Raw genomic sequence first — 55,481 nt, forward strand, 5'->3', positions numbered from 1 at the left:
CCGGCCGATCGCGTTGAAGGCGGCGCCGAGGCTCAGGTTCGCCGCCGCCAGCGGCCCCGGCCGGCCGTCGGCGGCGCACCGGGCGTCGCGGGCGACGGCGAGCCAGTCGACGAACCCGCGGCGCAGGGTGAAGTAGCCGCGGAGGTTGTCGGCCAGCCGCCAGGCCGCGTCGCGCGGGCCGTGGCCGGCGGCGTGCCGCACGAGCGCGACGAGGTTGACCCGCTCGGAGTCGAGCCAGTCCAGCGCCCGCGCGGCGTCGGGGAACGGGAGGGGCGGCCGCGCCGTGCCGCGTTCCGGTTCCGGGGGCAGCCGCACCGTCCAGCCGTAGAGCAGTTCGGCGGCGGCGTCGGTCGCGGTCAGGTAGAAGTCGTACAGCCGCCGGACGGCGTCGGCGGCGTCGCGGCGGTCGGCCTCGCCGGTCGCGAGCGCACGGGCGTAGTGACGCAGCAGGTCGTGCAGCACGAAACGGCCGGCGGCCGGTTCGCCGACGAGGTGGGCGTCCTGGAGGCGGCGCAGCGCACCGGTCACGACCGGCGGTTCGAGACCGACGAGCGCGCACACCGCCGCCGTCGCGACGTCCGGTGCCGGCACGTGGCCGAGCAGGCGGAACACGCGCCGCTCGGTGACGCCGAGCGTGGCGTAGGACAGGTCGAACGCGGCGCGGACGGCGGTCTGCTCGTCGCCGGCGACCGTGAGGTCGGCGATCCGGTTACCGTCCCGGAGATCCGCGACGAACCGCGTGATCCCGGTGTGCGGCCGGGTGACCAGGTTCGCGGCGGCGACCCGCAACGCCAGCGGCAGCCGGCCGCACAGCCGGGCCAGTTCGTCGACGGCGGCCGGCTCGGCGTCGGTCCGCGCCCGGCCGAGCGCGGCTGTGAGTAGCGCCCGCGCCTCGTCGTCGTCGAGGACGTCGAGCGTCAACGGCCGGGCGCCGTCACTGGCGACGAGCCCGCCGAGCCGTTCCCGGCTGGTCACCAGAACCAGGCAGTGCGGGCTCGGCGGCAGCAGCGGGCGCACCTGGTGCGGTCCGGCGGCGTTGTCGAGGAGCAGAAGCAGGCGCCGGTCGGCGACGATCGTCCGGAAGAGGGCGGCGGCCTCGTCGACCTCGGTCGGCACCCGGTCGGCGGCGACGCCGAGGGCGCGCAGGAACCGGGCGAGGGCCTGGTCGGGCGGCACCGGCGGATCGGTGGAGTGGCCGCGCAGGTTCAGGTACAACTGGCCGTCGGGGAACCGGTCGCGGACACCACGGGCCCAGTGGACGGCGAGCGCGGTCTTGCCCACCCCGGCCGACCCGCCGATCACGACGGTGACCCCGGCGGAATCGCGGGCGGTGGCCCCGTCGGTGGCCCCGTCGCTGGCCCCGTCGGTGACCGCGTCGAGCAGACCGTCCAGTTCGGACAGTTGCTGCCGGCGTCCGGTGAAACCGACGGCGGCCGGCGGCAGCTGGCGCGGAACCTCGGTGCCCGGTGCGGTCGGGCCCGGTGCGGTCAGGCCGGTCGCGGTCGGGCCCGGCGCGGTGTCAGCGGTGTCGCGATCGCCGAAGGCGTGCTCGATCAGCGTGTACCGCGGCCGCCAGTACTCGTCGAGGCCGCCGCGCCACGACAACCGGTCCGCGCGGCGCTGCTCGCGCGCGTGCTCGTAGCAGACCTCGACGACCCGCCGGACCACCGGCCACTCCGGCGGCGTGCGCACCTGACCGCCGAGGATCGCGCCGAGCTGGCTCTTGCCGAGCCCGACGTGCCGCGCGAGCACCCGCAGGCTCGGTCCGCCGGCCTGGTCGCGGAGCACCCGCAGGTCCCGACACAGGCCGGCCAGCATCCCGTGGGCCGGGTCGAGGACCGGGCCGTTCGATCGCCGTTCGACGCGAGCCAGCTTAGGGACGGCGCCGGTCCGGGCCTGTCCCGCATGGGACAACGTCGATGCGTATCCACACCGGGCGACGCGTCTCGCGGACGTATCAGCGGACCGGCCCGCCCCAATCGGTCTCGTCGCGGACCCGGCGCTTCAGCAGCTTGCCGCCGGGGTTGCGGGGCAGCGGTTCGGTGCGTACGGCGACGTACTGCGGGACCTTGAACCGGGCGATCCGCTCGTCGAGGTACGCCAGCACCGCGTCGACGTCGATCGGCGAACCCGGCGCCGACACCAGGACCGCGCCGACCTTCTCGCCCATCATGTCGTCGGGGACGCCCACCACCGCGGCCTCGAACACGCCGGGCGCGCCGGCCAGCGCGTTCTCCACCTCGACGCAGTACACGTTCTCGCCGCCCCGGTTGATCATGTCCTTGATCCGGTCGACGATGTGGATCAGGCCGTGCTCGTCGATGCGGGCCAGGTCGCCGGTGTGCAGCCAGCCGTCGACGAACGCGGCGGCCGTCTCCGCGGGCTTGTTCCAGTAGCCGGCGACGATGTTCGGCCCGCGCACGAGCAGTTCGCCGACGCCGTCGGGGCTGGGCGAGTCGATGCGCACGTCGCAGACGGGTGCCGGGAAACCGACCGAGTCGGCGTGGTCGACGAACTCGTGCGGCAGGTACGACGTGACGCTCGACGTCTCGGTGAGCCCGAACCCGTTGCCGACCCGCGCGCCCGGGAACGCCTTCACGATCCGCGCCACCAGGTCGGGCGCGATCGGCGCGCCGCCGTAGGAGAGGTTGCGGACCCCCGACACGTCCACCTCGGCGAAGCGCGGCTGGTTGATCGCCAGCCAGTAGATCGCCGGCACCGTGGTGAGGATGTCGATCCGTTCCGCCGCGATCGCGTCGAGGAACGCGTTCACCTCGAACTGCGGCATCACCACCGTGGTTCCGCCCACGTACACGGCGACGAGCAGTTGGCTGTTGCAGCCGGTCACGTGGAACAGCGGCACCGACACCAGCGTGCGGATCGGCGTCCCGGGCTCCAGTGTGAGGATCCGCCGGCAGGTCTCGCAGTTGGACAGGAAGTTGGCGTGGGTGGTCACCGCGCCCTTGGGGAAGCCGGTGGTTCCGCTGGTGTAGAAGATGGCCGCGGCGTCGTCGGGCGCGAGGCCATCGGCGGCGTACGGCTCACCGTCCGGTAAAGGCTCTTCCGGGACGAAGGTGAAGCGCGCGCCGCTGTCGCCGACGACGTACGCCACCTCCTCCGCGGAGAACCGCGTGTTGACGGGCACCACGACGGCACCGGCGAGCACCGTCCCGAAGAACGCCACCACCCAGTCGACGCCGTTGCCGAGGCGGATCGCCACCCGGTCACCCCGGTCGACGCCGGCCGCGCGCAGCCCGCCGGCGACGCGCGCCGCCGCGTCCCATAGCTCCTGATACGTGAGGCGCGGGCCGCCGCCGGTCTCGACCACCGCCTCCGCGCCGGGGCTGCGCGCGACCGTCGTGCGCAACAGCTCCACCAGGCTCGCCGGCAGCCCGTCGTAGCGCCTGATCCCGTCGGCGCCGAGGGAGATTCCTTCCTGGCTGAAGGGCGTGCTCATGAGAAGTACCGGCGCGGGTTGTCGACGAGCATCTGGTCGAGCTGCGCCTCGCTGACGCCCGCCACGCGCAGCGCCGGCAGCACGTCGTCGCTGATGTGCTCGTAGTGCCAGTTCGGCGAGACCGCGTTGTGGACGGCGTCGAGGTGCTCGCCGAAGTAGTCGATGAAGCACGACGCGTCGTGGGAGAGCACCATGCGGTCGGCGTACCCGCGCTCGGCGAGGGCGGCGATCGTGCGGACCCGGTCGGCGGTCGGGTTGAACAGGTCGAGCCCGAACCGGTCCATGCCGAGGGTGGCGCCGGTGTCGGCGAGCGCCATCAGGTAGTCGAGGTCGTTGCTGTCGCCGGCGTGCCCGACGACGACCTTCGTGAGGTCGACGCCCTCCTTGGCGAACAGGTCGACCGCGAGCCGCCCGCTCTGCGCCGGTGCCGAGGTGTGCACGGTGATCGGCGCGCCGGTGTCGACGCTGGTGCGGGCCACGGCACGGGCGATCCTGTCCACGCCGGGCGTCAGCCCCGCCGCGTCCACGCAGCACTTGAGGAACGCGGCCTTGACCCCCGTGCCCGCGATGCCCTCGACGATGTCGCGGGTGAAATCGGTGACCATCGGCTCGGGGATGTCGAGCAGCAGCCCGGGGCCGCGGTACTCGTACTGGTGCGGCAGCTCCTGGTACACGTACAGGCCGGTGGCGACGACGATGTTGACGGCGACCTGCTCGGCGATGCGCTGGATGCGGGGGATGTAGCGGCCGAGGCCCCACACGGTCGGGTCGACGATCGTGGTGATCCCCTTGGCGTGCACCGCGTTGAGTTTGGCGACGGCGTCGGCGACGCGGGTGTCCTCGTCCCACCACGAGCCGGCGCCGTAGTTCTGCAGGTGCTCGGTCGACAGGACGAAGACGTGTTCGTGCATGAGCGTCGGGCCGAGCCGGTCGACCTCGACGGGTCCCTTGACGGTTTCCACGGTGGGCATGGGACGACCCCTTTCGGACGGCGGTTTCCCGGGGTCACCCAAGACTGCTCGCCCGGCACCCGTCGATCAAGGCCCTGCGTATCCTCGGATCCGTGGACACACTGATCGGGCTCGCGGTCGTCGTCGCGGGGTTCGCGCTGGCGATGTGGCTGTTCGCCCGCCTGGCGGCGAGGATCCGCCGGCAGGGGATCGGCACGGCGCTGATGGGCCCGGTCGAGGAGGTGTGGAAGCCGTCGAACCGGCGATACCGCATCGAGATCGAGGCCGAGGCGCAGACCTACGTCCCGATCGAGGCGCCCGGCGACCGGCGCCGCCCCGGGTCGTAGGCCCCGACCGGCGGCCGGGCCGGTCGGTTGCCCGTCGCCGGTGTCGGGACATTGACGCATTGCACCGAGATTCGGGATGGCATCATCCGGTGCATGCGGGTGCAATTACTGGCCTCGGCGGTCCGCGCGCTGGAGGTCGACGGTGACCTGTCCGCGAGCCGGGTCCGGTTCGACGCCGCCTTCCGGGCCGCGACGGCCGCCGCCGATCCCGAGGCGACGGCCCTGGCCGCGCTCGGCTTCGGCGGCATGTGGGTGCACGAACAGCGCTCCACCACGGGCGCGGCGCTGGTGGAGAGCCGGCTGCGGCACGCGCTGTCGGTGGTCGACCCCGGCACGACGCTCGCGCTGCGGCTGCGCGTCCGGCTGGCGGCCGAGACCGACTACCGGGCCGGCACCCACGAGGACGTGCTCGCCCTCCTCGCGGAGGCCCGGGCCGGTGCCGACCCGGTCACGCTCGCCGAGGCGTTGAGCCTGGCCCACCACTGCCTGCTCGGCCCCGCCCACGACCGGCACCGCCTCGACCTCAGCGCCGAGCTGATCGCGCAGAGCCTCGTCACCGGACGCCGGTCGGACCAGCTCACCGGCCTGCTCTGGCGCACCGTCGACCTGTTGCTGGCCGCCCACCCGCACGCGGAACGGTCGTTGGCCGAACTGCAGGCCGAACTCGCGCGCACCGACCACCGGGCGATCCGGTTCGTCGAGCGGGCGATCGCGGTGATGCTGCGGCTGCGCGAGGGCAGGTTCGCCGACGCCGAGGCGCTCGCGGCCGTGTGCGCCGAGCACGGACACCGCGCCGGCGACGTGGACGTCACCGGTTGGTACGGCGCCCACCTGATCGCGATCCGGTGGTTCCAGGGGCGGGCGGCGGAGCTGGTCCCGGTGCTCGCGCACCAGGTCAACTCGCCGACGTTCAGCGCGGTCGACAATTCGCACCTGGCGGCGCTGGCGGCCGTCCACGCGATCTCCGGTGACGCGCGTCAGGCCGCCGCCGCCCTCGCCCGCCTGACCGGCGACGACCTGGGCGCCCTGCCCCGTTCCAGCAGCTGGCTGGTGACGATGTACGGCGCCGTCGAGGCCGCCGACGCCCTCGGCGACGCCGACACGGCCGCGGCCGCGTACCGCCTGCTCGAGCCGTTCGCGCACATCCCGATGATCGCGAGCCTCGGCGTCGCCTGCTTCGGCTCGACCCAGCTGGCCCTCGGCGTCGCGTCCCTGACCACCGGCGCCGGCGACGCCGCCGTCCGGCACCTGCGGGCCGCCGTGCGCGACAACTGGGCGCTCGGCCACTTTCCCGCGGTCGCGCTGAGCCGGTGCCGGCTGGCGGAGGCGCTGGCCCGCCGCGCCGGGCCGGACGACCTCGGGGCGGCCCGGCGCGAGCTCGGCGTGGCCCGGCAGGAGGCGCGCGGGCTGGGGATGGCGCTGCCGAAGGCACCGCAGGCCTTTGTCGCGGCGGCGGTCCACGCCGAGCGTTCCGTGCCGGCCCGCACCACCGCCCACTGCACCGCACGCGGCCCCGGGGGTGGCGCTGGGAGTGGTACCGGGAGTGGTATCGAACGCGGCGCCGGGCACGGCAGCGGGAGCGGCGCCGGGAGCGGCGGCGGGCACGGCGGCGGGCACGGCGGCGGGCACGGCGCTGGCAGCGGAAGCGGCCACGGCAGCGGGCACGGGAGCGGGCGGCACGGTGGGCGGGTTGCCGTCACCTGCCGGCGGCACGGTGGGCGGTGGCGGGTGGAGTTCGGCGAGCGGGCGGTGATTGTCGCCGACAGTGTGGGGATGTCGTATCTCGCGATGCTCACCGCCAACCCGGCGACGGAGATCGCGGCCGTCGAGCTCGCGGCCGGTCGCGGACTCCTCGACCGCGCCGCCGGCGACCGGATGCGCGGCACCGGGACGGACGGGCGGATCGCCGCGTCCGGATCCGCGCAACCGGTCCTCGACGAGGTGGCGTGGCGGGACTACCGGCGCCGGCTGGCGCACCTACGGGCCGACATCGACGCGTCCGAACAGGCCAACGACCTGGCCCGGGCCGAGCACCTCCGGGCCGAGCAGGCCTGGCTGGTCGACGAGCTCGCCACGGCCACCGGTCTCGGCGGCCGGCGCCGGCAGTTCAGCGGCGCCACCGAGCGGGCCAGGGTGTCGGTCGGCAAGGCCGTCCGGCGCGCGATCGACCGGATCGGCCAGTGCGACCCCGTCATCGCCGACGAACTCCGCACCGGCATCAGCACCGGCGCCCACTGCCGCTACCGCCCATCGTCGGCCTGAGCCGCGGGTCAGAACGTGACGCCGCCTTCCGGGGCGCTGCCGGCCAGGCGGGCGAGGACGCACAGGGCGTGGTCCAGGGTCGCGGGGTCGGGGGAGGAGTTCGACAACCGGACCGCGTTCGGCACCCGGCCGGGCGGGACGGCGAACGCGGCGGCCGGGCTGATCGAGACGCCGTGGCGGGCGGCCGCCGACACGAACGTCTCGGCGTGCCACGACCGGGGCAGCCGCCACCAGGAGTGGTACGCCGCCGGGTCGCCGGTGATGTCGAAGCCGGCCAGCCGGTCCAGGACGATCCGTTGCCGGCGCACGGCGTCCACCCGTTTCGCGGCGATGATGCGGGCGGCCGTGCCGGACGTGATCACCGCGCGGGCCGCCGCGAGCGCGAAGCCGGTCGCGGCCCAGGTTCCCGACCGGACCGCGAACGCCAGGTCGTCGACGAGCCCGGGCGGCGCCACGACGACGCCGAGGTTCAGCCCGGCCGCGACCCGCTTGGACAGGCTGTCGACGTGGACGACGCGGTCGGCGGCGTGCGCCGCGAGCGGCACGTCGTCGCGGAGGAAGCGGTTCACGCCGTCCTCGACCGCGACGAGGTCGAGGTCGTGCAGCACCCGCGCGACCGCGGCGCGCCGGTCGGGCGGCATCGTGACGCCGAGCGGGTTGTGCAGCGACGGCTGCAGGTAGACCGCGCGCAGCGGCGCCTCGGCGTGGACGCGGGCGAGGTCGGCCGGCACGACGCCGTGCCCGTCCATCGGGACCGGCACAAGCGTGACGCCGAGGTGCGCGGCGACCGACCGGACGACGGGGTAGGTCAGCTCCTCGACGCCGAGGCGCTCGCCGGGCGGCACCAGGGCGGCGACCGCCGCGGCGATGGCCTGCCGGCCGCCACCGGTGAACAGCACCGCGCCGGGGGCCGGCGTCCAGCCGGGGCCGGCGAGGAAGGCGGCGAGGGTGTCCCGGTCGGCGGCGGTTCCGGCGACGCCGACCGGGCCCAGGGTGGCGGCGAGCCGCTCGGGCGCCAGGAGGGGGCGGAGGGCGTCGGCGAGCAGGGCGGGCTGCTCGGGCAGCACCGGAAAGTTCGCTTCAAGATCGATCAGGGCGGATTGCTCCGAGATCGGTGACGGCCCGGACGGGGCCGGCCGCACGTAGGTGCCCCGGCCGACCTCGCCGCTGACCAGCCCGCGGCGGACGAGTTCCTGGTACACGCGGGCGGCCGTGGAGGCGGCGATGCCCCGGCTGTCGGCGAACCGCCGCTGCGGCAGGAGCCGACCGCCGGGCGGCAGGGCGCCGGAGCGGATCTCCGCCTCCACGGCGTCGGCCAGCAGCCGGTAGTCCTCCACGCGGGTCTCCCGGGTCAATGCTCCGAGTGCAATTTTCCGGACAGCGGCGATGGTCGCACCGGGTTCGGCGGGGTGTCAATCCGGTCGGCAACGGCGCAAACGGGTCGGCGTCGGCAACCGGACACCCCGGCCGCGGGGCCGGGCTGGAACGCGATGGAACGCCGCATTTCCACGAAACGCAAGGAAGGCAGAACAGGAGACCCCGTGACAGGGCTCGAAGTGACACCGCTCGAAACGCAGGGCCGCCACATCGGACGGCGGCTCAGCGTCTTCGCGATCCCGCTCGTCTGCGTCGCCCAGCTCATGGCGACGCTCGACGTGACGATCGTGAACCTCGCCCTCCCGGCGATCCAGCACGACCTGGCCCTGTCCAACGCCGGACTGGCCTGGATGATCGACGCCTACACCCTGGCCTACGCGGGCCTGCTGCTCGTCGGCGGACGCACGGGTGACCTGATCGGCCGGCGCCGGACGCTGTTGACCGGCATCGCGATCTTCACCCTCGCGTCGCTGGTCGGCGGGCTGGCCGGTGACCCGGCGGTCGTGCTCGCCGCCCGCGTCGGCCAGGGCGTCGGTGCGGCGCTGGCCACGCCGACGACGCTGTCGATGATCACCACCCTCTGCCCGCCCGGAGCCCGGCGGACCCGCGCGATGGTCGCCTACGGCGCGATGGCCGGGCTCGGCATCACCCTCGGCCTGGTGCTGGGCGGGCTGCTGACGCAGGCCGCGTCGTGGCGCTGGGTGTTCCTGGTGAACGTGCCGATCGGCGCGGTGCTGCTGGCCGCCGCGCCCCGGGTGCTGCCCGAGTCGACCGGGGTGCGCCGCCGCGTCGACGTGCCCGGCGCGCTGCTCGGCACCGCCGGCCTCACGGCGCTGGTGTACGGCGTCATCCGGGCCGGGACCGACGGGTGGGGCGACCGGCTGTCGCTGCTGACGCTCGCGGCGGCGGTACCGCTGCTGGTGGCGTTCGTGGCGGTCGAGGTCCGGGTCGCCGAGCCGATGCTGCCGCTGGCGCTGCTGCGTCACCCCGTGCGGCTCGGCGCCTACCTGATCGCCGGCCTGCTGTTCGCGTGCCTGTACCCGTCGTTCTTCTTCCTCAGCCGGACCCTGCAGGACGTCCTCGGCCAGCGTCCGGTCGAGGCCGGCCTGCGGTTCCTGCCGCTGGGCGTCGGGGTGCTGCTGTTCGCGGTGCTGACCCGCCGCCTGGTGCAGACCGTCGGGCCGCGGGCGCTCGTGCTGGGCGGCACGGCCGCCACCGCCGCGGCCGCGCTGGCCCTGGCGCTGCTCGACCGGAACAGCCCGTACGTCGGGCTGCTGCTGCCCTGCCTGGTCGGCCTCGGCACCGGGGTGGGCGTCACCTTCGTGGCGAACGCGGCGGCGGCCATGACCGACGTGGCCGAGCCCGACGCCGGCATCGCCTCCGGGCTGCTGAGCACGTTCCAGGCGGTCGGCGGCACGCTCGGCGTCGCGGCGCTGGCGGCCGTCGCCGCACGCGTCACCGAGAACCACGCCGGATCGACGAGCTCCGAATCGATGAACGGGGCGCTGCTGGCCGGCTTCGCCCCCGCGTTCCTGATCGCCGGCGGCCTCGCCGTCCTCGCAGTCCTGACCGCGCTGCTCACGTCTCCCCGTACCGAAAGGACATCCCCGTGACGATTCCACCGAGTGAAGACCCCTTCTACGCGCCCGTCGCCGACCCGGGCCGGCCCGGCGGGGTGCTGCGGAAGCGGACCGTCACCCTTCCGGTCGGTGTTCCGGTGGACGCGCATCAGGTCGTCTACGGCTCGACCGGCGCCCGCGGCCAGGCGATCGCCGTGTCCGGCACCGTCCTCGTGCCCCGGGCGGCGTGGACCGGCCCGGGCCCGCGCCCGATCGTCAGCTACGGCGTCGGTGTGCACGGCCTGACCCGCGACGCCGCGCCCGGTCACCTGATGCGGCTCGGCGAGGAGGCCGAGGTGGCGCTGTTCGAGCCGCTGCTCGCGCGTGGCTGGGCCGTCGCCGTGACCGACGGCGACGGGCACGGCATGCCCGGCCCGCACACGTACGGCGCCGGCCTTCCGGGCGGTCACGCGATGCTCGACGTCGTGCGCGCGGCGGTGCGCGTCCGCCCGGACCTCGACCGCGCCGCGCCGGTGCTGCTGTGGGGCTACTCGGAGGGCGGCCGCAACGCCGCCTGGGCCGCCGAACTGCACCCCGGCTACGCGCCCGACCTCGACCTGCGCGGTGTCGCGGCCGGCGGGGTGCCGGCCGATCTGCGGGCCGTCGCCGAGGCCATCGACGGCGGACCGTTCTCCGGCCTCGGCCTGGCCGTGGTCGTCGGCCTGTCGCACGCCTACGGGGACCCGGCGCTCGAGGCGGTCCTGACCCCGGACGGCCGGCGGGCCGCCGCCCGCGCCGCCGGCCGCGACGTGGTGGGCCTGATCGTCGAGCACCCCGAGCCGCTGCGCCACCACACCGGCCGCGACAACGCCTGGGAGGACCCGGCCTGGCGGGTCCTGCTGGACCGCGAACGCAACGGCCGCGGGCGGCCGCGGGCCCCGCTGTACCTCTACCACGCCCCGGCCGACGAGATCGTGCCGGTGGCGGTGGGCCGCCGCCTGCTCGCCGACTACCACGCGGCCGGCGCCGACGTCGTCTGGGCCGATGTGGCCGCCGGCGACCACCTGACGGCGGGCTTCACCGGCAGCCGCGCCGCGATCGACTGGCTCACCGCCCGCGTGAACACGGCGGTGATGTCCCCGGCGGGCTGAGCCCGACCGACCGCCGGCAACGCTACCTACCCACGCGGGCCGGCGTGTCGCTCGTACTCGACGGGATCGTGGGCGCAGAACACGTCGACGCCCGCACGGTGGGCGGCCCGCAATCTGTCCACTGTGGTGAGTCGGGCCGCGCGATCGGTCTGGGTGCTCGTCTCCTCGATCCGGATCCCCAGCGGCACCCGGGCCGTCCCGTCGATCGTGACCCGGTGGAAGTACGCGTCCCCCGCGTGCAGCAACCATTGCCCGGCGTCCGTCGGCACGGCCACACCGACATGCCCGGCGGTGTGGCCGGCCAGGCGCACCAGGCGGATCTCCGGCCAGGACCCGTCCAACGGCCGCACGGAGGCGAAGCCGAACCAGTCGTCGCCGTCGACGTCGTGCAGCGCCCAGCGTGGTTCGTGCGTCCACAAGCTGGGCCGGTACCGGTTGCGGTCGGCCAGGCCCCGCCGGACCTGCGCCGCCCGATGCTCCGCGGCGTGCACGTGCACCTCCGCACCGGGAAAGTCCGGCAGGCCACCGGCGTGGTCCGGGTCGAGGTGGGTCACCAGGATGTGGCGTACGTCGTCCGCGTCGTACCCGAGCGCCCGCACCTGGCTGACAGCCAGCTCGGCCGGGTCGAACGCCGGCCGGGCGGTGCGCACGAACATGCCACCGACCGCCACGGCCGGATCGGCGAGCGCGCCCCGCCCGAACCCGCTGTCGACCAGGACCAGCCCGTGGTCGGTTTCGATCAGCAGGCAGTGGGCAACCAGGCGGGCGGGCCTACCGCCGCTGATCAACCGGCCACCGATCGGGCGCATCGTGCCGCAGTTGAGGTGATGTATCCGCACCTCACCATCCTCGCGCGGAACCGGACAGAAGCGCCGCCGCGAGGGCCTCGGACGGGTACGGGGCGGAAAGGTCGCCGGCGATCAGGCGTTCGTGGAACGCGCCGAGGACGGTGGCCACCGGCGCGTGGCGGGTGGCCACGGTCGCGGCCCACGGCGGCAGGTCGGGGAAGCCGGCGTCGGCCTGGGCCGCCACGTAGCCGTGGCAGTCCGGCCAGGGAACGCCCGCGGTGTGGTGCACCAGCCAGTGGGTGAGGTGCGTCGCGACGTGGCACCGGTCGTAGTCGCGGTGCCGGCCGAGGAAGTCGCGTTCCTCGCCGGTGAGCGTGAAGTCGGCGGCCAGGGCCAGCCCGAAGTCGGCCAGGTAGAGGCCGTGGCCGTCGGTGAGAACGTTCCAGAAATGCGCGTCGAAGTGCACGATTCCCTGCGCGGCAAGGAAATCGGTCGCGGTGCTGAGCCCGTCTTCGACGAAGGAGACCGCCGCCGCGGCGGCGCGTGGGCCGTCCGCCACGCGTGCCTTCAACCACTCGTCGACCGTGAACGGGATGTGCTCCATGACGACCACGACAACGGCCGACGCCGAGTCGATCGCCGCCATCCGGGCGCGTACCGCCGGCGAATCGCCCCAGCGGCCCAGGAAGAACTCCCGTTCACGCGCCGGCATCGGCTCCGGCGGGCGCGGCAACACCCGCCAGTGATGGACGACGGGGAACCCGCCGAACGCACCGTCGAGTACCCACCGGGTGGTGCGCTCGTGGACGGCGATCTCGCGCCAGGTGCCGAACCCGGCCGAGCCGATCCCGTACTGGTAGTAGGTCGGAAGGTCGAAGATGTTGCGGGTGTCGCGTTCCCGCTCCCGGTCGGTGAGCGGTATCGCCTTGGCGAACACCCGCGTACCGGCGATGTCGAACGTCGTCGTGGCGCCGCCGATCCCGGGGGGACCCGGCGTGGCGGCGTCGAGCAGGGCGACGATGTCGTGGTCGTCGAGGCGGGCGAGGTGGTCGGCCACCGCCCGGTTCGCGGTGACGCGGTCGAGGTCGGCACGCACCGGACCACTGTGGCAGGGACGCCGCTACGACGCGTCACATTTTCGGCGGCCGAAGCGGCTGATGCGGCTGAGGCGGCGACACGGTCCAGGCCGGTACGAGGTCGACGAGCGCGCCGGTGACCGCCGCGAGGTCGTCCGCGGCGGCGGCGCGCTCGCGGAGAGCCGGGAAGCGGTCGGCGACGTAGCGAGCATGGTCGATGGCCGTGCGCCAGTGGGTCAGGACCAGGAACTCCGCGTCACCCCGTTCGGCGAACGCGCCGCCCACCATTCCGGGGGCCGCGGACATGCCGGGGTTCCACACCTCGGCCTGGGCCCGGACGAAGTGGTCGCGCCGGTCCGGCCGCACGTGGCAGTGCGCCAGCCGGAGCACCGCCGCGTCGGCATCCGGCAACAGGCCCGCGCCGATGGTCAGGCGGTGCGAGAACACGCGCACCGACGCCGACTCGTACGTACCGGCCTGGCCGGCGGCGATCCGGTCGTGGACCCCGTCCATGAACGCCCGGTACGTCACCTCGTCCGCCCAGCAGCCGACGACGTGCGCGGCACCGCCGCTCCAGCCGCCCCACTGCCCGCCGAACCCGGGACGGCCGCGAAGATCGGCCCAGCCGCGCTGGCCGCGGTCGAAGCCGTCCCGGTCGGTGACCGCGCAGGTCACCCACTTGATGAGGGCCACGCGTCCGCCGCGATCAGCTGCAGGACGAGCGCCGCGATGTTCCACGCGTCGTCGCCGCCGTTGTGGTGCCGGCCCTCCAGCGGCAGGCCCGCGCGGGCGAGCGCCCCCGCCATGCCCATCGGCCGCCGGCCATGAGCAGTGGCGAACGCCGCCTTGGCGTTCACATGTTCAGCAGAAAAGGGATAGGGGACGCCGGAGGCGGCGCACTGGCGCTGGAACTGCTTGCGGTCGTAGTCGCCCCAACTGGTCCACGGGCGCGAACCGGCGTCGTGCCGCGAGACCAGCGCGGCGCATGCCTCGGCGAACGGCAGGCCGGCGTCGACCTGGTCCTGGGTGAGGCCGGTCAGCTCGGTGCAGAACCCGCTGACCCGTGACCGGGTGGGCCGCACCAGGATCTCGTCGCGAAGCACGCGGGTGCGGGCGTCGACGTCGACGACGCACACGCCGATCGCGATGATCTCGTTGACCTCGCCCGCGGGCGGCGGCCCGGCCCAGCAGGTCGCCTCCACGTCGACGACGTTGAGCAGCATCACGCGGCCGCCAGCACGAGGTCGGCGAGCTCGGCCGGGGTGTGCCTGTCGCCGGCCAGAACGAGGGTCTCGGCGGGCAGGTGCGCGCGGGCGGCGACGCAGCGCTCGACGTTGCGCAGCCGGAACTCCCGCGTCTCGTCGGCCTGCTCGACGCCGTCGATGATCACCTGCTCGACGATGCGGCGGCGCACCTCGTCGGCCGGCACGTCGAGGAACACGTGCAGCAGCGGGACCTTCGCCGCGGCGAGCGCGTCGAAGATCTCGTCGCGATACGCCGCGTTCACCAGCGTCATCGGGACGATCAGCGGCCGGCGGTACTCCTCCCACAGTCCGATCGCGAACTCCGCGACCATCCGCCGCCACAGCGGAAGGTCCTGGAAGTCGTGGCTGTCGGGGGCCGGCACCCACTTGGTGAGCAGGTAGCCGACGTACTCCGGGTCGTAGTCGAGCGCGTCCGGCAGGCGCGACTTGAGCTCCTCGGCCAGCGTCGACTTGCCGGCCCCGAACGCGCCGTTGATCCAGATCAACATCCGCCAGAGCCTAGTGCTGTGACCACAAACGTTGGCCGGGTTGGGGCTGGTGTTTGTGGTTCCTCGTCCGTGGGTGCGGTCGAGCGACTCCCTACCTCATGGTGGGTGGGGCGGGCCACAGCCGGCCGAGGGACCCTGTTCGCTGCTGACGGTTACCGGTGTTGGTGGTGGTCGGCGGCGTGGGTCACGCCGGGACGGTCCGGCACCGGGCAGGTGCCGTCCGACTCGACGATGCGTGACCATCCCGGGCACCAGCACCCCGACCGCGGCCGCGAGGGCGGGGTCGGTGGGGTCGGGCGTCGGGGCGGTGGGTGCGCGGCCCGGGGTTCGGGTCGCGATGGTGGCCGCCGCGACAAGGTCGCGGTGACCCGACTTTGCGCAGTACGGGCAGGTCAGTACCCTGCCCCGAGGTTTGGGGATCCGCCGGCGGCAGCCGACGCTGGGGCAGGTGGAGGAGGTGCCGCGTTCGTCGACCAGATGCACGACGATCCCGGCCAGGGCGGCCTTGTCCTGGAGCACGGTGATGGCGCGGCCGATCTGCCACTGGCGTAGCCGCAGGTTGTGCCGCCGCCCCGCCGTCACCTCCAGCACTGCGCGGGGATCGCCGACGGTCAGGGTGCCGACCCGGTGCTGGACGGCCCAGCCGATCACGGTTTTGGCTGCTTCGTGCTGGGCCTGGCGGACCCTGCGCCGGTGCCGCCCCTCCACGATCCGGGCGCGGCGGCGCATCTTGCGCCAGCGGCGGGATCCCCGTTGGCCGGGTTTCGCGGCGTGGGTGGCGGTGGCGCGGCGGCGTCGTTTGGTGTCGACCAGGTGCATGCGGTGTTCGGCCCGGACCGCCCGCCCGGACACCAGCAGCCCGGCCCCGTCGGGCCCGGCCACGGCGTACGGGTGGATGATGCCCAGGTCCACTCCGGCGACCCGGCCCGGATCCGGCTGCGCCCCGGGCAGGTAGGTCGCGACCGGGATCTCGGCGGTCACGTCGAGGCACAGCCGGCCGTCGACGTAGGCCAGGGTGACCGACCGGACCTGCGAGGCCGGGAATGGCACCGGCCGGTCCAGCCGCAGCCACAACGGCGCACACCCGCGGGCGACCGGCAGCCGCACCCGCCAGCACCCTCCCTCCGGCGCAGGCGGGGTGAGGGCGAAGGTGCCGTGGTAGTACCGCACCGGCAGCAGCGACCGGCGCCGCCGCGGATACCGCACCTCGGCATGGCCGTCGCGGCGGCGTTTGACCGTCGAGAACCACGCATCGGAGTACCGGCGCAGCACCGACCGGGCACCGGTCGTGTCCAGCTCGGCGAACGTGCCCGGCCCGGCCGCGGCCAGTTCACGGCACAACTCCTGATACGACACCACCGGCGCAGCGTTGTGGCGGCGACGCCACGCATTGATCTCGATAGCGCAGGCCCACACGTCACCGGCCGACCGCAGCAGCCCGAAACACCGCTGCCGCTGGCTTCGGGTCAGCCGCAGCCCGATCCGGGCGGTGCGATGCACCACCCGCGCTGCGACCGGATCCCGACGACGAGGCACAACATCAACCCCACCACACCGGTACGACAGGAACCGCCAACGACACCCATCAACGCCCGAACCCGGCCAACATTTCCGGCCAGAGCCTAGCGTCCCGGGCGGTACCGCTCGTGGTACTCGCCCACCCGGTCGACGTGCGCGCGGAGGGTGGACGGCACCCCGCCGGCGGCGACGACGGTCGAGGACGAGGTGCGGTACGCCGCGGCCAGCAGCAGCGCCGGATCGCCCGGCACCCCGGCGATCCGCGGCGAGAGGTAGCACAGGAACCGGCCCACGGCCGGGATCGACAGGGCCGGCGGGAACGGCGGCGCCGGCGGGTCCGGCTGCGGCCGCGGCAGGTAGTGGGCGAGCACGCGGGGCGTCCAGCGGGCGATGCCGTACTCGTCCCGGGCGGGGTCGCTCAGGTCGGGGTCGAAGTCGCTCTCGACCTTCAGCATCGCGGCGACGAGCGCGGGGGACAGTCCCGGTGCGTCGCAGGTCGTTCCGGCGGTGACGATCAGCTCGCGGTACTGCGCGGGAATGCCGACCCCGGTCCGGAGCAGGTCGGGCCGGTATTCGGCGGTGGCGGTCGCCGCCGGGGTCGCGGTCGACAGTGGACGCGCGGCAGCGTCGCCCGCTCTGCGCGCGTCCCGGATGAGCGGGACCGCCACGGTGACCGCCGCGACAACAGCGACCACCGATCCCGCGAGCAGCCCGACCCGGCCGCGCGGGCGCCGAACGGGCGTACCGCGGCGCAGTTCGCGGATCCGGACGAGCAGCGATCCGGTGTCGTGGCGGCTGCGGGCGGCGTGGGTCGGTGCGAGACAGTCCCGGATCAGGGTCCGCCAGCCGGGCGGGACGGCGTCGGGGAAGCCCAGCTCGCCGGCGTGTCCGGCGGCGGCCAGCGCCCGGGCCCGCGATCCGGCGCCGGGGAACGGATGCCGCCCGGTGAACAGCATGTACGCGGTGACGCCGAGGGCCCACACGTCGGCCGTCGGCCGGATCGCGAGCCCGTGCTCGCCCAGCCGCTCGGTCCACCGTTCCGGCGGAACGTAGTCCGGCGACGCGATCGGCGGCAGGTAGCCGTGCGTCCCCTCGAGCTCGGCGGTCAGCCCGAAGTCGGCCAGCCGCACCGACCCGTCGGCCATCAGCAGCACGTTGCCGGGCTTGAGGTCGCCGTGCACCCAGCCGTGCGCGTGCATGTGGGCCAGCCCCGCGCAGATCTCCTCGACCAGGCGGCCGGCGTCGGGTGCCGGCGCCGGGCCGGAGCGGAGCAGGTCGGCCAGCGACCGGTCGGCGCGTTCGAGCACGAGCACGGTGGCGCCGTCGAGGTCGGGGTGGTCGGGGTCGTCGATCGTGCGCACCTCGAAGCACCGGATCAGGCGCGGGTGCGGGCCGAGCCGGTGGGCGCGCACCTCGCGGGAGGCCATGTCGCGCAGGTGGTTGACCTGCCGCGGGGTCACGGTGCCGGTGGGCAGGACCTTGAGCGCCACCCGGTCGGGACCCGGCGGCGGCTCCGGCCCCGTCCACCGGGCGTCGTAGACGCTGCCCCAGCTTCCGGTCGCGATGCCGGCGGTCACCGTCCAGCCGCCGACCCGGTACCCGGGTGGCACCCGCACCGCCCACGCCCCCGTGGTCGTCATGCCGCACCCGGCGGGAGGAGGCGCAGGTGCTCCTCCCGCACCAGGTCGAACCGCAACGCCAGCGACACCAGCGCGGCGCGCTTCGTGTCCAGCCGCTCCGGATCCTGCTTGACGCGCAGCTTCGTGCGGGCCAGGTAGTCGATGTGGAACGTCACCGCCGCCACGGTGAGGTCGCCGCACGTCGGCAACGGACGCAGGCGGGCCACCACCCGTTCGATCGTCGGGATCGCCACCAGCGACTCGTCCCGCAGCCGGGGTTCGCACAGGGCCACGAGCACCAGGAAGTACTTCGCGGTCTCGTCGAGGGCGAACGCGCTCAGCGTCCGGTCGCCGCCGGGCGGGTGGGCGGCCGACCGGTCGACGAACGCGTGCATCGGCGCGAACACGTGGAACGTCACGAACTCGCCGCGGGCCGGGATGACCACCCGCGAGATCTCGAACGGCACCGGCGCGGCGTAGCGGCCGGGTGGCACCTTCACGTGCTCGCCGGCCCCCTCCGGGTTGTCGACGACGTAGGTGATGTCGCGGCTGAGGTTGGTGAGCGTCCAGTGGTCGCCGGCGGCGGCGATCTCGCCGGCCAGGCGCGGCACGGCGCGGTCGGCGAGCACGATGTCGACGGGCAGGTCCGGCGCGCCGCGGCCGAACCGGGCGACCCCGCCCGGCCCCAACCGCACCGTTTCGGCCGGCCGGCCCGGGCCGCCGATGTGGATGAGCACCGTGTCCACGCGCTGCACTCCCCGTGATTCCGGCACCGACCTTACCGCCAATGACCGTCGATGTGCGGCTCCCTCAGATCTCTGAGGTTCCCCGCCCGCCGATGCCATGGGTGAATGTCGATGTGACACACCGTTTACTTGTTCGGATCGCCGCGGTGGCGGCGTGCGTCCTGCCGATCGTCGCGTCGTCGGCGGGTCCCGCCGCCGCTGCCCCGGCACTGGGACCCGGCGGGGCGCCCGCGATCGTGGTGCCGGCCGGGGTGACCGCCGCGGTCGCGGTCTACGACCGCAGCACCGGCACGTTCACCGAGCAGCGGGACACCGCGCTGCAGGTGCGCGCCGCCTCCGTGGTCAAGCTGCTGATCGCGCTGGACTACCTGTGGAACCTCGGCCCGGACTACACGGTGCCGGCCGCCGACCGCACCCGGTTCGACGCGATGCTGCGCGGCAGCGACGACGCCGCGGCGAGCGCGTTCTGGTCGCGCGGCGGCGGAGCGGCGATCGTCACCCGGATGGTGGGCCGGCTCGGCCTGGTGAACACCGCGCCGCCGCCGGCCGGCTACCCCGGCTACTGGGGCTACGTGGCGCTGAGCGCCGCCGACACCGTCACGATCTACCGCTACATCCTCGACTCCGCGCCCGCCCGCGTCCGCACGCTGATCATGGACAACCTCCGGGCCGCCACCCGGTGCGCGTCCGACCGCTACGAGCAGTACTTCGGCATCCCGGAGGCGTTCACGAAGCCGTGGGCGATCAAGCAGGGCTGGTCGGGATTCGGCACGCCGCCGCCCACGGTCTGCGGCGCCGTCGCGGCCGCGGGGGCCGCGGACGCGTCGGCGTCCGCGGCCGCCATCGACCTGACGAGCGGAGCACTGCACTCCACCGGAACGGTCGGCGCCGGCGACCGGGCCATCGTCGTGGTGTTCACCCTGCACCCGGCCGGCACGTCGTTGGTGACCGCGCGCAACGCCCTCACCGCCGTCACGCGGTCGCTGCGGGTGCCCGGAGCGGCCGCGGCCGCGCCGAGCCTGTGGGTCGGCACCTGGGGCAGCGGGGTGCGGGTGCGCACGGGTCCCGACACCGCGACCGCGCCGGTCGGCACCGTTCCCACCGGCGGCGACGTGCGGGTGGACTGCCAGCGCCGCGGCGCGGAGGTGGTCGCCGGCGGCTACCGCAACGACTGGTGGGCGCACCTGCCGGAGTTCGGCGGCTACATGACCAACATCTACGTCCGGACGCCCGGCAACACGATTCCGGGAGTTCCGGAGTGCTGAGTCCCCAACCCCCAGGGAGGTCATCCATGCGGTCCATCCGGACCATCGTCTACACCGTTCTCATCGCGGCCGTGACGGCGGTGTTCTCGCTCGTCGCGGCGGCACCGGCGCAGGCGGCGCCCACGTTCAAGGCTCCGTTCCCGTGCGGCCAGCGGTGGACCTACAGCCACCACAGCGCCGAGGTGCGGCAGGCGCTCGACTTCGTCCGCAACGACGGCGGCACGACGGCCGGCACGCCGGTGCTCGCGTCGGCGTCCGGCACCGCGACCCGGTACAGCCAGCCGTCGGGCGCGGGCAACTACATCGTGATCAACCACGGCGGCGGCTGGACCACGTACTACTTCCACCTGTCGGCGTACTCGGTGCCGAGCGGCGCGTACGTCAACCAGGGCCAGCAGATCGGAGTCACCGGCAGCACCGGCAACTCCAGCGGTGCCCACATCCACTACGAGCAGCTGTTCAACGGCGTCGGGCAGGTCATCAGCATCAACGGTGCGTCGCTGGCGCCGTACCCGGGCTCGTACGGGTCGAAGGCGATCACCAGCGACAACGGCTGCGGCGGTGGCGGCGGCAAGGCGTTCCGCACCTGGGGCACCGGCGTGCTGGTGCGGGCCGACGCCCGGCTGTCGGCGCCACCGGTCGCCACCCTTCCCGGGCCGACGACCGTGTACGTGCTCTGCCAGAAGCAGGGCGACACCGTGAACGCCGAGGGCTACACCAACAACTGGTGGGCCAAGCTCCGCGATCAGGGTGGCTTCATGACCAACATCTACATCGACGATCCTGCGGCGGTTCTACCCGGCGTCCCCGTTTGCTGAGGTAGGCCAGGTCCGTCCGGCGCCGGGGGCGACGCCCCGGCGCCGGACGCGTCGCCGTGCCGGCGCTGGACGCGCCGGCTCCGCGTCAGTAGCGTCGCACGGCGATGACCAGCACGGACCGTGCCAGCGAACACGTGGCCGACCTCGTCGACCGGTTGTGGCGGGCCGAGGCGGCCGGCATGCTCGGCGTCCTCAGCCGGCGGCTCGGCGACTTCGACCTCGCCGAGGAGGCGCTGGCCGAGGCGGTCACCGCCGCACTCAAGATCTGGCCCGACGAGGGCGTGCCGGCGAGCCCCACCGGGTGGCTGGTCACCACCGCCTGGCGCAAGGCCGTCGACCGGTTGCGCCGCGAGGCGGTCGGGCGGGACAAGCTGGCCCGCGTCGGCGCCGAACCGCCGCCGCCTCCGGGCGTCGACGACCGGCTCGCGATGATCTTCGCCTGCTGCCACCCGGACCTGTCCGAGGCGACCCGCGTCGCGCTCACCCTGTACGCCGCGTGCGGCCTGACCACCGCCGAGATCGCCGCCGCGTTCCTGGTGCCGGTGCCGACGATGGCGCAGCGGCTGGCCCGGGCGAAGAAGCAGCTCCGCCAGCAGGGGATCCGGGTCGAGCTGCCCGAGGACGCGTCGACGCGGCTGCCGGCCGTCCTCGCGGTCATCTACCTGGTGTTCAACGAGGGGTACCTGTCCAGCGGCCGGTCCGCCCAGCGCCGTGAGCTGGCCCGCGAGGGGCTCGACCTGGCCCGGCAACTGGCCCGGATGCTGCCCCGCGAGCCGGAGGTCGCCGGGCTGACGGCGCTGCTGGAACTGCACGAGGCGCGCGCCGCCACCCGGTTCGACTCGTGGGGCCGCATCGTGCTGCTGGAGCACCAGGACCGCCGGCAGTGGGACGAGGCGTTGATGGAGCGGGCCGCGCTGCGGCTGCGGGCCGCCGTGCGGCAGGGTCGGCCGGGGCCGTACCAGGTGCAGGCCGGCATCGCGGCGTTGCACGCGTTCGCCGTCTCCTACGAGGCGACCCACTGGGCCGAGGTGCGGTCGCTCTACGACCGGCTGCGCGCGCTGGATCCGTCCCCCGTGGTTCTGCTCGGCCGCGCCGTCGCCACGCGCTTCGCGATCGGCCCGGCCGAGGCCCTCGCCGAGGTCGACGACCTGCGCGACCGCCTCGACGGCTACCACCTGTGGCACGCGGCCCGGGCCGACCTGCTCGCCGCCCTCGACCGTCGGGCCGAGGCGCTCGCGGCGGCCGAGCGCGCGCTGGACCTCACGACCAACCCGGCCGAGCGGGAACTGATGTCGCGCCGGATCGGCGACCTGCGGCGGCCGGCCGCGTAGCGCGCCGGCCGCCGCGGCACCGCTACTCGCGGGTCATCACCGGACGCACCTCGATGGCGGTCATCCCGGCGCTGCGCGGCCAGGTCGAGGCGACCTCGACGGCCTCCTCGATCGTGTCGGTCTCCAGGATCACGAAACCGCCGATGACCTCCTTCAGCTCCAGGTAGGGCCCGTCGGTGACCACGGCGCCGCCGTCGGCACCGGAGCGGATCGTGCGGGCGGTGGTCCGGGGCTGGAGCTCCGCGCCGCCGTCGGCGATCTTGCCGGTCGGCTGCCACCGCTCGTACCACTCGTAGATCTCCTTCATGACGTCCTGCTCTCCGTCGGATGGCAGGTTGCTCCACTCGGAGTCGTCACCACAGATCAACATCGCGAACTTCATCGGTCGTGCTCCCTTCAGGGGGTCGGTTCGACTCGGTAACGAACGGGGCGGGCCGCCCCTCGACACGATCCCGGAAAAATCTTGCCGATAAGGTGACGGCGTGGAGGACACCGATCGCGCGATCGTCCGCGCGTTGACCGACGACGGCCGGTTGTCGTACACCGATCTGGCCGAACGGGTGGGGCTGTCGGTGTCGGCCGTGCATCAGCGGGTACGGCGGCTCGAGCAGCGGGGGATCATCAAGGGCTACACGGCCCGCATCGACCACGATGCCCTGGGCCTCCCGCTGACGGCGTTCGTCGCGGTGCGGCCGATGGACCCGTCGCAGCCCGACGACGCGCCCGACCGGCTGGCGGTGCTGCCCCAGATCGAGTCGTGCTACTCGGTGGCGGGGGAGGACTTCTACCTGCTCATGGTGCGGGTGGAGAGCCCGGCCGGGCTGGAACGGCTGCTGCAGGAGATCCGCAAGGCCGCGAACGTCACCACCCGCACCACGGTCGTTCTCTCGACCCCGTTCGAAGGCAGGTCACTGAGCTGATGGACAGGCAGACCCTGAGCGCTCTGGCGCACGCCGACCACCCGATCGCCGCACCGCTGAGCGAGGCGTCGGTCGCCGAGGTGCTCGACCGGGCGCTGCGGCCCGACGCCCACGTCCTCGACCTGGGCTGCGGCGAGGGCGCGTGGCTGCTGCGGGCGCTCGAGGTCCGTCCGGACGTCACGGCCGTCGGGGTCGATCTTTCCGACAAGGGCTTCGGGCGGACGCGCGCAGCCGCCGCCCGGTCCGGCGCCGCCGACCGGTTGGACCTGGTCGTGGCCGACGCGACGCAGTACCGGGGTGACCGCCCGGCCGACGTGGTGCTGAGCGTCGGCTCCGCGCACGCGTTCGGCGGCCTGCTGCCGACGCTCGCGGCCGCCCGCACCCACCTCGCCGACACCGGGACGGTCGTGATCGGCGACGGTTTCTGGGAGCGCGAACCGGGCCCGGACCTGCGGGCGGAGATCGAGGCCCCGGACCAGCCGTACGCCGACCTGGCCGGCACCATCGCCGCCGTGTCCGCCGACGGCTGGACGCCGGTGTACGGCCACGTCAGCACGATCGAGGAGTGGGACGACTACGAGTTCAGCTGGACCGGCTCGCTGGCCCGCTGGGCGCTGGACCACCCCGACGATCCCGACGCCAAGCACGCCCTGGAGGCGTCGGCCGAGCACCGGGACATGTGGCTCGGTTACCGCGGCGTGCTGGGCTTCGTGACGCTCGTGCTCCGCCGTACGGGCTGACCGTGGCGCCGTTCGAGGAGGTCGAGGTGACCTTCTGGGACCCGGAGCGCCAGCACGGCAGCCAGCCGCCGCTGACGCCCGAGGTGGTCGCCGACACCGAGCGGACGCTGGGCGTGACGCTGCCGGAGAGCCTCCTGCGGCTGCTGCGGATCCGGAACGGCGGAGTGGTCGCCGACGCGTGGGACGCGGTCCCCCTGGACGGCGGCGTCGACTACGTGCCGTTCGGCGAGGTGTGCGGCGCCGGGCCGGCCGACGTGCCCGACTCGATCACGCTGTCCGACACGCCGTACCTGATCGGGGAGTGGGGCCTGCCGTCGCCGCTGGTGCTGCTCAGCGGCGACGGCCATACCTGGGTGGCGCTGGACTACCGCGCCTGCGGGCCGGCCGGCGAGCCGTCGGTGGTCTACGTCGACGCCGACTTCGAACGCGAGGTGCCGCTCGCGCCCGACTTCCGGGCGTTCGTCGAGCGGCTGGTGCCGTCGTCCGACTGTTAGGCGGGCGCGTTCCACCGGTGGATCGCCCGCCGGCCGTGCTCGAACCCGAGCACCGAGATCGTGGCGGTGTCGAGCATCAGCAGGCCGCCGTCGGCCGGTGGGAGGCCGATCCAGCGGGCACCGGTGACCCGCAGCGAGTGCCCGTGCGCGACGAGCGCGACGTCGCCGCCGTCGAGGAGCGGCGCCACGCGGCCCAGCAGCGCGTCGATCCGGGCCCCGATCTGCGCCGGCGTCTCGCCGCCCGGGCAGCCGTCGGTCCACAGGTTCCAGTGCGGGTCGAACGTCGCGTGGATGTCGGCGGTGGTGACGCCCTCGTACTCGCCGTAGTTCCACTCGGCGATGTCCTCGGTGACCTCGGTGGGGGTGAGGCCGGCCAGCTCCGCCGTCCGTAACGCCCGCCGCCGCGGGCTGGACACGACGGCGACGAACGTACGTTCCCGTACGGCGGTGGCGACGGCGGCCGCCTGCCGTACGCCGGCGTCGGTCAGGTCCACGTCGGTCACCGAGGTGTGCCGGCGGCCGACGCTCCACTCGGTTTCGCCGTGGCGGATCAGCACGATCTCTCCCATCCGTCCATGATGCTGGGCATGACCACTTTCGACAGCGTCACGCTGGTCTTTCTCGTGCGTCCCGTCGACGCGCCGGACGTCTCCGACGCCGAGGCCGAGCGGCTCCAGGACGCCCACCTGGCCCACCAGTCGGCCCTCGCCGAGCAGGGCCTCGTGCTCGCCGCCGGCCCCCTCACCGGCCAGGACGACGAGGGGATGCGCGGCATCTGCGTCCTGTCGGTGGACGCCGACCGGGCCCGCGCCCTGTACGCGGAGGACCCCGCCGTCCGCGCCGGTCGGCTGGCGGTGCGGGTGGCGACCTGGCTGGTCCCGACCGGCGGAGCCGTCTTCCCCGGCATCACGCTCCCCGCCTCCTCGGCCGAGGCCCGCGCCGGCCGGGAACCAACCTAGCCTCCTAGGATGCTGAAGAGGGTGCGGCGCTCAACGCCCCGCGATCTTGGACTCCGCACGGGCCTCTGGCACCGCACGGAGTCCAAGATCGCGGACGGGGGCGCCTACGTGGCGCGGCGCATGGCGTGGATGCCGACCCACAGGCCCACTGCGGCGGTGACCGCGGCGGCCACCGCGCCCTCGAGGACGGTGCGGTTCCAGAGGTCGCCGGCGAACAGGAGGCGTTCGGCGTCGACGACGTACGTCAGCGGATTGACGTGCGCCGCCGTACGGAGCCAGCCGGGGCCGCTGTCCAGCGGGAGGAGCATCCCGGCGAGGATCAGCATCGGGAACAGCAGGGTCTGCTGGACCACCCAGAACATCCAGTCCTGGTTCTTCACGGCCAGCGCGAGCGAGTACGACAGCGCGCCCATCCCGACGCTGAACACCGCCAGCATCGTCAGACCGACGATCACGCCGAGCACCGACAGCCGCAGGCCGAACGGCACCGTCACGGCGATCACCACCAGCGCCTGGGCCACGGTCGGCGCGATCTCCTTCAGCGCCCGCCCGAGCAGCAGCGACGACCGGGTCAACGGCGTCACCAACTGCCGTTCGTGCGAACCGGTCTGCATCTCCTGGATCAGGTTGGCGCCGGTGGTCGACGTCCCGAAGAGGGCCACCATCACCAGGACGCCGGGCACGAACCAGCGCAGCGACTCGGCGGTGTTCAGGCCGGTCATGCCGGTGAGCAGGGGTGCGAACAGGCCGAGGAAGATCAGCGGCTGGATCAGGCCGAAGAGCACGGTGAACGGGTCGCGCAGCAGCGGGCGCAGTTCGCGGGTGAAGACGAGTCCGGTGTCGGTGGCGAGTTTCACTTCGAGGCTCCTTCGCGCAGGCTGCGGCCGGTCAGGGAGAGGAAGACGTCGTCGAGGGTGGGCTGGGTGACGGTGGCGGAGAGCACCTTCACGCCGGCCACGTCGAGGTCGCGCAGCAGCGACGGCACCAGGGCCGGGCCGTCGTCGCCGGGCACGCTCACGTGCGTCCCCTCGCATGAACCACCGACGAGGGTGACCGCCGACGTGGCCTCCGATGCGGAAGCGAAGCCCAGCGTGACCCGGTCGCCGAGCGCGGCCTTCAGGCGCGCCGGCGGGTCGTCGGCGATGACCCTGCCGTGGTCAACCACGATGACGCGTTCGGCCATCGAGTCGGCCTCGTCGAGGTAGTGCGTGGTGAGCACGACCGTGGTGCCGTACCGCTCGCGCAGGGTGCGGATGTGCTCCTGGAGGTTGGCCCGGTTCTGCGGGTCGAGGCCGGTCGACGGCTCGTCGAGGAACAGCAGGCCGGGGGCGTGGATGAGGCCCATCGCGATGTCGAGGCGGCGGCGCTGCCCGCCGGACAGCGTCGAGACCCGGCGGTCGGCGACGGCGGCCAGGTCGAGCGACTCGATCAGCTCGTCGGCGCGGGTCTTCGCGAGGGAGCGCGACAGCCCGTACACCCGCCCCTGGGTGACCAGTTCGTCGCGGCCGTGCTGGTTGTGCCCGGCGCCGTTGCCCTGCCCGATGTAGCCGATGCTGCGCCGCACCGCGGCCTGGTCGGACACGACGTCGTAGCCGGCGACCTGCGCCGTTCCCGAGGTCGGCGTGAGCAGCGTGGTGAGCATCCGCAGCGTCGTGGACTTGCCGGCGCCGTTCGGGCCGAGCAGTGCCACGAGTTCGCCCTCGGCCACGTCGAGGTCGAGGCCCTGCACGGCGTGCACCGCACCGAAGTGCTTCGTCAGGTTCCGGGTTCGGATCGTCGTCATGCGATAAACGCTAGGGGGACTAGCGGTCAGTTCCTGTCCGCATTCGATAGCATCGTGGAACCATGTCGAACCCGAGTTCGCGGATGCTGCGCCTGCTGTCGTTGCTGCAGACCCACCGGTTCTGGCCGGGCACCGAACTGGCCGACCGGCTGGAGGTGAGCGCCCGCACCGTGCGGCGCGACGTCGACCGGCTGCGCGAGCTGGGCTATCCGGTGCAGGCCAGCCGCGGCATCACCGGCGGGTACCAGCTCCAGGCGGGCGCGGCGCTGCCGCCGCTGCTGCTCGACGACGAGGAGGCGGTCGCCATCGCGGTCGGGCTGCGGGCGGCGGCGGCCGGCGCCGTGGCCGGCATCGAGGAGACGTCGGTGCGGGCGTTGGCGAAGGTGGTCCAGGTGATGCCGCCGCGGTTGCGCCATCGGGTCGACGCGCTGCGCACGTACACGGTGCCGGCGCTGCTCGGCGGCGGCCCGCGGGTCGACGCGACGGCCCTCACCGTGATCGCGCAGGCCTGCCGCGACGGCGAGCGGCTGCGGTTCGGGTACACCGCGCGCGGCGGCGAGCCGGCGCAGCGGCTGGTGGAGCCGCACAACCTGGTGACCCTGGGCCGCCGCTGGTACCTGGTGGCGTGGGACACCGAGCGGGGCGACTGGCGGATGTTCCGCGTCGACCGGCTGCGCGACCCGGCGTCCACCGGTGCCCGGTTCCGGCCCCGCGAGGTGCCCGGCGGTGACGCGGCCGAGTTCGTCCGCTCGAAGCTCGCCCAGGTGCCGCGCCGCTACCAGGTGGAGGTCCGGTTCTCCGCCGACGCGGCCCGGGTGGAGCGGTCGCTGGGCTACGCGGGCACGGTCGAGGCGGTCGACGACGCGACGTGCGTGTTCCGGATGGCGGTCGACACGCTCGACTGGCCGGCGGTGATCCTCGGCCTGGTCGGCGCCGACTTCGACATCGTCGGCCCGCCGGAACTGCGCGACGTCGTCCGCGAGGTCGGCGCCCGGCTCGTCGCGGCCTCCACCCCCGGGTAGGGCCGGTGATCCTCTCCGGCGCCGATGCCTCCTGAGGACCCACCTGGTGAGGTGGAACCCGTGGAGGCGACGGTGGTTCGCGAGCCCGCGTGGGTGCGGTACGGGCTGTGGGTGGTGTTCCCGCTGGTCGGCGGCGCGGTGGGCTGGTTCCTGCCCGGGATCGCGCAGTGGGTCGCCGACCTGCCCGACCTGCCCGGCAAGGGCCCGTTCCGCCTGGTCGCGTCGTTCCCGCGCGGCCCGGCGACGCTGGTCGCCGCCGGCGTCGGCGTGCTCGCGGGCCTGGCGCTCGCGCTGGTCGCCGCCTACGAACGGGTGACGGTGACCGTCGCCCGCGACCGGGTGACGCTGAAACGCGGCGACGGGTCGACCGTCGTGCTCCGCGACCGCGTGTGGGCCGCCTTCGCCGACGGCAAGCGGCTGGTGATCGTCGACCGGGAGGGGGCCGAGCCCGCCCGGCAGAAGCACGACCTGTCCCGGGCCGCGCTGGCGGCGGCGTTCCGGGCGCACGGTTACCCGTGGCTCGACCGGGACCCGTTCCACGACCGGTACCGCCTGTGGGTGGTCGGGGTACCGGGCCTGCCGCCGGGCGGCGAGGCGCTGCTGGCGGCCCGGGCCACCGCGCTGGAGAAGTCGAAACACGAGGACGCGTCCCGGATGCGCGACGAACTGGCCCGGCTGGGCGTGGTGGTCCGCGACGAGAAGAAGACCCAGTACTGGCGCCTGGCCGAGCCGCTCTGATCAGGACCGGACGAACGCGCCCGTCGGGAACGTGCCGTCGGGCAGGAACGGGTGGACGTTCGGCGTGCAGCCCTGGAGGTCGATGGTCTGGGTCATCATGATCGGGCCGGGCTTGCCGGGGCCGGTGCAGCGCATGTGGTCGAAGCCCAGGAAGTGGCCCATCTCGTGGTTGATCACGGCGGACCGGTAGTCGTCGAGGCCCACCGGGTAGCCGTCGGCGCCGTTGAGCCACCGGGTCAGGTTGATCATGAGCGTCTTGCCGAACCGGCACGAGTACACCGACTCGACGTCGAGGCCGACCGCGGCGCACAGCCGTTGCACGGTGGCCGCCGTGGCGAGGCGCACCTGGACGTCGAAGTCGCCGCCGGCGGTGCGCTGGAACGACCACGACGCGTTGTTCAGGCCGACCGGGCCGTTGGTCACCGGGTGCTTGGCCGACAGCGTCCAGCCCAGGGGCTCGGCCAGGATCCGGTCGACGCGGCCGGCGAAGTCGACCGCGGTCCACTCGACGTTGTCGCCGAACCTGATGCCGTTCTCCATCTCGACCCGGTACCGGATCCGCCGCTGCCCGGTGCCGATCACCGGCCCGCCGCCGGCCGCGACCGCGAACGACCCGTTCCCGCCGGTGGGCAGCGGCGGCGGGGGCGGCGGGGTGGCCGGCGCGGGCTGGATCACGGTGCCGGTGAGGTCGGGCTTCGAGGCCGCCTTCTGGGCGGCGTCGCCGGTCTGCGAACACGCGACGGTGATCAGCGCAACCATGATCGCCAGTGTCAGGCTGATCTTCCGGCGTATACGCACGGTGCGCGAGTCCTCCCCGTCTTCGGCGTGCAGAGCCTAGTAAAGGGACGCCATACCCCACCCCACGCGTTACATGTCGTGAGCGAACAGCCCCGCAATGAGGTACGCGGGGGAGCGGTCCAGAGATCCACGGGACCGGTCGTAGCGGCGGGTGGTGCGCGGGTCGGCGTGGCCGAGGAGGTCCTGGACGTCGCGCAACGGGGCGCCGGCGTCGAGGGCGGCGGTCGCGACGGTGTGCCGCAGCGAGTGCGGCGAGAGCCGGTCGGCCTCGGGCAGCCCGGCCGCGCGGGCGGTGCGGCGCACCAGCCGGAACACCGTCGACGGGTCGACCCGCTTGCCGGTGGCGGTGGTGAACAGCGGCGTGTCCCGGTGGTCGTCGAGGTGGGCGTCCAGGTCGCGGGACAGCGGCGGCGGGAGCGGCAGCTCGCGGTGCCGGCCGCCCTTGCCGGTGACCCGGACCGTGCGGTGGCCCCGGTTCTGCCGCAGGTCGGTGACGTCGAGCCGGAGCGCCTCGCCGACCCGCAGCCCGAGCTCGGCGAGCAGCGCCAGCAGGGCGGCGTCGCGGCGGGCGGTGGGTCCGGTGGCGGCGCGGGCGGCCCGCATGAACGCGGCCGCCTGGGCACCGGTGAGCCCGACGGTGGGCGACGAGTCGCGGTCGACACCGGGCCGGTCGACGGCGTCGACCGGGTTGGCGCCGGTGACGCCGGTGCTGACCAGGTACCGGTACCAGCTGGAGATCGTGGACAGGCGCCGGGCGGCCGACGCGGTGGCGAGGGCGCGGAGGTGGGCGGCGGCGTAGGCGTCGACGTCGGCCCGCGTCGCGGCGCGGGGGTCGAGCCCGGTGCGGTCGCACCAGGCCAGGTAGTCGGCGAGGTCGCGGAAGTAGGCGCGCCGGGTGTGGACGGACTTCCGGGACGCGAGCCAGCCCGCGGTCGCGGTACGCAGGTTCCACCGGTGGCCGGCGTCGTCGGTGGGCAACGGCAGCGCACCCACGGCATCGATCAGCGGGTCGGCGCCGGGGATCTCCAGCTCGGTCACGGGGCCCGCAAGCCGTATTCTTCTGGGCGGTTCGGAGCCACGACTGGCGATTCTATGGGGGTTCGATGGAGATCGCGCTTGCCACGCCGGTCGTCTCGCTGATCCCGGGCGCGCACGCGCCGTGGGAGGTCACCGCCGGGCCGGCGGAACTGGTCGAGATCGCCCGCGCCGCCGACCGGCTCGGCTTCGACTACCTCACCTGCTCCGAACACGTGGCGATCGCGCCGGCCGAGCAGCCGGCGGCCGGGCCGCGCTTCTACGATCCGCTCGCCACGTTCGGCTTCCTCGCCGCACACACGAGCCGGATCCGGTTCCTCACCTACGCCGTCGGCCTCGGCTACCACCATCCGCTGGAGATCGCGAAGCGGTACGGCACGCTCGACGTCATGACCGGCGGGCGGCTCGTGCTGGGGCTCGGGCTGGGCGCCGACCGGGTCGAGTTCGACCTGCTCGGCATGCCGTTCGACGGCCGCGGCCGGCGCGCCGACGACGCCCTGCGGGTGCTGCGGGCCGCGCTCGGGTCGGCCGGGCCGATCTCGTACGTCGGCGACCACTTCGCGTTCGGCGACGTCGTGGTCGAGCCGTCCGGCAGCCGCCGGCCGCCGCTGTGGATCGCCGGCGGCAGCCTCACCTCGCTCGACCGCGCCATCACCCTCGGCGACGGCTGGATGCCGTCGTTCCACCTGGCGCCGGACCGCGTCGGCCGGCTGCTCGCCCGGTTCGACCGGCCGGCCGGGTTCTCCGTCGTGCTGCCGGTGCTGCCGCCGGTCGACCCGGTCGGCGACCCGGCCGGTGCCGTCGAGGTGCTCACCGCCCGCGCCGGGCTGGGCGCCGACGTGCTCGTGGTGTTGGTGGAACACACCTCGCTCGGCCACTACCTGGAACAGCTCGACGCGCTGCGTCAGGTGGTGGAGCGGGCGTTCGGTGCGCCGGTAGGGTCGCGGCCATGAAACTCGGTGTGGTGCGCGACTGGCTCGAGGCGGTCAACGACGGCGACGCGGCCCGGCTGGTCGCGCTGACCACCGACCGCGTGGAGATCGTCGGACCGCGCGGCGCCGGCCCGGCCGACCGGGAGGTACTCGCCGACTGGCTGACCCGGTCCGGGTTCTCGGCCCGGTCGCTGCGCTGGTTCTGCGGCACCGACGGATCCGTCGTCGTGGAGCAGGTCGCGGCCTGGCGCGACGGCGCGGAGGGTGTCCGCCTCGCGTCCCAATTTCTCGTGGACGCCCACCGCGGCGCCCACCGCGTGGCCCGGTACGTCCGCCACGACGGTGGCCTGGAACCCGCGCTGGCCGCCGCGGGTCTGACGGTAGCCGACGAGGTCTTCGGGTAGAGATGACGCATGGGATCCACGACCGGTGAGTTCAAGCGCGACGCCAACTACATCGACACCCGCATCACCGCCGACGGGCGCGACGGCTATCCGGTCGAGCCGGGCCGCTACCGGCTCGTCGTGGCGCGGGCCTGCCCGTGGGCGAACCGGGCGATCATCGTGCGGCGGCTGCTCGGCCTCGAAAGCGTGCTGTCGATGGGGATCTGCGGGCCGACCCACGACGAGCGGAGCTGGACGTTCGACCTCGACCCGGGCGGGCGCGACCCGGTGCTGGGCATCGAACGGATCCAGGAGGCGTACTTCAAGCGGTTCCCCGACTACCCGCGCGGGATCACGGTGCCGGCGATCGTCGACGTCCCGTCGGGCGCGGTGGTGACCAACGACTACAAGCAGATCACGCTCGATCTGTCCACCGAGTGGACGGCGTACCACCGCGCCGGGGCGCCGGAGCTGTACCCGGAGAAACTCCGCGGTGAGATCGACGAGGTCGCCGAGCTGGTGTACCGCGACGTCAACAACGGCGTGTACCGGTGCGGGTTCGCGTCGTCACAGGAGGCGTACGAGACGGCGTACGGGGCGCTGTTCGCGCGGCTCGACTGGCTGTCGGACCGGCTGGCCGGGCAGCGGTACCTCGTCGGTGACACGATCACCGAGGCCGACGTGCGGCTGTTCACGACGCTGGCCCGGTTCGACGCCGTCTACCACGGCCACTTCAAGTGCAACCGGCAGAAGCTCGCCGAGCTGCCGGTGCTGTGGGCGTACGCCCGCGACCTGTTCCAGACCCCGGGCTTCGGCGACACCACCGACTTCGTGCAGATCAAGTCGCACTACTACGAGGTCCACCGGACGATCAACCCCAGCGGGATCGTGCCGGTGGGGCCCGACCTGAGTGGCTGGCTGGAGCCGCACGGCCGCGCGGCGCTGGGCGGTCGCCCGTTCGGCGACGGCACGCCGCCCGGGCCGCCATCGGCCGCCGAGGTCGTCCCGGCCGGCCACGGCGCCGGCGTCGATCCGGTTGACGGGATCGATGGGCGTGACGGAGGGTTCGAGGGTGGGTGAAGAATGGCCGACCGCCGGAGTCCTCCTGTCGTTGCGGTACCGCCTGACGAGAAGGCTCGCGACGAGCGGCATGTCGGAGATCTGGCGGGCCGACGACGGTCTGCTCGGCCGCGCCGTCGCGATCAAGCTGCCCAAGCCGCAGGTCTCCCAGATCCTGTACCAGGCGTGGATCGAGGCGCGGACCACCGCCAAGCTGTCCGATCCGCACATCGCCGCGGTCCACGACTACGGCGAGGCGCTGCGGCCCGACGGCTCGACCGCGCCGTTCGTGGTGATGGAACTGCTCGACGGTGAGTCGCTCGCGGCGCGGCTGACGAGCGGCCCGCTGCCCTGGCGGACCGCCGCCCGGATCGGTGCCGAGGTCGCGTCGGGCCTGGCCACGGCGCATGCCCGGCGGGTGGTCCACCGCGACATCAAGCCGGGCAACATCATGCTGACCCCCACCGGCACGAAGATCCTCGACTTCGGCATCAGCGCGATCACCGGCACCCCCGACGACGACGAGACCGGCGTCACGTTCGGAACCCCGGCGTACGTCGCCCCGGAACGCCTCGACGGGACGCCGGCCGAGCCGGCCACCGACGTGTACGCCCTCGGCGCGGTGCTGTTCGAGATGGTCGACGGCGAGCCGCCGTACCCGGTCGACACCTGGGAGGAGTACGCGTCCGCTCGGACGACGCCGCCGAAGCCGCTGCCGGCGGACCTGCCGCCGGAGTTCCGCGACCTGGTCGACCGCTGCCTGTCCGACGACCCGCGGCGCCGTCCGGCCGCCACCGACGTCCGCGACCGCCTCACCGCCCTGGGACCGCCCGCCGTGCCGCCCGCCGTGCCGCTGCCGGGGGCGGAAACGCGACCGACCGGGACGCCGGAGTCATTTCCGTCGCCGGCGAGCGTCACTCCGTCCACGATCATTTCCCCCGACGGGCCCGGCGCCGGCGCCGTGGCCCGGACCGCCGATCGGACCGCGGATCGGACCGTGGTACCGGCCGCCCGGCGGATGCCGGCGCCGGTCCGCGTGGCGATCGTGGTGCTGCTGCTGGTCGCGGGCGGTGCGGTGATCGGGCTGCGGTCGTGGTCGACCGACCGGGGCGACACCCCGAAGGCCGCGCCGAACAGCTCCGAGCCCCCGCCCGCCACCACCCCGACGGCGGCGCCGACCTCCCCGGCCGCGCCGCCGCCCTCCGGGCCGCCGTCGAGTTCGGCCGCCGAGCCGGCCGGCGGGGTGACCGTGAGCCTCGACGAGGCGGTCGCCGACGTGATCGACGCGGTGCACGCCGGGCGGGCGACCGGCGACATCCGGGACGACGTCGCCGTGGACCTGATCAACCTGCTGCGCCAGCTCAGCAGCGCACCGGCCAAGGATGTCAGCCGCCGGGTGGCCGAGCTGCAGCAGAAGATCCGCGACCGGATCGAGGAGGGCAGCCTGGCCCGCGCCGCCGCCACCGACCTGCAGAACCGCCTCGACCGGATCGCCCGGGTCTGACGCCGGCCCGGTGGTCTGCGCCCCGCGACGCGCCCTCGGTTAACCTGGCCCGGTGACGACCACCACGGCACCGGGCGTATGACTGCCGCGCACGTGTGCTGGTCGTACGACGAGCTCCGGGCCTTCGACGAGTTCGCCCGCGGGTTCCTCCGGGCGGGGCTCGCCGCGGGGGAGCGGGTCTGGTTCGTCGCCGGGCGCCGGTCCGGTGCCACCGGGGAGTGGCTGCGGGACGTCGCCACGACCGCCCCGCGCGCCGACTCCGCGCGGGTCGTCTCCTGCGCCGACGCGTATCCCGGCGGCGCGGCGATCGACCCGGCCACGCAGGTCGAGACCTACGTCGCCGCGACGGCCGAGGCCCTCGCCGCCGGTTTCACCGGGCTGCGGGTGGTCGCCGACGTCACCGACCTGGTCCGCACCGGCGAGCAGCGGGCGGCGTTCGCCCGCTACGAGTACGTCATCGGACGGCACCTGCGCACGGCGCCGATGCGGGCGGTGTGCGCGTTCGACCGGCTCGAGCTCGGCGACCGGGTCGTCGCCGAACTGGCCGTCCTGCACGAGGCGAGCCACCCCTTCTCGCTGCGGTCGGGATCGACGCCGGACGCGGCGATCCTGGACGGCAACCTCGACCTCGGCGCCGAGGAGCTGTTCGCCACGGCGCTGGGGCACACCGACCTGGAACCGGTCGACGGCGTGGTGACCGTCGACGCCGCCGGGTTGACGTTCGTCGACCACCGGTCCCTGCTCGCGCTGCAGCGGTACGCCGGGTCACGGGGGATCACCGTGGTCGTCCGGACCCGGCTCGCCATCGCGGCCCGCGTCGCCGAACTGCTGGAGCTGCCCCGGGTGCGGGTGGAGGTGACCGGATGAGGACGGGCGCCGCCGCCGGCCACCTCGGGTACTACCACGAGGCGGTCTGCTACACCTCCGACGACGACCTCGTCGCCGTCGCCGTGCCGTTCCTCGTCGGCGGGATCGACGCCGGCGAACCCACCGTGGTGTCGATGGGCGACCGCAACGCCCACCTGCTGCGGTCGGCGCTGCCGGCCGGTCTCCCGGTGACGTTCCTGCCCGGCGACGCCCTCTACGCCCGCCCGGCCGGCGCCATCAAGTTCTACCGGAAGCTGCTCGCCGACCACGTCGCCCGCGGCGCGAGCCAGATCCGGATCATCGGCGAGCTCTCGCCGGAGATGCTCGGCGTGACGTGGGACTGGTGGGCCCGGTACGAGTCGGCGGTCAACCACGCGTACGACGAGTTCCCGCTGTGGAGCATGTGCGCCTACGACACCCGGACCACCCCCGCACCGGTGCTGGCCGACGTGCTGCGCACGCACCCCCGCACCGCGCTGCCCGACGGCCGGCACGTCCCCAACGACACCTACACCGACCCGTTCCAGTACCTCGCCGAGCCGCGCGCCCCGGTCGTCGACCCGCTCCAGCAGACCGACCCGCTGGCCGACCTCGCCGATCCCACGCTGGCCGAGGCCCGCCAGGCGGTCTGGGACGCCGACCACGGCTTCCTACCGACCCAGGACGTCGAGGACTTCGCGCTCGCCGTCAGCGAGGCGGTCGCCAACGCCTACCGGCACGGCCGCCCCCCGCTGCGGCTGCGCCTGTGGTGCGGCGCCGACCGCATCGTCGTCACGGTCACCGACGCCGGGCCCGGCCCCAAGGACCCCTTCGCCGGCCTCCTCCCGGCCAACGCCACCGGCGACGGCGGCCTCGGCCTGTGGATCATGCACCAGATGTCGAACCACGTCGCCCTGTACCGGCAACCCGAGGGCTTCACCATCCGCCTGACCGCGGGCAACCCGTACCACTCATAGGCAACGCACAGGATCGGCACAGCGGCCGGACGGGCGCGGGACCGAGGGTAGGTCGTGTTCAGGAAGACACGTCGACCCCCAGGAGGACCGTCAGATGCACCGCCGGACGTTTCAGGGCCGCCCGCTCGCCCGCCCGACCGAGGACATCGAGGACCAGGGGCTCGGCTTCGACCTCGGCACGCTGATGGGCCGCCGCCGGATCCTGGCCATGTTCGGCGTCGGCGCGGCCGCGGTCGGGCTGGCCGCCTGCGGAGACAGCGCCACCGGCTCGAACTCCACCAGTTCCACCGCCACCGCATCCGCCGCATCCACGGCTTCAGGTGAGATTCCGGAGGAAACTGCCGGCCCGTACCCGGGTGACGGCTCGAACGGCGCCGACGTGCTCGAGCAGAGCGGCATCGTGCGCAGCGACATCCGGTCCAGCTTCGGCAGCGCGTCGGGTACCGCGTCGGGCGTTCCGATGACGCTGGAGCTGACGATCCAGGACCTCGCGAACGGCGGCGCGCCGTTCGCCGGCACCGCCGTGTACGTGTGGCACTGCGACCGGGAGGGCCGGTACTCGATGTACTCGCAGGGCATCACGGCGGAGAACTACCTGCGCGGCGTCCAGATCGCCGACGCCTCCGGCAAGGTGCGGTTCACCAGCATCTTCCCCGCCTGCTACGACGGGCGGTGGCCGCACATCCACTTCGAGGTCTACGGCGCCGAGGCCGACATCACCGACTCGACGAAGGCGATCGCCACCTCGCAGGTCGCCCTGCCGAAGAACACGTGCGAGACCGTCTACGCCGAGACCGGCTACGAGGCGTCGGTCACGAACCTGGCCAAGGTCAGCCTCGACTCCGACAACGTCTTCGGCGACGACTCCGGAGCCACCCAACTGGGCACCGTGACCGGCGACGTCTCCGCCGGCTACACCGTCTCCCTGGCCGTGCGGATCGACACGAGGACGGCCGCGGGCGGCGGCGGTGCCGCACCGGGCGGCGGCGGCCCGGGTGGAACCCCGCCGACCGGCCAACCCCCGACAAGCTAGGGGCTCCGGTCGCCTGTGGAATCCGGACCTGGATTGTGGGAGACAAAGTCCTGCCACCACCGACCTTTGTCTCCCACAAGACGCGGTCCGAGCTACGAGAACCAACCTAGCTTCCTAGGATGCCTTGCGCGACGTGATCTCGACCCGCCGGGCCGAATCGGCGGCGGCTCCGGATCAGACGAACCAGGTCATTGCCTCGCCGTGGCCGCGTGTCCAGGCCAGTGGGACCCCGTCCAGCGCCAGCACGTTGTGGAAGCCGTCGGGCGGGGGCGGCAGCCCTTCGTACGGCAGGACCTCCGGCGACTCGACGGCGATCCAGTGTCCCGGCAGGGTGCGGACCAGGTCGGTGAACCGGGCTCGCCGCTCGGGCGGCACCTGGTACAGCACGGACGTGTGGAACACGACCAGCGTGGCGTCCGCCGGTGCCTGGGCGGCCAGGTCGGGCAGGTCGTCGACCAGGTCTCCGCGCAGCAGCCGGGGCGGCGAGGCCGCGACGACGGCGATCGCCGCCCGGAGACGGGCCCGCCGGTGGTCGTGTTCGGGCCAGATCAGCGCCTCCAGCCACGCGACGTCGGCCGGGTCGCCGACGTCGAGGGGGTTCAGGTCGAGGCCGGCCCGCCACGCCACCTCGGGGACGCGCGGGGGCGGTGTGCGGACACCGGCGCAGTCGAGAACGGGTCCGTGCGCGCCGACCGTGTGCGTGCCGTACCGGTAGGTGTAGCGGTCCGGGTACAGGCACAGGCCGGCGGACGCGCCGACCTCCAGCAGCGCCAGCGGCTGCGGCAGGGCGGCGAGCACCGGCAGCAGCAGGGCGCACCGGCCGGCCTCGTTGGTCTGGGTGGATCGGGCGAGCACCTCCGCCGCCACCGCGGGCCAGGCGGAGACGACGAAATCGTGGAACGCCACCGGGTCGTCGACCGGTCCGCCGAGCAGCCGTACGACGCCGAACAGCAGGTTGGGCTGCTGCTTGGCGGCGGGCAGGGTGCCCACCAGCGCCAGGAGCGGACGATCTGCGGAGACCGCGTGCGCGAGGCGTTCGTACGTCGGCGAGACGCTCCTGGCCTCCCGTTCCGCGAAGTCGGCATACCTGGCCGCGATGGACATGCCACCAACCTAGCGTCCTAGGATGCTCTACGCGATGTGACCCCGATTTGACCCGACAAGAGAGCAACAACGCGGCGTATTGAATTTGATCTTGCATAGAGGGGGTCATGCGTCGCGGTACAGGAACAGCACCAGGGCCAGTACCAGCCCGCCGGCCGCGTACGCGGTCAGTACGCCGAGTCCCTGCCACGGACCGATCGGTAGGGCGTCGAGGCGGCGGGTGGCCTGGATCGCGAGCCCGGCGGTCATCGGTGACACCCGCTGGATCAGCTCGCGCGTCTCCTCGTCGGTCATCAACGCCGCCACCTGGGGCAGGATGAACAGCCCGGCCAGTACCGTCGCCACCGCGCCGGGTCCGCTGCGGAACACCATCGCCACGGCGAAGCCGAGCGCCGCCAGCAGCGCCAGGTAGAGCACGGTGCCGCCGGCGGCGCGCAGCGTCGGCGCGTCGGCGAGCGAGGGCGCGACGTACCCCGGGCCGTCGAAACGTCGTCCCGGAAGGATCATCCACGCGGCGGCGAGCGATCCGAGGGTGGCCAGCACCCCGGCGGCCAGCGCCACGGCCAGCACCACCGTGGCCTTGGCGGCGAAGACCCGCAGCCGTTGCGGTACCGCGGTGAGCGTCGTGCGGATCTCTCCCGAGGTGTACTCGGGGGTCACCGCCATCACGGCGGTCAGCACCGCCAGGATCTGTCCGGTGTAGACGCCGGAGAGGGCGAGCCGGGTGAGGTCCTCGTCGCCGCAGGCGTCCGGGACGGTGCACGCGGTGGAGCTGAGCGACCAGACGGCCACCGCCCCGGCGGCCACCATCAGTCCCACGGTTCCGGCGGCCAGCCAGGGGGTGCTGCGCACCGTGATGAGCTTGGTCCACTCGGTGCGCAGCACCGGCCAGCCGCCCGGGTGGGTCACGCGTCCCGCCTCGGCAGCCGCCACAGCGCGAGGAGCAGGACCACCGCCGCGTACGCGCACAGCACCCCGAAGCCGGGCCAGGGGTCCATCGGGTTGTCGAACCGCTCGCGGGTCTGCTGGATCGCCATGCCGGCCATCGGGGTGAGGCGGTTGACCCAGAGTTCCGCCTCGATCGACAGGAAGGGGTTGACGACGCCCGGCACGATGATCAGCGCGAGCACGAGCGTGATCGCCACGGAGGCCCGCCGCACCAGGACGCCGACCCCCATCGCAATCAGGGCGAACACGGCCAGCAGGAGACCGGTGCCGAGCACGGCCCGCAGCACGGGCCCGTCGGTCAGCGACGGATCGGGGTACGCCGGCGCGACGTACCCGTTCTCCCGTTGGGTCGGGCGGGTGAACACGAGAGCGGCGAAGCTGGTCACCGAGCCGAGCACGAACACGACGGCCGTGAGCACGAGCCCTTTCGCGACGAGCACCGCCCGCCGCCGTGGGCTCACCGTGAACGTGGTGCGGATCAGGCCCTTCGAGTACTCCGACGTGACCACGAGCGCGCCGAGCACCACGACGACGATCAGCGCCATGGTGGTGCCGACGAGGCTGTTGCGGACGATGTCGTCGTCGCCGCCGGGTGGCAGGGTGCCGATGTTGCCGGCGCCGGTGAGCGTGAACGTGTCGCCGTCGCGGCTGCTCGATCCGGGTACCGGGCCGCCCGCGACCTGGGTGGGCACCGGGCCGACGTCGAGGGCGGCCCAGTCGGCGGGGCCGGCCGGGGTGACGGTGACGTTGTCGAACGTGGCGGTGCTCTGCACGATCTCGGGTCCGCTGGAGGTGGCGCCGGCCGAGACGCGTACGGTGCGGGTCTTCGTGCCGGGCGAGGTGACGAACAGGCCCACCTGCGCGTCCGGCGGCAGCGCGGCGAGGTCGACGGTCCGGACGGTGGTCCAGGTGACGCCGTCGGCGGACTCCGCCGCGGCGACGGTGGAGCCGGCGCGGGTCAGCCGGAGCCAGCGCGGCCCGCCGCCGGTCCGGGTGACGCCGTCGGGGCCGAAGTCGACCTGCAGCCGCACCCCGCTGGGGGTCACGGCCAGCGCCGCGTAGGTGCTGTCGGGTTCGGTGCTGGACCGGATCATCACGCCGGCCCGGGTGAGCGGTCCGGTGTCCTGTTGGCTGGCGACGCGGGCGGTGATGCTGCCGTCGCCGGTCAGCGGTTGGTGCACGAACCGGAACTGGGAGACCCAGTTCGGACCGGTGTTGGCGTCGGTGCTGCTGTTGGCGGCGAGCAGGATCGAGACGAGCAGCATCAGGCCGGCGGCGAGGGTCACGCAGATGAAGGTGCTGCGGACCGAGCGGAGCTTGACCCACTCCGCGCGCACGAGATTGACGAACATCACGCCTCCGCGGTGAACTCGACGGCGTGCTGGGTCAGGTCCATGTAGGCCTCCTCCAGCGTGGCCCGGTGCTGGCGCAGTTCGCCGAACGGGAGCCGGTGCTCGGTCAGCAGGGCGGCGATCCGTTCGCCTTCCAGGCCGTGCACGGTGAGCACGTCGGCGTCGACGGCGGCGACCGTCGCGCCGGCGTTGGCGAGGACGGTCATCACCTCCGACCGTTTCGACGTGCGTACCTCGATCCGGTTGCCGGCGGCGGTCGAGATGAGTTCGTCGACCTTGGTGTCGGCGATGACCCGGCCCCGGCCGAGCACGACGACGTGGTCGGCGGTGCCGTCGAGTTCGCGCATGAGGTGGCTGGAGAGGAACACCGCGCGTCCCTCGGTGGCCAGTGACCGCATGAGTTTGCGGATCCAGACGATGCCCTCGGGGTCCAGCCCGTTGACGGGTTCGTCGAACATGAGCACCGGCGGGTCGCCGAGCAGCGCGCCGGCGATGCCGAGCCGCTGGCGCATGCCCAGTGAGAACCCGCCGACCCGGCGCCGTGCCACCGAGGCGAGTCCGACCCGGTCGAGCACCTCGTCGACGCGGCTGCGGGGCAGCCCGTTGCTGCGGGCCATCCACAGCAGGTGGTGGTGGGCGCGGCGGCCGCCGTGCACGGCGCCGGCGTCGAGCAGCGCGCCGACCGAGCGCAGTGGCGCGCGGAGCTTGCGGTAGGGCACGCCGCCGACCAGCGCGGTGCCGTCGGTGGGCGCGTCGAGCCCGAGGATCACCCGCATGGTGGTGGACTTGCCCGCGCCGTTCGGTCCGACGAAGCCGGTGACCTCGCCGGGGCGGACCGAGAAGGAGATGCCGTCGACCGCGACCGTGCGTCCGTACCGTTTGTGAAGGTCCCGCACCTCGATGGTTGCGTCCATGGCGCCGAGGCTACGGAGAACGTCGATGGGCGGGCGTCACGCCGCCGAGCCATCTTCGTCGGCGGGGGTCCCTCCTCCGGGGGATGCGCGCGGGGGACGCCGGAACGCGGCGGCTCGGCCGACAATGGCGTGGTGCGCCCCTTCCCTCCCGTCGTGGCGGCCCGCTACCGCGAGCTGTTGGCGGATTCGCGGTGGAACGCCGAGGTGCCGCTGGTCGCCGGCGCGGCGTTGGGGTTCGGGGCGCTGGTTCAGATTGTCCGGGCGATGACCGACACGGATCCGCGGGTGCCGTTCGCGCTGCTGCTCGGTCTCGCTACGACGCTGCCGGTGGCGCTGGCCCGGCTGCACGTTCTGGCCGCGGCGGCGCTCGTCACGGTCGGCACGCTCCTCACGGTCGGTGGGGAGCTGACGCTCACCGCGGCGGCCCTGGTGGCGCAGTGCGTGGTGCTGTACCTGGCCGGTCGGCAGCTGCCACGGAAGATCGCGTTGCTGCTGCTCCTGCCGGTCGCGTTGGCGAGCCTGCTGGTGGTCGGCAACGGTCTGCCGGGGGAGCCGGTGGCGGCGTTGTGGCTGTTGGCGGTGGCGATGCTCGGCACCGGTGCCGGTATCGCGCGTCGGGGCCGGGCCGAGGCGGTGGAGCGGGCGGTCACCCAGGAGGCGATGCGGCACTCGCGGCTGGAGCACGCGGTCCGCGGTGAGCGTGCCCGCATCGCGCGCGAGCTGCACGACGTGGTCGCGCACCACATCTCGATGATCGTGGTGCAGGCGGAGACCGCCCGGCTGACCACGCCGGCCATGCCGGCGGACGGCGCGCGGCACCTGGTCGCGATCGGTGACACGGCCCGCGACGCGCTCACCGAGATGCGCCGGCTGCTGGGGGTGCTGCGGGAGGACGCCAACCCGGAGCCGGACCGTGCGCCGCAGCCCGGGTTGAGCCAGCTCAACCAGCTGATCGACGGGGCGCGGGTGTCCGCCGCGGTGAGCACCCGGCTGGTGGTGCGCGGCCGGGTGCGTCCCCTCGACCCGGGCATCGAGCTCACCGCGTACCGCATCGTGCAGGAGGCGCTCACGAACGCGCGGCGTTACGCGTCGGGTGCCGCGGTCGACGTCGAGCTCGCCTACTCGGAGGAGACGCTGCGGCTGCGGGTCCGCGACAACGGTCCGGGTCCGTCCGGGTCCGGGGGGACGCCCGGACACGGGCTGCTGGGCATGCGTGAGCGGGCCGGGATGCTCGGCGGGACGCTGCGCACCGGCCCGGCGACGCCGACCGGTTTCCTCGTGGAGGCGGTGCTGCCGACGGCGAGCGGGGGTCCGGCGTGACGGTGCGCATCGTGGTGGCCGACGACCAGGTGGTGGTGCGGGCGGGGTTCGCCGCGTTGCTGGCCACCCAGCCCGACTTCACCGTCGTGGCGAGCGCGTCCGACGGCGCGGAGGCCGTGCGCGCCTGCGCCCGTCACGTACCCGACGTGGTGCTCATGGACGTGCGCATGCCCGTGATGGACGGGATCGAGGCGACGCGCAGAATCGTGGACGGCGGGAAGGCGTCCAGGATCATCATGCTCACGACGTTCGACCTCGACGAGCACGTCTACGACGCGCTCAGCGCCGGCGCCAGCGGCTTCCTGCTCAAGGACATCACCGCGGAGCGGCTGTTCGACGCGGTCCGGGTGGTCTCCGCCGGTGACGCCCTGCTCGCGCCGACCATCACCCGGCGCCTGATCGCGCAGTTCGCCCGCATGCGCCCGTCGGCACCGGCCGGCGCCGGGCTGCTGACGGCGCTGACCCCGCGCGAGACCGACGTGTTGCGGCTGATCGCCGCGGGCCTGTCGAACGCCGAGATCGCGGTGCGGCTGAGCGTCAGCGAGGAGACGATCAAGACGCACGTGAGCCGGGTGCTGGCGAAGCTCGACCTGCGTGACCGCACGCAGGCGGTGGTCGCGGCCTACGAGACGGGTCTGGTGGTGCCGGGCCAGCACTGATGTGTGGGTGGCATCGATGTGCGTATGATGCCGTCCGGAATCGGGGGAGGCCGGCGTGAGCGCACATTTCCGGGCGGCGTTGTTGTTGGTGGCGGCGGGCCTGGTCGCGGCGGTGGTGGCACTGCCGTTGCCGTCGCTGACGATCTCCGACCCGCTCCTCGACGGTGGTACGGAGGGGTTCAACCGCGACGACCGGGTGATGGCCGTGGTGATCGCGGTGATCGCGGCGGTGGTGCTGCTGGCGGCCGTGCTGCGTAAGCCGGTGCTGCTGTCGTGGGCGTTGCTGCCGGTGGCGGTGTTCACCGCGTGGGCGGTGCTGATCGGCGTCGACATCGAGTTCGACACGGCGTTCCTGGCGTCGGAGCTGGTCGCGCGGCTCAACGAGTCCCGGTCGTTGGCGGCCGGGAGCTGGCTGACCGGGGTGGGGCTGCTGCTGGTGACGGCGGGCCTGGCCGTTCCGCTGCTGGAGCGGTGGCGGGTTCGCACTATTCGCTGACCGCGGCACCGGTGCCCGGTTAGCGTAGCGCCGTGACGTCCTTCAACGACCGGGCCGTCGAGGAGTTCCGCGCCAACGGCGGCCGGGTCGGCGGCCTGTTCGAGGGTGCCGACCTGTTGCTTCTCACCACGGTCGGCGCCGGGTCGGGACGGCCGCGGACGAACCCGGTCGGGTACGTGCGCGACGGCGCGCGCCTGCTGGTGTTCGGGTCGAACAGCGGGCAGGAGACGCATCCGGGCTGGTACCACAACCTGGTGGTCAACCCGTCGGTGACGGTGGAGGTCGGCACCGCCGGCGGCATCGAGACGTTCCCCGCGCACGCCGTTCCGGTGCAGGACGAGGAGCGCGACCGGTTGTTCGCCGGAGAGAGTGCGATCGAGGGTGCGGTCCCGGTGGTCGCCCTCTACCCGACGAGTGGGGCGAACGGCCGGGTGGCGGCGCTGGGCGACCACCTGGTGCAGGTCCACGACTGGTTCCGTCAGCAGATCGCCGCGGCCCGGGCCGGCGGGGGCACAGAACGGGGTGTCGACCTGCGCGAGCACTGCCTGATCCTGTGCTCGGCGATACACGCGCACCACACCCGCGAGGACGGGATCTTCCCCGACGTGCAGGCGCTGGTGCCGGGGCTGGAGCCGGTGCTCGACCGGCTCCGCGCCGACCACGTGGTGGTCGCGGAGCACCTCCGCCGGTTCCGCGCGCTGCTCGCGGAGAATCCGGGCGACGACGCGGACGTCGAAGCCGAGCTGGACCGGCTGGCCGCCGACCTGGAGGCGCACTTCGAGTACGAGGAGCGGATGCTTGTCCCCGTGCTCAACATGAGCGCCAGCTGACTCTAGGCTCTGCGCGTGACGACTCGCATCCCGGACGACTACCTGGACCTGTTCACCGGTTCCGCCTTCGGGCACCTGGCCACCGTGATGGCCGACGGTTCGCCGCAGGTGACGCCGGTGTGGGTCGCGGTCGAGGAGCGCGACGGCGGGCAGGTTGTGCTGGTCAACAGCAAGCAGGGGCGGTTGAAGAACCGCAACATGGCGCGGCGGCCGCGGGTGGCGCTGTCGGTGCAGGACCCGGAGCGGCCGTACCGGTACGTGTCGGTGCGCGGTGTGGTCGAGTCGGTGTCGACCGACGGGGCCGAGGAGCAGTTGGAGGGGCTGTCGCAGCGGTACCTCGGCACGGCGTACCCGTGGTACCGGCCCGGTGAGGTACGCGAACTGTTCCGTATCCGGCCCGACCGCGTCGTCGTCGCCGACTTCGGCTGAGGGGTGGTACGCGATGGACCTGGTCGCGAAGGTTCTGGTGGGCGTGGTGGCCGCCATCCACGTCTACATTCTGGTGTTGGAGATGTTTCTGTGGCGGGGGCCGCGGGGGCGGGCGGCGTTCGGGACGACGCCGGAGTTCGCCGCCGAGACGGCCACGCTCGCGGCGAATCAGGGGTTGTACAACGGGTTCCTGGCGGCGGGGCTGGTGTGGAGCCTGATCGCCGACGATTTCGCGTTCGCGGTGTTCTTCCTGCTGTGTGTGATCGTCGCCGGGGTGTACGGGGCGGTGACGGTGAGCCGGCGGATTCTCGTGGTGCAGTCGGTGCCGGCGGCGCTGGCGCTGGCGTTCACGCTCCTCGCGCAGTAATGCGGCAGTAGACATAGAGTAGACACTGTCTACGGTTCCTGCTAGACATCCCGTAGACAGTGTCTAAATTTATGCTGCGGGGGAACGCCCATGGCGTCATCAAGAAATCCGACCGATGGCCTGGACCACCGACTGGTCCGGGCCGGGGCCGAGCTGTTGCGGTCCGACGGCGTGGCGGCGCTGTCGCTGCGGGAAATCGCCCGGCGGGCGGGGGTGTCGCACGGGGCGCCGCGGCGGCACTTCCCGACGCACGTGGCGCTGCTGTCCGCGATCGCGCGGACCGGCTTCGCCGAGCTGACCGCAGAGGTGGAGGGGTCCAACGGCTCACTCGCGGACCTGGCCCGCGTCTACGTGCGGTTCGGGCTGCGCGACCCGCACATGTTCGAGCTGATGTTCCGCCACGACCTGCTCGAGTCGAACGAGCTGGGGCTGCGGGAGGTGAGCCTGCCCCTGTTCCGGCAGCTCACCGACCTCATGCCGGGCAGGTCGGCGGTCGAGGCCGGCGCGTTGTGGGCGAACCTGCACGGGATCGTGCAGTTGTGGAACTGGAACGCGATGCCGCTGGCCACCGGCGCCACCGACGTCGACGACCTGGTGACGGCCGCGCTGACGGCGTACCTGCCGTGATGCCGCCGCTGTACCGGCTGGCGTACCACACGGTCGGCGCCGGGCTGCGGGTGTTCTGGCGGCTGTCGGTCGACGGGCTGCACCACGTGCCGGCCCACGGCGGCGCCATCCTCGCCGGCAACCACCTGTCGGTCGCCGACGAGTACTTCCTGGCGGCGGTGGTGCCGCGGCACATCGCGTTCTGGGCGAAGGCGGAGTACTTCGCCGGCCGGTTCACCCGGCCGGTGGTGACCGGCCTGCGGGCGATCCCCGTGCACCGGGGCGGCGGCCGGGCGGCGCTGGCGGCCTTCGACGCGGCCGTGCCGGTGCTGCGCGGCGGCGGGCTGGTCGCGGTGTATCCGGAGGGCACCCGGTCGCCCGACGGCCGGTTGTACCGGGGACGCACGGGCGTGGTGCGGCTGGCCCGGCAGGCCGGGGTGCCGATCGTGCCGGTGGGGGTGCTGGGCACCGACCGCGTCCAGCCGATCGGGGCGCGGCTGCCGCGTCCGCACCGGGTGCGGATCGCGTTCGGCGCGCCGTTCGCGGTGACCGACGGCGGCCCGGCCGACATCCGCCGCGACACCGACACCCTGATGGACCGCATCCGGGGCCTCACCGGCCAGGAGTATGTGTCCGCATACGGCCGGATTCCCTGAAGCGGCGATGTCGAGAATGAGCGGCCGGCTCCGTCCCCGGCCCACACGCCGAACACAGAGTCGAACACAGAGGAGACGACCATGGGACCGGACGAGATCACCGAGGTTCTGAACCGCCCGCTGAGCCGGGAGCTGCTGGCCCGCGACGTGACCCGGCTGGCCTACGTGGCCACCGACGGCACACCCCGCGCCGTGCCGATCGCGTTCACCTGGAACGGCACGGAGATCGTCATGTGCACGTCGACGAACGCGCCGAAGTTGGCGGGGTTGCGGGCGAACCCGATGGTCGCCCTGACCATCGACACCGAGGTCCACCCGCCGAAGATCCTGCTGATCCGGGGGCGGGCCGAGCTCGACGTCGTGGCCGGCATCCCGGACGAGTACCTGCAGATGAACGGCTCCTACACGATGACGGCCGAGCAGCGGGTCGAGTGGGAGGCGGAGGTGCGGTCGCTGTACGACGGCATGGTCCGCATCGTCGTGATCCCGACGTGGGCGAAACTGATCGACTTCGAGACGACGCTGCCCAGCGCCGTCGAGGAGCTGGTCCGCGAGCGCGCCGAGCGTCAGCGGGCATGATCGGGAAGAATTCCGCCGGGGGATGTCGAGAACCGGGACGCGGCTCCGTCCCCGCCGTCGACAACGCACCGAACCCGCGTCGAAGGAGACAATGATGGCCAAGTACCTGCTGCTCAAGCATTACCGGGGCGCCCCGGCGGCGGTCAACGACGTCCCGATGGACCAGTGGACGCCCGACGAGATCTCCACCCACATCAGGTTCATGCAGGACTGGGCGGCGCGGCTGGAGGAGACCGGCGAGTTCGTCGAGGGTCAGGCGCTGTCGATGGAGGGGACGTTCGTCCGCTACGACGGCGAGGGGCGGCCGCCGGTCACCGACGGCCCGTTCGCGGAGACGAAGGACCTCATCGCCGGCTGGATGATCATCGACGTCGACAGCTACCAGCGGGCGCTCGACCTCGCCGGTGAGCTGTCCGCGGCCCCGGGCGCGGGTGGCAAGCCGATCCACGAGTGGCTCGAGGTCCGTCCGTTCATGGCCGAGCTGCCGACCGTCACCGAATGACCTCGCGGAATAACCTCGCCGAATGAACGAGTCGTTGCTGCGGGACCTGGTGCCCGCGGTGATCGGGATCCTCGTCCGTCGCGGAGCAGACTTCGCGGCGGCCGAGGATGCCGTCCAGGACGCCCTGGTCGAGGCGGTCCGCGGCTGGGAAACCGATCCGCCGCGCGACCCCAAGGGCTGGCTGATCTCGGTGTCCTGGCGCAAGTTCCTCGACGCGACCCGCGCGGAGACGTCGCGGCGGCGGCGGGAGGAACAGGTCGACCGGCTCGCCCAACCGGAGCCGCCGCCGGCGCCGGGTGAGGCGGCCGACGACACGCTGTACCTGTACTTCCTGTGCGCGCACCCGTCGTTGACGCCGGCGTCGGCGGTCGCGTTGACGCTGCGCGCGGTCGGCGGGCTGACCACGCGTCAGATCGCGCAGGCGTACCTGGTGCCGGAGACGACCATGGCGCAGCGGATCAGCCGGGCCAAACGGACCGTCGCCGACGTCCGGTTCGACCGGCCCGGCGACGTCGCCACCGTGCTGCGGGTGCTGTACCTGGTGTTCAACGAGGGCTACTCCGGCGATGTCGACCTGTCCGCCGAGGCGATCCGGCTCACCCGCCAGGTGGCCCGGATGACCCGGCACGAGGAGGCCGCCGGCCTGCTCGCGTTGATGCTGCTCCACCATGCGCGGCGGCGCGCCCGTACCGGTCCGGGCGGTCGGCTCGTGCCGCTGGCCGAGCAGGACCGCGGCCTTTGGGACACCCGCCTGATCGCCGAGGGCGTCGACGTGTTGCAGACCGCCCTGGCCCGCGACCGGCTGGGCGAGTTCCAGGCCCAGGCGGCCATCGCCGCGCTCCACGCCGACGCGCAGACGGCCGCCGAGACCGACTGGGTGCAGATCGTCGAGTGGTACGACGAACTGGTCCGCCTCACCGAGAACCCGGTGGCCCGGCTCAACCGCGCCGTCGCGGTCGGCGAGGCCGACGGTCCCCGGGCCGGCCTCGCCGCGCTGGCCGACCTCGACCCGGCCCTGCCCCGGTACACGGCGGTCGAGGCGTACCTGCACGAACGCGACGGTGACGAGGCCACTGCGGCCCGCCTCTACGCCGAGGCCGCCCGCCGCGCCCCGAACATCGCCGAACTCGACCACCTGACCCGGCAGGCGGCCCGCCTCAACGCCCGGCTACGCCGGTGACTGCTCGATCGCGTACCCGAGAACGACCGCGGCCGACACCACGACGTGGCCCGGTGCGAGGTCCTCCTGCGCTCCGGAACTACCGCTGCCGTGGCCGCGGTAGTGCTCCAGGCGTTCCTGCTCGGGATCGATGTCGTCGATGTGCACGATCGGCCCCAGCCGGATCCCGGCCGCCTCGGCGTACAGTTCCGCCTTCCGCCGTGCCGCGGCCACAGCCTGACGGCGGGCGTTGGCCCGGAGTTCGGCCTTGGTGGTGACATCGAAGTCGATGCCCTCGATCTCGTTGGCACCGGCACCGACGAGGTCGACCAGCAGCTGCTGCACCTGGTCCAGATTGCGGAACTCCACGGCGAACGACGCCTTGCACTGGTACCCGAGCAGCTTGCGGTTCTTGTTGTAGTCCCACTCGCTCTTCAGATCGAGCCGCGACCGTTCGACGGCCGCGTCGGGGACCTCGTGCTGCCGCAACGCCTGCCGGACGGCCCGCACGGCCTCGCTGGCCGCCCCGAACGCCTCTGCCGGCGTCTGCTCCAGCCGCGACACCCGGAACCTGACCCGGACCAGGTCGGGTCGCGCCTTCACACTGGCCGCGCCGAACGCGCTGACACCCCACGGTTGAATGATCTGCATCCGACGATCTAACCCGAAGGGACACGATGACGGACTCCTCCTGGCTCGGACCCGCCCTCGACGTGCGGCCCGTGCTCGCCGACCAGCAGACCGCGTTCATCGGCCTGCTGCGTCAGCTCGACGCCGACGACTGGGCCCGCCCGACGGTCTGTCCGGGCTGGACCGTCAAGGACGTCGCCGCGCACGTGCTCGGCGACTTCGTCGGGCGCCTGTCCATGCACCGCGACGGCGTCCGCGTGGAGCATCCGCGCGCCGGCGAGGCGTTCCCCGCCTTCCTCGACCGCATCAACGACGAGTGGGTCGCTGCCACCCGCCGGCTGAGCCCGGCGGTGCTCGTCGACCTGCTGTCGTCCGTCGGCGCCGCCATCGTGCGGTTCTGGCAGACCGTCGACCTCGACGCGATCGGCGGGTCGGTGCGCTGGGCCGGCCCGGAGGCCCATCCGTTCTGGCTCGACGTCGCCCGCGAGTACACCGAGTACTGGACCCACCAGCAGCAGATCTGCGACGCCACGGGACGCGCCGGACTCGCCGACCCGCGCTACGTCGGACCCGTGATCGACACGTTCCTGCGGGCGCTGCCGCACACCCTGCGCGACGTCACCGCGCCGGAGGGCAGCACCGTGCGGGTGACCGTCACCGGACCCGGCGGCGGAGCCTGGACCTGCACCCGCGGCCCCGACCGCTGGCGCCTGGACGGGCCAGCCCCGGCCCGGCCCCCCACCGCGGCGCTCGACCTCGACACCGATACCACCTGGCGGCTGTGCACCCGCGGCATCACCCCCGAGCAGGCCGCCGCCCGTGCCCGCGTCGACGGCGACCGGCGCCTGGCCACGGCCGCCCTGCAGATCGTGTCGATCATCTGGTCGCCGCCGCGCCGGTAGGGTGTGCGGCCATGGTTCTGCACGCACACGTGACGGAGTTCGCCGGGCACCCGGTGGCGCAGTTCTGGCCGGACCAGCCGCTGTCGGACGTCGACGGCCCGGTCGCGTGGCGGGTGGCGCACTGGGACTTCGACGACGACGGCGGCGCCGTGGAGGGGCTCAACCCCGGTTTCCGCGACACGTTCGACCGCTTCCTCGACCGGCCTCGAAGCGCTGTTCCTCGGCGACATCCTGTCCGACGAGTGCGAAGTGTCGTGGATCAAGGTCGGTGCGGTGCACCGCCTGCTCGACGCCTACCCGCGGCTGCGCGTCCTGCGCGTGCGGGGCAGCATGGACACGTTGTCGTTCGCGCCGGTGCGGCACGCCGCGGTACGCGAACTGGCCTTCGAGACCGGCGGCCTCGGCCGCGGGATCCTGGCGGGCGTGGTGGCCAGCGACCTTCCCGCGCTGGAGCACCTGGAACTGTGGCTCGGGGTGGACCGCTACGGCGGCGACATCACCGTCGACGACCTGGCGCCGCTGCTCGGCGGGGCCACCTTCCCCGGCCTGCGCCGCCTGGGCCTGCGCAATGCGGAGTTCGCCGACCGGTTGGCGGCGGCGGTGGCGGCCGCACCGGTGGTGGCCGGGCTGACCGAGGTGGACCTGTCCCTGGGCATGCTGGGTGACGAGGGTGCGGCGGCGCTGCTCGCCGGGCAGCCGCTGACACATCTGCGGCGCCTCGATCTGCACCACCACTTCCTGTCCGCGGCGATGGCCGACCGGCTGGTGGCGGAGCTACCGGGCGTCGACGTGGACGTGTCGGACCGGCAGAGCGCCGAGGAGTGGGGCCGGTTCACCGCAGTCTCCGAGTGACAACGACGCCCACGCGCCGCCTTACAGGTGGCGGCGGAAGAACGGCAGCGCCCGCGCGCCGAATGTTCCGGCTGTTTCCGGGCCGTCGACCGGTCCGGGGCGGTCGGCCCACTCGTGCCCGGCGCCGTCGATCGGTGCCCACTCGACCGTGCCGCCGGCCGCGACGAGGGCGTCCCGCAGGGCGATGCCGCGGTCGAACGCGATCACGGCGTCGTCGGTACCGTGGGCGATCAGGAACGGCGGCGCCGCCGGATGCGTGTGGCAGACCGGGCTCGCGTCGACAAGAGCCGCGGCCCCGGCACCGCCGATCAGGCGGTCCACCTCGTTCCCGCTTCCGATCTTCTCGTCGCGCAGGTCCGAGGGGCAGGCGCTCAGCGCCACCGCCCGGACCTCACCGGGCATCGTCAGCGCGGCCAGCGCGGCCAGCTGCGCGCCGGCGGAGTGACCCCACAGCCCGATCCGGTCGGGGTCGCCGCCGTGCTCGCCGGCGTGGACGCGCAGCCAGCGCACCGCCGCCCGCACGTCATCGAGCGGCACCGGCCAGTGCGCCTCGCCGCTGAGCCGGTAGCTGACGCTCGCGGTGACGAACCCGTGCGCGGCCAGCAGCGGGTTCAGCCACGGGTGCATGGCGGCGCCGCGGTCGCCCTCATGCCAGCCGCCGCCGTGCACGTACAGCACCACCCGCGCCCGGACCGCGGACGCCGGCCGCAGCACGTCGAACAGCTGTCGCGGGCCGCCGTACGTCAGGCCGCCGATGAACTCGATCATGCGAAGTCCGCGTAGATGCGGCGGTTGGCGCCGTCGACGGTGACCGGTCCGCCGTGGGGCAGGATCCACTGCGGCCGGGTGTGGCCGAACGGCACGCCGACGCAGACGACCGCGTCCGGGTTGTACCGTGACACCACCTCGACGACCGTGTCGCGCTGCTCCGCACGGAGCCGGGCCCGGTCGGCGGCTGCGGGCTTCCGGGTGAAATCGGAGACCGGTGGACGCGCGAGCAGCACCGCGTCGACCGCCGCGAGCAGGCCACGTTCGCCCAGGGCGCGGACGATCCAGCCGACGTTGCGGGCCGGGAGCAGCTCCTCGGACGTCTCGACGAGCAGCACGGCGCCGTCGAGGGCGTCGGGACCGAACGGGAAGCGTCCCGCGGTGAGGATCCACTCGACGACCTCGATGCAGCCGCCCCAGGTGCGGCCGGTGACCGTCCGCCGCGGCCCGTACCAGTCCCACGGCTCGGTCGGTTCGCGCTCCCCGTACGACTCCAGCGCGCGGGGATCGGCCCAGTCGATCCCGATGTCCTCGGATTCGCCCGGGTCGGTGATCTCCAGCCGTTCCCCGGTGAGCAGCGCCGCCCGCAGCGCCCGGACGTGGATGTCGTCGACGGCGGGTCCCGGGCCGAGGTGCACCTGCGACGAGCCGCCGTAGAAGCTCGCCACCCCGTTGCCCCACAGCCAGTGGTGCAGGTTCGTGTTGTCGCTGGTGCCGAGGAACGGTTTGGGGTCGGCGCGGGCGAGGTCGGGGTCCAGGTGCGGGATGACGGTGATCTGGTCCTCGCCGCCGATGACGGCGAGGATCGCGCGGACGTCCGGGTCGGCGAGGGCCGCGTTGACGTCGGCCGCCCGCGCCTCGGGCGACGCGCCGACCTGGCGGGTCGTCGGGTACTCGACCGGCACCAGGCCGGTGACGTCGGCGAGGCGCCGCATGGCCTGCTCGTGCACCGCGGGGAACGCTCCGGCCGCGGCGAACGACGGCGACAGGACGGCGATGCGGTCGCCGGGGCGGGCCTTGCGCGGCCGGACGGGCTCGTGCGTCATGTCCGCCATCCAAGCGATCCGCCGAGCCTGGCGCAGCCGAGTTACGGACCGCTATCCTGTTCGGCTGCCCCTCGGAAGGTCGATCATGACGACTGATCGGGTCCACCTCCGCGACATCTGGACGCTCACCTGGCGCGACGTCGACCCCGCCGCCCGGCCCGCATTCGACCCGGCGGGCGTCGCGGACCTGGTGCGGTCGCTGCCGCCCGCCGCCGACGTGCCACCGCCCGGCACCGACTGGCGGCTCACCGGCTTCTGGTTCGACCGGATGACCGAGGCCCTGGTCGAACGGCTCGGCGTCTGGGTGGTGGGCTGGTGGTACACGGTCGCGATCGAGGACCACCCCCGGTACGGGGTCGGACCGCTCTGGCGGGGGCAACGGCCCGCGGTGACGACACCGGCCGAGACGCTGAGCCGCATCGCCGACGCCGTGGTGGCCTGGCACGAGTTGCTGGTCGAACTCGCCACCGATGCCCGCGGCCGGTTCGCTGCAGCGGCACCCGCAGCGGCACCCGCGGCCGACGGCGCCGTCGAGCCGCCGGCCTGGCGCGCCGTCTGGGACAACGGACGGCGCGCCGTCTACCCCGGCGACCGGCCGGTCCGCCGCCTGCGTTATCCGGCGGAGCTGACCTGGGCAGACGTCGATCCCGGGAATCTGGACTTCGATCCGGCGACGGTGCCGGCGGTGGTGGCCGACCTGGTGGCGGCGTCGGCGCCGCCGGCCCCGCGGGCCGACTGGCGGCTGCAGGACCTGTGGCTGGAGAACCTCACGTCAGGGCTCGTCGACCGGTACGGGCCGTGGGCGGCGGGGTGGCGCTGGTCGGTCGGTGAGGGCGACCTCGACGGTGGCCCGGTCGGGTCGTGGTGCTGCTTCGGGCATTCGGTCACCACGCCGGAGGCGACCGCGGCGACGATCTCGGCGGCGCTGGTGGAGTGGTACGACTGGCTCGCCGATCTGGCCGAGCGGTTCGACCGGTTCCTTCCGCTCCCCGTCGGCGACCTGGACGGCTGGGAACGCGCGGTCGCCCACCTGGTGACCGCGGTCGGTGACCGCACGCGGTACGAGTCGGCCTGGTACGGCTGCTGCGAGATCGCGCTCGGCTGGTTCCTGGACGCGGCCGGCGTCGGAGCGGCCCGGCACGGGGAGCTGCTCGAGCACGCGATCGGCGGCCGGTTCGAAAGCTGGGTGGAGCCGCCGCGGTCGGTGGTGGAGTCGGTGGCCGGCGACGTCGCCCGGCGTATGGCCCGGCGTATGGCCCGGCGTACCGGCCGTTGACCGGGCCCGATCATCTGGCGGTGTGGCAGCGGGTCCGGGAGCGGGTGCCCTGGCGGGAGATCGTTCCGCACCCGCCGGTGCCGGTGTCCGCCGGCCGCGACGGCTTCGCCCGTTTCGTCCGCGGCACGGCCGGTCGCGACCCGGACCGGGCGGGCCGCCTGTTGGCCGCGCATGACGACGTCCGCCGCGAGGCGGCCGGCGGTGCCGACCTCAGCCTCGGCGTGCTGGCCCGCTGGAACGCGGTTCTCCGTGGCGTCCCGGTCGCCGGGTTCCGCCGGGGGCCGGCGTGCGCGAAGAACGGCCGGGAGCGCTACGGGTTGCACGCCGACACCGAGCACCGGTTCGTCTCGTGCCTGCTGGAGGCCGCCGACCCGGCGACGCCGGTAACGGCCAGGGCCGCCCGGGCGTACCTCGACGTCGCGTTCTTCCACCCGTTCGACGACGCCAACGCCCGCCTGGCCGGGCTGGTGCTCCGGTTCATGTTGCTGCGCGGGCGCGTCGAACTCGACGACGTGGCCCCGATCCTCACGGTCGTGCGCCGTGCCGACGACGCCGAGGGAGCCGCCGATCTGGTCCGGCTCGTGCACGGCATCGCCGAGGCCACCCGGCGCCGTACACGATAACCGGGATTATCATGCACGCTGCTATCCGCGTCCACTTTCGATTTTGCGTATGTCGTAACCACTTATGGGTTTTGTAAAACGATAATATGACGCGGTGCTGACGATGCAGATCGACCCGCCCGACACCCGTCGGTGTGCCTATACCCGCTGCTCCGCCCCGCTCCCGTACGCCGGGCAGGGCCGGCCGCCCGAGTACTGCCCCGACAGACGGTGGGACGGCAAC

The 55,481-nt window shown here is 73.6% G+C and carries 60 protein-coding genes and 1 pseudogene (2 of these 61 only partly in view); 36 read left to right on the forward strand and 25 right to left on the reverse strand.

The features are described 5' to 3' along the window. The 3 genes in view from Vau01_RS20040 to Vau01_RS20050 are tightly spaced (at most 43 nt apart) and all read right to left on the reverse strand, a layout consistent with a single transcriptional unit that may run on beyond the window. Positions 1–1,914 carry the 5' portion of an ATP-binding protein gene (locus Vau01_RS20040; RefSeq protein ID WP_203994974.1) on the reverse strand. 909 nt of this gene lie to the left of the window's left edge, so the window shows 1,914 of its 2,823 coding nt (coding positions 1–1,914); the start codon lies at positions 1,912–1,914; its stop codon lies off the left edge, out of view. Positions 1,915–1,957: 43 nt separating this feature from the next. Continuing rightward, positions 1,958–3,457 (reverse strand): class I adenylate-forming enzyme family protein, encoded by a 1,500-nt coding sequence (locus Vau01_RS20045; protein WP_203994977.1) that lies wholly within the window; start codon positions 3,455–3,457, stop codon positions 1,958–1,960. Next, positions 3,454–4,428 carry a phosphotriesterase family protein gene (locus Vau01_RS20050; protein ID WP_203994979.1) on the reverse strand — a complete coding sequence of 325 codons (975 nt, stop codon included), beginning with the start codon at positions 4,426–4,428 and terminating at the stop codon, positions 3,454–3,456. The genes Vau01_RS20045 and Vau01_RS20050 overlap by 4 nt, the downstream gene beginning before the upstream one ends. Positions 4,429–4,520: 92 nt before the next feature. Between Vau01_RS20050 and Vau01_RS20055 the strand changes: the two genes are divergently transcribed. Together Vau01_RS20055 and Vau01_RS20060 are read left to right on the forward strand one after the other, a co-directional pair. Continuing rightward, on the forward strand, positions 4,521–4,754 hold the full coding sequence (locus tag Vau01_RS20055) for a hypothetical protein (RefSeq protein ID WP_203994982.1): 234 nt from the start codon (positions 4,521–4,523) through the stop codon (positions 4,752–4,754). A 93-nt stretch (positions 4,755–4,847) separates the two neighbouring features. After that, positions 4,848–7,016, forward strand: a complete 2,169-nt coding sequence (locus Vau01_RS20060) for a hypothetical protein (RefSeq protein WP_203994983.1) — start codon at positions 4,848–4,850, stop codon at positions 7,014–7,016. Positions 7,017–7,024: 8 nt separating this feature from the next. On the opposite strand, the gene Vau01_RS20065 is transcribed toward Vau01_RS20060, so the two are convergent. After that, positions 7,025–8,353, reverse strand: coding sequence for an aminotransferase-like domain-containing protein (locus Vau01_RS20065; RefSeq protein WP_203994984.1), 1,329 nt, complete (start codon positions 8,351–8,353; stop codon positions 7,025–7,027). A gap of 204 nt (positions 8,354–8,557) precedes the next feature. Here Vau01_RS20065 and Vau01_RS20070 point away from each other — a divergent pair, with 204 nt between their 5' ends. Both Vau01_RS20070 and Vau01_RS20075 read left to right on the forward strand, forming a co-directional pair. Then, positions 8,558–10,006 (forward strand): MFS transporter, encoded by a 1,449-nt coding sequence (locus Vau01_RS20070; protein ID WP_203994985.1) that lies wholly within the window; start codon positions 8,558–8,560, stop codon positions 10,004–10,006. After that, positions 10,003–11,103 (forward strand): lipase family protein, encoded by a 1,101-nt coding sequence (locus Vau01_RS20075; RefSeq protein ID WP_203994986.1) that lies wholly within the window; start codon positions 10,003–10,005, stop codon positions 11,101–11,103. Before Vau01_RS20070 ends, Vau01_RS20075 begins: the two co-directional genes overlap by 4 nt. 26 nt (positions 11,104–11,129) lie before the next feature. Here the strand turns inward: Vau01_RS20075 and Vau01_RS20080 are convergent, their stop codons facing one another. The 8 genes from Vau01_RS20080 to Vau01_RS20115 form a co-directional block, all read right to left on the reverse strand. Next, a complete protein-coding gene (locus Vau01_RS20080; protein ID WP_203994988.1) occupies positions 11,130–11,942 on the reverse strand; it encodes an MBL fold metallo-hydrolase in 813 nt (270 codons plus the stop codon). Between the two features lies 1 nt (position 11,943). Next, entirely contained in the window at positions 11,944–12,987 is a 1,044-nt protein-coding gene (locus Vau01_RS20085; RefSeq protein ID WP_203994990.1) for a hypothetical protein, read from the reverse strand. 34 nt (positions 12,988–13,021) lie between these two features. Then, a complete protein-coding gene (locus tag Vau01_RS20090; RefSeq protein ID WP_203994991.1) occupies positions 13,022–13,660 on the reverse strand; it encodes a DUF4937 domain-containing protein in 639 nt (212 codons plus the stop codon). Further along, a complete protein-coding gene (locus tag Vau01_RS20095) occupies positions 13,639–14,190 on the reverse strand; it encodes a 3'-5' exonuclease (protein ID WP_203995199.1) in 552 nt (183 codons plus the stop codon). Before Vau01_RS20095 ends, Vau01_RS20090 begins: the two co-directional genes overlap by 22 nt. After that, positions 14,190–14,720 (reverse strand): AAA family ATPase, encoded by a 531-nt coding sequence (locus Vau01_RS20100; RefSeq protein ID WP_203994995.1) that lies wholly within the window; start codon positions 14,718–14,720, stop codon positions 14,190–14,192. The genes Vau01_RS20095 and Vau01_RS20100 overlap by 1 nt, the downstream gene beginning before the upstream one ends. A 96-nt stretch (positions 14,721–14,816) precedes the next feature. Next, a complete protein-coding gene (locus Vau01_RS20105) occupies positions 14,817–16,223 on the reverse strand; it encodes an RNA-guided endonuclease InsQ/TnpB family protein (RefSeq protein ID WP_203994998.1) in 1,407 nt (468 codons plus the stop codon). Between the two features lie 119 nt (positions 16,224–16,342). Further along, on the reverse strand, positions 16,343–17,878 hold the full coding sequence (locus tag Vau01_RS20110; RefSeq protein WP_203995002.1) for a protein kinase domain-containing protein: 1,536 nt from the start codon (positions 17,876–17,878) through the stop codon (positions 16,343–16,345). Further along, positions 17,875–18,603, reverse strand: coding sequence for an FHA domain-containing protein (locus tag Vau01_RS20115; RefSeq protein WP_239151717.1), 729 nt, complete (start codon positions 18,601–18,603; stop codon positions 17,875–17,877). The genes Vau01_RS20110 and Vau01_RS20115 overlap by 4 nt, the downstream gene beginning before the upstream one ends. 101 nt (positions 18,604–18,704) lie before the next feature. Here Vau01_RS20115 and Vau01_RS20120 point away from each other — a divergent pair, with 101 nt between their 5' ends. From Vau01_RS20120 to Vau01_RS20130, 3 genes and pseudogenes are all read left to right on the forward strand, one after another. Then, a complete protein-coding gene (locus tag Vau01_RS20120; protein WP_239151718.1) occupies positions 18,705–19,868 on the forward strand; it encodes an SH3 domain-containing protein in 1,164 nt (387 codons plus the stop codon). A gap of 26 nt (positions 19,869–19,894) precedes the next feature. After that, positions 19,895–20,449, forward strand: a pseudogene (locus Vau01_RS20125) (M23 family metallopeptidase); the annotation flags it as partial. Between the two features lie 341 nt (positions 20,450–20,790). Beyond that, complete coding sequence (locus tag Vau01_RS20130; protein ID WP_203995006.1) at positions 20,791–22,017, forward strand: RNA polymerase sigma factor; 1,227 nt, start codon at positions 20,791–20,793, stop codon at positions 22,015–22,017. A 22-nt stretch (positions 22,018–22,039) separates the two neighbouring features. Here the strand turns inward: Vau01_RS20130 and Vau01_RS20135 are convergent, their stop codons facing one another. Then, positions 22,040–22,399: a YciI family protein gene (locus tag Vau01_RS20135; protein WP_203995007.1), complete on the reverse strand. Its 360-nt coding sequence runs from the start codon at positions 22,397–22,399 to the stop codon at positions 22,040–22,042. A 100-nt stretch (positions 22,400–22,499) separates the two neighbouring features. Between Vau01_RS20135 and Vau01_RS20140 the strand changes: the two genes are divergently transcribed. The 3 genes from Vau01_RS20140 to Vau01_RS20150 are packed head-to-tail and all read left to right on the forward strand — an operon-like array spanning position 22,500 to position 24,171. Then, entirely contained in the window at positions 22,500–22,937 is a 438-nt protein-coding gene (locus Vau01_RS20140; RefSeq protein WP_203995008.1) for an Lrp/AsnC family transcriptional regulator, read from the forward strand. Beyond that, positions 22,937–23,677 carry an SAM-dependent methyltransferase gene (locus Vau01_RS20145; protein WP_203995009.1) on the forward strand — a complete coding sequence of 247 codons (741 nt, stop codon included), beginning with the start codon at positions 22,937–22,939 and terminating at the stop codon, positions 23,675–23,677. The genes Vau01_RS20140 and Vau01_RS20145 overlap by 1 nt, the downstream gene beginning before the upstream one ends. 2 nt (positions 23,678–23,679) lie before the next feature. After that, positions 23,680–24,171 (forward strand): SMI1/KNR4 family protein, encoded by a 492-nt coding sequence (locus Vau01_RS20150; RefSeq protein ID WP_203995010.1) that lies wholly within the window; start codon positions 23,680–23,682, stop codon positions 24,169–24,171. On the opposite strand, the gene Vau01_RS20155 is transcribed toward Vau01_RS20150, so the two are convergent. Beyond that, entirely contained in the window at positions 24,168–24,740 is a 573-nt protein-coding gene (locus Vau01_RS20155; protein ID WP_203995011.1) for a histidine phosphatase family protein, read from the reverse strand. The two genes, Vau01_RS20150 and Vau01_RS20155, sit on opposite strands and share 4 nt — an antisense overlap. 18 nt (positions 24,741–24,758) lie before the next feature. Between Vau01_RS20155 and Vau01_RS20160 the strand changes: the two genes are divergently transcribed. Then, positions 24,759–25,130 (forward strand): YciI family protein, encoded by a 372-nt coding sequence (locus Vau01_RS20160; protein ID WP_203995013.1) that lies wholly within the window; start codon positions 24,759–24,761, stop codon positions 25,128–25,130. Positions 25,131–25,234: 104 nt separating this feature from the next. Here the strand turns inward: Vau01_RS20160 and Vau01_RS20165 are convergent, their stop codons facing one another. Further along, positions 25,235–25,987 carry an ABC transporter permease gene (locus tag Vau01_RS20165; protein WP_203995023.1) on the reverse strand — a complete coding sequence of 251 codons (753 nt, stop codon included), beginning with the start codon at positions 25,985–25,987 and terminating at the stop codon, positions 25,235–25,237. Beyond that, on the reverse strand, positions 25,984–26,913 hold the full coding sequence (locus Vau01_RS20170; protein WP_203995031.1) for an ATP-binding cassette domain-containing protein: 930 nt from the start codon (positions 26,911–26,913) through the stop codon (positions 25,984–25,986). The genes Vau01_RS20165 and Vau01_RS20170 overlap by 4 nt, the downstream gene beginning before the upstream one ends. Positions 26,914–26,975: 62 nt before the next feature. On the opposite strand from Vau01_RS20170, the gene Vau01_RS20175 reads away from it, so the two are divergent. Continuing rightward, positions 26,976–27,935, forward strand: coding sequence for a helix-turn-helix transcriptional regulator (locus Vau01_RS20175; RefSeq protein ID WP_203995034.1), 960 nt, complete (start codon positions 26,976–26,978; stop codon positions 27,933–27,935). Positions 27,936–27,995: 60 nt separating this feature from the next. After that, on the forward strand, positions 27,996–28,673 hold the full coding sequence (locus Vau01_RS20180) for a YqeB family protein (protein ID WP_203995037.1): 678 nt from the start codon (positions 27,996–27,998) through the stop codon (positions 28,671–28,673). Here Vau01_RS20180 and Vau01_RS20185 read toward each other — a convergent pair whose 3' ends face one another. Beyond that, on the reverse strand, positions 28,674–29,432 hold the full coding sequence (locus Vau01_RS20185) for a DUF3152 domain-containing protein (RefSeq protein ID WP_203995038.1): 759 nt from the start codon (positions 29,430–29,432) through the stop codon (positions 28,674–28,676). It lies immediately after the preceding gene. 108 nt (positions 29,433–29,540) lie between these two features. Continuing rightward, positions 29,541–30,509 (reverse strand): tyrosine-type recombinase/integrase, encoded by a 969-nt coding sequence (locus tag Vau01_RS20190; RefSeq protein WP_275423949.1) that lies wholly within the window; start codon positions 30,507–30,509, stop codon positions 29,541–29,543. A 65-nt stretch (positions 30,510–30,574) separates the two neighbouring features. Between Vau01_RS20190 and Vau01_RS20195 the strand changes: the two genes are divergently transcribed. From Vau01_RS20195 to Vau01_RS20225, 7 genes are all read left to right on the forward strand, one after another. Next, positions 30,575–31,459: a TIGR03619 family F420-dependent LLM class oxidoreductase gene (locus Vau01_RS20195; RefSeq protein WP_203995039.1), complete on the forward strand. Its 885-nt coding sequence runs from the start codon at positions 30,575–30,577 to the stop codon at positions 31,457–31,459. Beyond that, positions 31,456–31,842 carry a hypothetical protein gene (locus tag Vau01_RS20200; RefSeq protein ID WP_203995043.1) on the forward strand — a complete coding sequence of 129 codons (387 nt, stop codon included), beginning with the start codon at positions 31,456–31,458 and terminating at the stop codon, positions 31,840–31,842. The genes Vau01_RS20195 and Vau01_RS20200 overlap by 4 nt, the downstream gene beginning before the upstream one ends. Positions 31,843–31,851: 9 nt before the next feature. Beyond that, positions 31,852–32,901, forward strand: coding sequence for a glutathione S-transferase family protein (locus Vau01_RS20205; RefSeq protein ID WP_203995054.1), 1,050 nt, complete (start codon positions 31,852–31,854; stop codon positions 32,899–32,901). Then, positions 32,894–34,384: a serine/threonine-protein kinase gene (locus Vau01_RS20210; protein WP_203995057.1), complete on the forward strand. Its 1,491-nt coding sequence runs from the start codon at positions 32,894–32,896 to the stop codon at positions 34,382–34,384. Before Vau01_RS20205 ends, Vau01_RS20210 begins: the two co-directional genes overlap by 8 nt. A gap of 78 nt (positions 34,385–34,462) precedes the next feature. Next, entirely contained in the window at positions 34,463–35,251 is a 789-nt protein-coding gene (locus Vau01_RS20215) for an MEDS domain-containing protein (RefSeq protein WP_203995059.1), read from the forward strand. Continuing rightward, a complete protein-coding gene (locus Vau01_RS20220) occupies positions 35,248–36,207 on the forward strand; it encodes an anti-sigma factor RsbA family regulatory protein (protein WP_203995061.1) in 960 nt (319 codons plus the stop codon). The genes Vau01_RS20215 and Vau01_RS20220 overlap by 4 nt, the downstream gene beginning before the upstream one ends. A gap of 94 nt (positions 36,208–36,301) precedes the next feature. After that, positions 36,302–37,240: a dioxygenase family protein gene (locus Vau01_RS20225; RefSeq protein WP_203995063.1), complete on the forward strand. Its 939-nt coding sequence runs from the start codon at positions 36,302–36,304 to the stop codon at positions 37,238–37,240. Between the two features lie 174 nt (positions 37,241–37,414). Here the strand turns inward: Vau01_RS20225 and Vau01_RS20230 are convergent, their stop codons facing one another. From Vau01_RS20230 to Vau01_RS20245, 4 genes are all read right to left on the reverse strand, one after another. Continuing rightward, positions 37,415–38,344, reverse strand: a complete 930-nt coding sequence (locus tag Vau01_RS20230; RefSeq protein WP_203995065.1) for a DUF2332 domain-containing protein — start codon at positions 38,342–38,344, stop codon at positions 37,415–37,417. A 105-nt stretch (positions 38,345–38,449) separates the two neighbouring features. Next, on the reverse strand, positions 38,450–39,253 hold the full coding sequence (locus Vau01_RS20235) for an ABC transporter permease (protein ID WP_203995067.1): 804 nt from the start codon (positions 39,251–39,253) through the stop codon (positions 38,450–38,452). Further along, positions 39,250–40,644, reverse strand: coding sequence for an ABC transporter permease subunit (locus Vau01_RS20240; protein WP_203995069.1), 1,395 nt, complete (start codon positions 40,642–40,644; stop codon positions 39,250–39,252). Before Vau01_RS20240 ends, Vau01_RS20235 begins: the two co-directional genes overlap by 4 nt. Further along, entirely contained in the window at positions 40,644–41,558 is a 915-nt protein-coding gene (locus Vau01_RS20245; RefSeq protein WP_203995083.1) for an ABC transporter ATP-binding protein, read from the reverse strand. Before Vau01_RS20245 ends, Vau01_RS20240 begins: the two co-directional genes overlap by 1 nt. A 132-nt stretch (positions 41,559–41,690) precedes the next feature. Here Vau01_RS20245 and Vau01_RS20250 point away from each other — a divergent pair, with 132 nt between their 5' ends. From Vau01_RS20250 to Vau01_RS20300, 11 genes are all read left to right on the forward strand, one after another. Then, on the forward strand, positions 41,691–42,878 hold the full coding sequence (locus Vau01_RS20250) for a sensor histidine kinase (RefSeq protein WP_239151719.1): 1,188 nt from the start codon (positions 41,691–41,693) through the stop codon (positions 42,876–42,878). Then, positions 42,875–43,537, forward strand: a complete 663-nt coding sequence (locus Vau01_RS20255; protein WP_203995086.1) for a response regulator — start codon at positions 42,875–42,877, stop codon at positions 43,535–43,537. Before Vau01_RS20250 ends, Vau01_RS20255 begins: the two co-directional genes overlap by 4 nt. 55 nt (positions 43,538–43,592) lie before the next feature. Continuing rightward, a complete protein-coding gene (locus Vau01_RS20260) occupies positions 43,593–44,033 on the forward strand; it encodes a hypothetical protein (protein WP_203995089.1) in 441 nt (146 codons plus the stop codon). A 32-nt stretch (positions 44,034–44,065) separates the two neighbouring features. Continuing rightward, positions 44,066–44,863: a nitroreductase/quinone reductase family protein gene (locus tag Vau01_RS20265; RefSeq protein WP_203995096.1), complete on the forward strand. Its 798-nt coding sequence runs from the start codon at positions 44,066–44,068 to the stop codon at positions 44,861–44,863. A 15-nt stretch (positions 44,864–44,878) separates the two neighbouring features. Continuing rightward, positions 44,879–45,292 (forward strand): PPOX class F420-dependent oxidoreductase, encoded by a 414-nt coding sequence (locus Vau01_RS20270; protein WP_203995097.1) that lies wholly within the window; start codon positions 44,879–44,881, stop codon positions 45,290–45,292. A 13-nt stretch (positions 45,293–45,305) separates the two neighbouring features. Further along, positions 45,306–45,659 (forward strand): DUF1304 domain-containing protein, encoded by a 354-nt coding sequence (locus Vau01_RS20275; protein WP_203995099.1) that lies wholly within the window; start codon positions 45,306–45,308, stop codon positions 45,657–45,659. A 90-nt stretch (positions 45,660–45,749) separates the two neighbouring features. Beyond that, positions 45,750–46,286 (forward strand): TetR/AcrR family transcriptional regulator, encoded by a 537-nt coding sequence (locus tag Vau01_RS20280; RefSeq protein WP_203995101.1) that lies wholly within the window; start codon positions 45,750–45,752, stop codon positions 46,284–46,286. Then, a complete protein-coding gene (locus tag Vau01_RS20285) occupies positions 46,286–46,921 on the forward strand; it encodes a lysophospholipid acyltransferase family protein (protein ID WP_203995216.1) in 636 nt (211 codons plus the stop codon). The genes Vau01_RS20280 and Vau01_RS20285 overlap by 1 nt, the downstream gene beginning before the upstream one ends. 81 nt (positions 46,922–47,002) lie before the next feature. Then, the gene (locus Vau01_RS20290) at positions 47,003–47,500 is read left to right on the forward strand and encodes a pyridoxamine 5'-phosphate oxidase family protein (RefSeq protein WP_203995113.1); all 498 of its coding nucleotides are present in this window, start codon (positions 47,003–47,005) and stop codon (positions 47,498–47,500) included. A gap of 94 nt (positions 47,501–47,594) precedes the next feature. After that, positions 47,595–48,002 carry a YciI family protein gene (locus Vau01_RS20295; RefSeq protein ID WP_203995115.1) on the forward strand — a complete coding sequence of 136 codons (408 nt, stop codon included), beginning with the start codon at positions 47,595–47,597 and terminating at the stop codon, positions 48,000–48,002. A 22-nt stretch (positions 48,003–48,024) separates the two neighbouring features. Beyond that, on the forward strand, positions 48,025–49,182 hold the full coding sequence (locus Vau01_RS20300) for an RNA polymerase sigma factor (protein ID WP_203995117.1): 1,158 nt from the start codon (positions 48,025–48,027) through the stop codon (positions 49,180–49,182). Here Vau01_RS20300 and Vau01_RS20305 read toward each other — a convergent pair. After that, a complete protein-coding gene (locus Vau01_RS20305) occupies positions 49,171–49,812 on the reverse strand; it encodes an SIMPL domain-containing protein (RefSeq protein ID WP_203995120.1) in 642 nt (213 codons plus the stop codon). The two genes, Vau01_RS20300 and Vau01_RS20305, sit on opposite strands and share 12 nt — an antisense overlap. A gap of 26 nt (positions 49,813–49,838) precedes the next feature. Here Vau01_RS20305 and Vau01_RS20310 point away from each other — a divergent pair, with 26 nt between their 5' ends. Both Vau01_RS20310 and Vau01_RS20315 read left to right on the forward strand, forming a co-directional pair. Then, positions 49,839–50,693 (forward strand): maleylpyruvate isomerase family mycothiol-dependent enzyme, encoded by an 855-nt coding sequence (locus Vau01_RS20310; protein ID WP_203995123.1) that lies wholly within the window; start codon positions 49,839–49,841, stop codon positions 50,691–50,693. Between the two features lie 249 nt (positions 50,694–50,942). Beyond that, positions 50,943–51,545: a hypothetical protein gene (locus tag Vau01_RS20315; protein WP_239151720.1), complete on the forward strand. Its 603-nt coding sequence runs from the start codon at positions 50,943–50,945 to the stop codon at positions 51,543–51,545. A gap of 21 nt (positions 51,546–51,566) precedes the next feature. Here the strand turns inward: Vau01_RS20315 and Vau01_RS20320 are convergent, their stop codons facing one another. Together Vau01_RS20320 and Vau01_RS20325 are read right to left on the reverse strand one after the other, a co-directional pair. Next, positions 51,567–52,313 (reverse strand): alpha/beta hydrolase, encoded by a 747-nt coding sequence (locus Vau01_RS20320; protein ID WP_203995125.1) that lies wholly within the window; start codon positions 52,311–52,313, stop codon positions 51,567–51,569. Then, positions 52,310–53,359: a S66 family peptidase gene (locus tag Vau01_RS20325; RefSeq protein ID WP_203995128.1), complete on the reverse strand. Its 1,050-nt coding sequence runs from the start codon at positions 53,357–53,359 to the stop codon at positions 52,310–52,312. The genes Vau01_RS20320 and Vau01_RS20325 overlap by 4 nt, the downstream gene beginning before the upstream one ends. A gap of 85 nt (positions 53,360–53,444) precedes the next feature. On the opposite strand from Vau01_RS20325, the gene Vau01_RS20330 reads away from it, so the two are divergent. The 3 genes from Vau01_RS20330 to Vau01_RS20340 form a co-directional block, all read left to right on the forward strand. Beyond that, positions 53,445–54,635, forward strand: a complete 1,191-nt coding sequence (locus Vau01_RS20330) for a hypothetical protein (protein ID WP_203995131.1) — start codon at positions 53,445–53,447, stop codon at positions 54,633–54,635. A gap of 20 nt (positions 54,636–54,655) precedes the next feature. Further along, positions 54,656–55,258: a hypothetical protein gene (locus tag Vau01_RS20335; RefSeq protein WP_203995134.1), complete on the forward strand. Its 603-nt coding sequence runs from the start codon at positions 54,656–54,658 to the stop codon at positions 55,256–55,258. Positions 55,259–55,352: 94 nt separating this feature from the next. Then, positions 55,353–55,481, forward strand: the 5' end (the start) of a protein-coding gene (locus Vau01_RS20340) for a hypothetical protein (protein WP_203995137.1). It continues 867 nt past the right edge of the window; 129 of the gene's 996 nt are visible here — the first part of the coding sequence; it begins with the start codon at positions 55,353–55,355; its stop codon lies off the right edge, out of view.

The organism is Virgisporangium aurantiacum (assembly GCF_016863635.1).
Classification (GTDB): domain Bacteria; phylum Actinomycetota; class Actinomycetes; order Mycobacteriales; family Micromonosporaceae; genus Virgisporangium; species Virgisporangium aurantiacum.

Excerpts from the sequence above, each read along its gene's own strand:
- Vau01_RS20045 (WP_203994977.1), bottom strand. The coding sequence starts at position 3,457 with ATGAGCACGCCCTTCAGCCAGGAAGGAATCTCCCTCGGCGCCGACGGG.
- Vau01_RS20050 (WP_203994979.1), bottom strand. The coding sequence starts at position 4,428 with ATGCCCACCGTGGAAACCGTCAAGGGACCCGTCGAGGTCGACCGGCTC.
- Vau01_RS20060 (WP_203994983.1), top strand. The coding sequence starts at position 4,848 with ATGCGGGTGCAATTACTGGCCTCGGCGGTCCGCGCGCTGGAGGTCGAC.
- Vau01_RS20095 (WP_203995199.1), bottom strand. The coding sequence starts at position 14,190 with ATGCTGCTCAACGTCGTCGACGTGGAGGCGACCTGCTGGGCCGGGCCG.
- Vau01_RS20100 (WP_203994995.1), bottom strand. The coding sequence starts at position 14,720 with ATGTTGATCTGGATCAACGGCGCGTTCGGGGCCGGCAAGTCGACGCTG.
- Vau01_RS20110 (WP_203995002.1), bottom strand. The coding sequence starts at position 17,878 with ATGACGACCACGGGGGCGTGGGCGGTGCGGGTGCCACCCGGGTACCGG.
- Vau01_RS20130 (WP_203995006.1), top strand. The coding sequence starts at position 20,791 with ATGACCAGCACGGACCGTGCCAGCGAACACGTGGCCGACCTCGTCGAC.
- Vau01_RS20135 (WP_203995007.1), bottom strand. The coding sequence starts at position 22,399 with ATGAAGTTCGCGATGTTGATCTGTGGTGACGACTCCGAGTGGAGCAAC.
- Vau01_RS20145 (WP_203995009.1), top strand. The coding sequence starts at position 22,937 with ATGGACAGGCAGACCCTGAGCGCTCTGGCGCACGCCGACCACCCGATC.
- Vau01_RS20155 (WP_203995011.1), bottom strand. The coding sequence starts at position 24,740 with ATGGGAGAGATCGTGCTGATCCGCCACGGCGAAACCGAGTGGAGCGTC.
- Vau01_RS20160 (WP_203995013.1), top strand. The coding sequence starts at position 24,759 with ATGACCACTTTCGACAGCGTCACGCTGGTCTTTCTCGTGCGTCCCGTC.
- Vau01_RS20170 (WP_203995031.1), bottom strand. The coding sequence starts at position 26,913 with ATGACGACGATCCGAACCCGGAACCTGACGAAGCACTTCGGTGCGGTG.
- Vau01_RS20175 (WP_203995034.1), top strand. The coding sequence starts at position 26,976 with ATGTCGAACCCGAGTTCGCGGATGCTGCGCCTGCTGTCGTTGCTGCAG.
- Vau01_RS20185 (WP_203995038.1), bottom strand. The coding sequence starts at position 29,432 with ATGGTTGCGCTGATCACCGTCGCGTGTTCGCAGACCGGCGACGCCGCC.
- Vau01_RS20195 (WP_203995039.1), top strand. The coding sequence starts at position 30,575 with ATGGAGATCGCGCTTGCCACGCCGGTCGTCTCGCTGATCCCGGGCGCG.
- Vau01_RS20200 (WP_203995043.1), top strand. The coding sequence starts at position 31,456 with ATGAAACTCGGTGTGGTGCGCGACTGGCTCGAGGCGGTCAACGACGGC.
- Vau01_RS20205 (WP_203995054.1), top strand. The coding sequence starts at position 31,852 with ATGGGATCCACGACCGGTGAGTTCAAGCGCGACGCCAACTACATCGAC.
- Vau01_RS20215 (WP_203995059.1), top strand. The coding sequence starts at position 34,463 with ATGACTGCCGCGCACGTGTGCTGGTCGTACGACGAGCTCCGGGCCTTC.
- Vau01_RS20220 (WP_203995061.1), top strand. The coding sequence starts at position 35,248 with ATGAGGACGGGCGCCGCCGCCGGCCACCTCGGGTACTACCACGAGGCG.
- Vau01_RS20225 (WP_203995063.1), top strand. The coding sequence starts at position 36,302 with ATGCACCGCCGGACGTTTCAGGGCCGCCCGCTCGCCCGCCCGACCGAG.
- Vau01_RS20230 (WP_203995065.1), bottom strand. The coding sequence starts at position 38,344 with ATGTCCATCGCGGCCAGGTATGCCGACTTCGCGGAACGGGAGGCCAGG.
- Vau01_RS20240 (WP_203995069.1), bottom strand. The coding sequence starts at position 40,644 with ATGTTCGTCAATCTCGTGCGCGCGGAGTGGGTCAAGCTCCGCTCGGTC.
- Vau01_RS20245 (WP_203995083.1), bottom strand. The coding sequence starts at position 41,558 with ATGGACGCAACCATCGAGGTGCGGGACCTTCACAAACGGTACGGACGC.
- Vau01_RS20275 (WP_203995099.1), top strand. The coding sequence starts at position 45,306 with ATGGACCTGGTCGCGAAGGTTCTGGTGGGCGTGGTGGCCGCCATCCAC.
- Vau01_RS20280 (WP_203995101.1), top strand. The coding sequence starts at position 45,750 with ATGGCGTCATCAAGAAATCCGACCGATGGCCTGGACCACCGACTGGTC.
- Vau01_RS20285 (WP_203995216.1), top strand. The coding sequence starts at position 46,286 with ATGCCGCCGCTGTACCGGCTGGCGTACCACACGGTCGGCGCCGGGCTG.
- Vau01_RS20290 (WP_203995113.1), top strand. The coding sequence starts at position 47,003 with ATGGGACCGGACGAGATCACCGAGGTTCTGAACCGCCCGCTGAGCCGG.
- Vau01_RS20295 (WP_203995115.1), top strand. The coding sequence starts at position 47,595 with ATGGCCAAGTACCTGCTGCTCAAGCATTACCGGGGCGCCCCGGCGGCG.
- Vau01_RS20300 (WP_203995117.1), top strand. The coding sequence starts at position 48,025 with ATGAACGAGTCGTTGCTGCGGGACCTGGTGCCCGCGGTGATCGGGATC.
- Vau01_RS20305 (WP_203995120.1), bottom strand. The coding sequence starts at position 49,812 with ATGCAGATCATTCAACCGTGGGGTGTCAGCGCGTTCGGCGCGGCCAGT.
- Vau01_RS20310 (WP_203995123.1), top strand. The coding sequence starts at position 49,839 with ATGACGGACTCCTCCTGGCTCGGACCCGCCCTCGACGTGCGGCCCGTG.
- Vau01_RS20320 (WP_203995125.1), bottom strand. The coding sequence starts at position 52,313 with ATGATCGAGTTCATCGGCGGCCTGACGTACGGCGGCCCGCGACAGCTG.
- Vau01_RS20325 (WP_203995128.1), bottom strand. The coding sequence starts at position 53,359 with ATGACGCACGAGCCCGTCCGGCCGCGCAAGGCCCGCCCCGGCGACCGC.
- Vau01_RS20330 (WP_203995131.1), top strand. The coding sequence starts at position 53,445 with ATGACGACTGATCGGGTCCACCTCCGCGACATCTGGACGCTCACCTGG.